48 protein-coding genes, 1 tRNA gene, 1 pseudogene and 2 riboswitches are annotated in these 56,649 nt (G+C 67.9%); of the genes and pseudogenes, 25 read left to right on the plus strand and 25 right to left on the minus strand.

Going from position 1 to position 56,649, the window contains the following annotated elements; all coding sequences use genetic code 11:
• The first annotated feature begins 564 nt into the window (after nt 1-564).
• From ACZY0Y_RS12510 to ACZY0Y_RS12520, 3 genes are all read left to right on the plus strand, one after another.
• On the plus strand, nt 565-852 hold the full coding sequence (locus ACZY0Y_RS12510) for an HU family DNA-binding protein (protein WP_024367639.1): 288 nt from the start codon (nt 565-567) through the stop codon (nt 850-852).
• Between the two features lie 145 nt (nt 853-997).
• The gene (locus ACZY0Y_RS12515) at nt 998-3,160 is read left to right on the plus strand and encodes a bifunctional copper resistance protein CopD/cytochrome c oxidase assembly protein (RefSeq protein ID WP_463885785.1); all 2,163 of its coding nucleotides are present in this window, start codon (nt 998-1,000) and stop codon (nt 3,158-3,160) included.
• A complete protein-coding gene (locus ACZY0Y_RS12520; RefSeq protein ID WP_463885786.1) occupies nt 3,157-5,118 on the plus strand; it encodes an NHL domain-containing thioredoxin family protein in 1,962 nt (653 codons plus the stop codon). The genes ACZY0Y_RS12515 and ACZY0Y_RS12520 overlap by 4 nt, the downstream gene beginning before the upstream one ends.
• Nucleotides 5,119-5,226: 108 nt before the next feature.
• Here the strand turns inward: ACZY0Y_RS12520 and ACZY0Y_RS12525 are convergent, their stop codons facing one another.
• The 4 genes from ACZY0Y_RS12525 to ACZY0Y_RS12540 all read right to left on the minus strand — a co-directional run bounded on the left by ACZY0Y_RS12525 (nt 5,227) and on the right by ACZY0Y_RS12540 (nt 9,698).
• On the minus strand, nt 5,227-6,219 hold the full coding sequence (locus ACZY0Y_RS12525; RefSeq protein WP_463958281.1) for a hypothetical protein: 993 nt from the start codon (nt 6,217-6,219) through the stop codon (nt 5,227-5,229).
• 110 nt (nt 6,220-6,329) lie between these two features.
• Complete coding sequence (locus ACZY0Y_RS12530; protein ID WP_463958283.1) at nt 6,330-7,997, minus strand: helicase HerA-like domain-containing protein; 1,668 nt, start codon at nt 7,995-7,997, stop codon at nt 6,330-6,332.
• A gap of 76 nt (nt 7,998-8,073) precedes the next feature.
• Nucleotides 8,074-8,775 carry a type 1 glutamine amidotransferase domain-containing protein gene (locus tag ACZY0Y_RS12535; RefSeq protein WP_463958284.1) on the minus strand — a complete coding sequence of 234 codons (702 nt, stop codon included), beginning with the start codon at nt 8,773-8,775 and terminating at the stop codon, nt 8,074-8,076.
• A gap of 53 nt (nt 8,776-8,828) precedes the next feature.
• Nucleotides 8,829-9,698, minus strand: coding sequence for an aldo/keto reductase (locus ACZY0Y_RS12540; RefSeq protein ID WP_463958286.1), 870 nt, complete (start codon nt 9,696-9,698; stop codon nt 8,829-8,831).
• Between the two features lie 108 nt (nt 9,699-9,806).
• Between ACZY0Y_RS12540 and ACZY0Y_RS12545 the strand changes: the two genes are divergently transcribed.
• From ACZY0Y_RS12545 to ACZY0Y_RS12555, 3 genes are all read left to right on the plus strand, one after another.
• On the plus strand, nt 9,807-10,616 hold the full coding sequence (locus tag ACZY0Y_RS12545) for a glycoside hydrolase family 25 domain-containing protein (RefSeq protein WP_463958288.1): 810 nt from the start codon (nt 9,807-9,809) through the stop codon (nt 10,614-10,616).
• Nucleotides 10,617-10,756: 140 nt separating this feature from the next.
• Nucleotides 10,757-11,746, plus strand: coding sequence for an LLM class flavin-dependent oxidoreductase (locus ACZY0Y_RS12550; RefSeq protein ID WP_463958290.1), 990 nt, complete (start codon nt 10,757-10,759; stop codon nt 11,744-11,746).
• A 183-nt stretch (nt 11,747-11,929) separates the two neighbouring features.
• On the plus strand, nt 11,930-14,557 hold the full coding sequence (locus tag ACZY0Y_RS12555; protein WP_463958292.1) for a trehalase-like domain-containing protein: 2,628 nt from the start codon (nt 11,930-11,932) through the stop codon (nt 14,555-14,557).
• 19 nt (nt 14,558-14,576) lie between these two features.
• Here ACZY0Y_RS12555 and ACZY0Y_RS12560 read toward each other — a convergent pair whose 3' ends face one another.
• From ACZY0Y_RS12560 to ACZY0Y_RS12580, 5 genes and pseudogenes are all read right to left on the minus strand, one after another.
• Entirely contained in the window at nt 14,577-15,581 is a 1,005-nt protein-coding gene (locus tag ACZY0Y_RS12560; RefSeq protein WP_463885800.1) for a GmrSD restriction endonuclease domain-containing protein, read from the minus strand.
• A gap of 96 nt (nt 15,582-15,677) precedes the next feature.
• Nucleotides 15,678-16,184: pseudogene (locus ACZY0Y_RS12565) on the minus strand (hypothetical protein).
• Between the two features lie 58 nt (nt 16,185-16,242).
• Nucleotides 16,243-17,169 (minus strand): AEC family transporter, encoded by a 927-nt coding sequence (locus tag ACZY0Y_RS12570; RefSeq protein WP_463958294.1) that lies wholly within the window; start codon nt 17,167-17,169, stop codon nt 16,243-16,245.
• 116 nt (nt 17,170-17,285) lie between these two features.
• The gene (gene panD, locus ACZY0Y_RS12575; protein ID WP_202129166.1) at nt 17,286-17,714 is read right to left on the minus strand and encodes an aspartate 1-decarboxylase; all 429 of its coding nucleotides are present in this window, start codon (nt 17,712-17,714) and stop codon (nt 17,286-17,288) included.
• A 77-nt stretch (nt 17,715-17,791) separates the two neighbouring features.
• Nucleotides 17,792-18,703 carry a LysR substrate-binding domain-containing protein gene (locus ACZY0Y_RS12580; RefSeq protein WP_463883044.1) on the minus strand — a complete coding sequence of 304 codons (912 nt, stop codon included), beginning with the start codon at nt 18,701-18,703 and terminating at the stop codon, nt 17,792-17,794.
• A gap of 144 nt (nt 18,704-18,847) precedes the next feature.
• On the opposite strand from ACZY0Y_RS12580, the gene ACZY0Y_RS12585 reads away from it, so the two are divergent.
• Together ACZY0Y_RS12585 and ACZY0Y_RS12590 are read left to right on the plus strand one after the other, a co-directional pair.
• Nucleotides 18,848-20,311 (plus strand): amino acid permease, encoded by a 1,464-nt coding sequence (locus ACZY0Y_RS12585; RefSeq protein WP_463883046.1) that lies wholly within the window; start codon nt 18,848-18,850, stop codon nt 20,309-20,311.
• A gap of 223 nt (nt 20,312-20,534) precedes the next feature.
• A complete protein-coding gene (locus tag ACZY0Y_RS12590) occupies nt 20,535-24,065 on the plus strand; it encodes a bifunctional proline dehydrogenase/L-glutamate gamma-semialdehyde dehydrogenase (protein WP_463958296.1) in 3,531 nt (1,176 codons plus the stop codon).
• Between the two features lie 92 nt (nt 24,066-24,157).
• Here ACZY0Y_RS12590 and ACZY0Y_RS12595 read toward each other — a convergent pair whose 3' ends face one another.
• The gene (locus ACZY0Y_RS12595; protein WP_463958298.1) at nt 24,158-24,517 is read right to left on the minus strand and encodes a hypothetical protein; all 360 of its coding nucleotides are present in this window, start codon (nt 24,515-24,517) and stop codon (nt 24,158-24,160) included.
• 194 nt (nt 24,518-24,711) lie between these two features.
• Nucleotides 24,712-25,566, minus strand: a complete 855-nt coding sequence (locus ACZY0Y_RS12600; RefSeq protein ID WP_463958300.1) for a LysR substrate-binding domain-containing protein — start codon at nt 25,564-25,566, stop codon at nt 24,712-24,714.
• Nucleotides 25,567-25,705: 139 nt separating this feature from the next.
• Here ACZY0Y_RS12600 and ACZY0Y_RS12605 point away from each other — a divergent pair, with 139 nt between their 5' ends.
• Nucleotides 25,706-27,100 carry an MFS transporter gene (locus ACZY0Y_RS12605; RefSeq protein WP_463958302.1) on the plus strand — a complete coding sequence of 465 codons (1,395 nt, stop codon included), beginning with the start codon at nt 25,706-25,708 and terminating at the stop codon, nt 27,098-27,100.
• A gap of 7 nt (nt 27,101-27,107) precedes the next feature.
• On the opposite strand, the gene ACZY0Y_RS12610 is transcribed toward ACZY0Y_RS12605, so the two are convergent.
• From ACZY0Y_RS12610 to ACZY0Y_RS12620, 3 genes are all read right to left on the minus strand, one after another.
• A complete protein-coding gene (locus ACZY0Y_RS12610) occupies nt 27,108-28,256 on the minus strand; it encodes a N(5)-(carboxyethyl)ornithine synthase (RefSeq protein ID WP_463958304.1) in 1,149 nt (382 codons plus the stop codon).
• Nucleotides 28,257-28,264: 8 nt separating this feature from the next.
• Nucleotides 28,265-28,414 carry a hypothetical protein gene (locus ACZY0Y_RS12615; protein ID WP_192815748.1) on the minus strand — a complete coding sequence of 50 codons (150 nt, stop codon included), beginning with the start codon at nt 28,412-28,414 and terminating at the stop codon, nt 28,265-28,267.
• Nucleotides 28,415-28,514: 100 nt separating this feature from the next.
• A tRNA-Gly gene (locus ACZY0Y_RS12620) sits at nt 28,515-28,588 on the minus strand.
• 419 nt (nt 28,589-29,007) lie between these two features.
• Between ACZY0Y_RS12620 and ACZY0Y_RS12625 the strand changes: the two genes are divergently transcribed.
• Nucleotides 29,008-29,451, plus strand: coding sequence for an SRPBCC family protein (locus ACZY0Y_RS12625; RefSeq protein WP_463883054.1), 444 nt, complete (start codon nt 29,008-29,010; stop codon nt 29,449-29,451).
• Between the two features lie 63 nt (nt 29,452-29,514).
• Nucleotides 29,515-30,090, plus strand: coding sequence for a dCTP deaminase (gene dcd / locus ACZY0Y_RS12630; protein WP_463883056.1), 576 nt, complete (start codon nt 29,515-29,517; stop codon nt 30,088-30,090).
• Here the strand turns inward: dcd and ACZY0Y_RS12635 are convergent.
• The 3 genes from ACZY0Y_RS12635 to ACZY0Y_RS12645 are packed head-to-tail and all read right to left on the minus strand — an operon-like array spanning nt 30,087 to nt 33,214.
• A complete protein-coding gene (locus tag ACZY0Y_RS12635) occupies nt 30,087-31,283 on the minus strand; it encodes a cation:proton antiporter (protein WP_463883058.1) in 1,197 nt (398 codons plus the stop codon). The genes dcd and ACZY0Y_RS12635 overlap by 4 nt on opposite strands.
• 4 nt (nt 31,284-31,287) lie before the next feature.
• Nucleotides 31,288-31,770, minus strand: a complete 483-nt coding sequence (locus tag ACZY0Y_RS12640; RefSeq protein ID WP_463958306.1) for a cation:proton antiporter regulatory subunit — start codon at nt 31,768-31,770, stop codon at nt 31,288-31,290.
• Between the two features lie 40 nt (nt 31,771-31,810).
• On the minus strand, nt 31,811-33,214 hold the full coding sequence (locus ACZY0Y_RS12645) for an MFS transporter (RefSeq protein ID WP_463883060.1): 1,404 nt from the start codon (nt 33,212-33,214) through the stop codon (nt 31,811-31,813).
• 152 nt (nt 33,215-33,366) lie between these two features.
• On the opposite strand from ACZY0Y_RS12645, the gene ACZY0Y_RS12650 reads away from it, so the two are divergent.
• Genes ACZY0Y_RS12650 through mnhG form a run of 6 tightly spaced genes read left to right on the plus strand, consistent with a single transcriptional unit; the run spans nt 33,367 to nt 39,819 of the window.
• A complete protein-coding gene (locus tag ACZY0Y_RS12650; protein ID WP_463883062.1) occupies nt 33,367-36,396 on the plus strand; it encodes a Na+/H+ antiporter subunit A in 3,030 nt (1,009 codons plus the stop codon).
• A complete protein-coding gene (locus ACZY0Y_RS12655) occupies nt 36,393-36,971 on the plus strand; it encodes a Na(+)/H(+) antiporter subunit C (protein WP_463958308.1) in 579 nt (192 codons plus the stop codon). Before ACZY0Y_RS12650 ends, ACZY0Y_RS12655 begins: the two co-directional genes overlap by 4 nt.
• A complete protein-coding gene (locus tag ACZY0Y_RS12660) occupies nt 36,968-38,581 on the plus strand; it encodes a Na+/H+ antiporter subunit D (protein ID WP_463958310.1) in 1,614 nt (537 codons plus the stop codon). The genes ACZY0Y_RS12655 and ACZY0Y_RS12660 overlap by 4 nt, the downstream gene beginning before the upstream one ends.
• Nucleotides 38,578-39,123, plus strand: coding sequence for a Na+/H+ antiporter subunit E (locus tag ACZY0Y_RS12665; protein WP_463958312.1), 546 nt, complete (start codon nt 38,578-38,580; stop codon nt 39,121-39,123). The genes ACZY0Y_RS12660 and ACZY0Y_RS12665 overlap by 4 nt, the downstream gene beginning before the upstream one ends.
• A complete protein-coding gene (locus ACZY0Y_RS12670) occupies nt 39,120-39,398 on the plus strand; it encodes an MrpF/PhaF family protein (protein WP_024366298.1) in 279 nt (92 codons plus the stop codon). The genes ACZY0Y_RS12665 and ACZY0Y_RS12670 overlap by 4 nt, the downstream gene beginning before the upstream one ends.
• The gene (gene mnhG / locus ACZY0Y_RS12675) at nt 39,388-39,819 is read left to right on the plus strand and encodes a monovalent cation/H(+) antiporter subunit G (RefSeq protein ID WP_463883068.1); all 432 of its coding nucleotides are present in this window, start codon (nt 39,388-39,390) and stop codon (nt 39,817-39,819) included. The genes ACZY0Y_RS12670 and mnhG overlap by 11 nt, the downstream gene beginning before the upstream one ends.
• A 45-nt stretch (nt 39,820-39,864) precedes the next feature.
• Here mnhG and ACZY0Y_RS12680 read toward each other — a convergent pair whose 3' ends face one another.
• Complete coding sequence (locus tag ACZY0Y_RS12680) at nt 39,865-40,128, minus strand: DUF4235 domain-containing protein (RefSeq protein ID WP_463883070.1); 264 nt, start codon at nt 40,126-40,128, stop codon at nt 39,865-39,867.
• Between the two features lie 130 nt (nt 40,129-40,258).
• Here ACZY0Y_RS12680 and ACZY0Y_RS12685 point away from each other — a divergent pair, with 130 nt between their 5' ends.
• Nucleotides 40,259-41,008 carry a DUF4386 family protein gene (locus ACZY0Y_RS12685; protein ID WP_463958314.1) on the plus strand — a complete coding sequence of 250 codons (750 nt, stop codon included), beginning with the start codon at nt 40,259-40,261 and terminating at the stop codon, nt 41,006-41,008.
• Here ACZY0Y_RS12685 and ACZY0Y_RS12690 read toward each other — a convergent pair.
• A complete protein-coding gene (locus ACZY0Y_RS12690; RefSeq protein ID WP_463883074.1) occupies nt 41,005-41,565 on the minus strand; it encodes a heme-degrading domain-containing protein in 561 nt (186 codons plus the stop codon). The two genes, ACZY0Y_RS12685 and ACZY0Y_RS12690, sit on opposite strands and share 4 nt — an antisense overlap.
• 193 nt (nt 41,566-41,758) lie before the next feature.
• Nucleotides 41,759-41,902: riboswitch (TPP riboswitch) on the plus strand.
• Between the two features lie 65 nt (nt 41,903-41,967).
• Here ACZY0Y_RS12690 and ACZY0Y_RS12695 point away from each other — a divergent pair.
• The 5 genes from ACZY0Y_RS12695 (at nt 41,968) to ACZY0Y_RS12715 (ending at nt 47,964) form a co-directional block, all read left to right on the plus strand.
• Nucleotides 41,968-42,642 (plus strand): ECF transporter S component, encoded by a 675-nt coding sequence (locus ACZY0Y_RS12695; protein WP_463883075.1) that lies wholly within the window; start codon nt 41,968-41,970, stop codon nt 42,640-42,642.
• A gap of 16 nt (nt 42,643-42,658) precedes the next feature.
• On the plus strand, nt 42,659-44,284 hold the full coding sequence (locus tag ACZY0Y_RS12700; protein WP_463883077.1) for an ABC transporter ATP-binding protein: 1,626 nt from the start codon (nt 42,659-42,661) through the stop codon (nt 44,282-44,284).
• Nucleotides 44,281-45,084 carry an energy-coupling factor transporter transmembrane component T family protein gene (locus ACZY0Y_RS12705; RefSeq protein WP_463883079.1) on the plus strand — a complete coding sequence of 268 codons (804 nt, stop codon included), beginning with the start codon at nt 44,281-44,283 and terminating at the stop codon, nt 45,082-45,084. Before ACZY0Y_RS12700 ends, ACZY0Y_RS12705 begins: the two co-directional genes overlap by 4 nt.
• A 97-nt stretch (nt 45,085-45,181) precedes the next feature.
• Complete coding sequence (locus tag ACZY0Y_RS12710; protein WP_463883080.1) at nt 45,182-46,705, plus strand: UDP-N-acetylglucosamine 1-carboxyvinyltransferase; 1,524 nt, start codon at nt 45,182-45,184, stop codon at nt 46,703-46,705.
• Between the two features lie 68 nt (nt 46,706-46,773).
• Nucleotides 46,774-47,964, plus strand: a complete 1,191-nt coding sequence (locus tag ACZY0Y_RS12715; protein WP_463958316.1) for a glutamate--cysteine ligase — start codon at nt 46,774-46,776, stop codon at nt 47,962-47,964.
• Nucleotides 47,965-47,984: 20 nt separating this feature from the next.
• Here ACZY0Y_RS12715 and ACZY0Y_RS12720 read toward each other — a convergent pair whose 3' ends face one another.
• From ACZY0Y_RS12720 to ACZY0Y_RS12730, 3 genes are read right to left on the minus strand one after another with little or no spacing between them, the layout of a single operon-like run.
• Nucleotides 47,985-49,193, minus strand: a complete 1,209-nt coding sequence (locus ACZY0Y_RS12720) for an O-succinylhomoserine sulfhydrylase (RefSeq protein WP_463883083.1) — start codon at nt 49,191-49,193, stop codon at nt 47,985-47,987.
• Nucleotides 49,194-49,625 (minus strand): rhodanese-like domain-containing protein, encoded by a 432-nt coding sequence (locus ACZY0Y_RS12725; RefSeq protein ID WP_463958318.1) that lies wholly within the window; start codon nt 49,623-49,625, stop codon nt 49,194-49,196.
• Nucleotides 49,622-49,930: a DUF1737 domain-containing protein gene (locus ACZY0Y_RS12730; protein ID WP_463883087.1), complete on the minus strand. Its 309-nt coding sequence runs from the start codon at nt 49,928-49,930 to the stop codon at nt 49,622-49,624. The genes ACZY0Y_RS12725 and ACZY0Y_RS12730 overlap by 4 nt, the downstream gene beginning before the upstream one ends.
• A gap of 15 nt (nt 49,931-49,945) precedes the next feature.
• A riboswitch (SAM riboswitch) is annotated at nt 49,946-50,060 on the minus strand.
• 302 nt (nt 50,061-50,362) lie between these two features.
• On the opposite strand from ACZY0Y_RS12730, the gene ACZY0Y_RS12735 reads away from it, so the two are divergent.
• On the plus strand, nt 50,363-51,307 hold the full coding sequence (locus ACZY0Y_RS12735) for an ATP-grasp domain-containing protein (RefSeq protein ID WP_463883089.1): 945 nt from the start codon (nt 50,363-50,365) through the stop codon (nt 51,305-51,307).
• 30 nt (nt 51,308-51,337) lie between these two features.
• Here the strand turns inward: ACZY0Y_RS12735 and ACZY0Y_RS12740 are convergent, their stop codons facing one another.
• The gene (locus ACZY0Y_RS12740; RefSeq protein ID WP_463883091.1) at nt 51,338-52,300 is read right to left on the minus strand and encodes an aminodeoxychorismate lyase; all 963 of its coding nucleotides are present in this window, start codon (nt 52,298-52,300) and stop codon (nt 51,338-51,340) included.
• A 93-nt stretch (nt 52,301-52,393) separates the two neighbouring features.
• On the opposite strand from ACZY0Y_RS12740, the gene cls reads away from it, so the two are divergent.
• Nucleotides 52,394-53,869, plus strand: coding sequence for a cardiolipin synthase (cls, locus tag ACZY0Y_RS12745; protein ID WP_463958319.1), 1,476 nt, complete (start codon nt 52,394-52,396; stop codon nt 53,867-53,869).
• Nucleotides 53,870-53,925: 56 nt separating this feature from the next.
• Here cls and pabB read toward each other — a convergent pair whose 3' ends face one another.
• On the minus strand, nt 53,926-55,992 hold the full coding sequence (gene pabB, locus ACZY0Y_RS12750) for an aminodeoxychorismate synthase component I (protein WP_463883094.1): 2,067 nt from the start codon (nt 55,990-55,992) through the stop codon (nt 53,926-53,928).
• Entirely contained in the window at nt 55,989-56,570 is a 582-nt protein-coding gene (locus tag ACZY0Y_RS12755) for a low molecular weight protein-tyrosine-phosphatase (protein ID WP_463958321.1), read from the minus strand. The genes pabB and ACZY0Y_RS12755 overlap by 4 nt, the downstream gene beginning before the upstream one ends.
• Nucleotides 56,571-56,649 lie beyond the last annotated feature (79 nt).

Below are 56,649 nucleotides of genomic sequence, written 5' to 3' on the forward strand. Positions count from 1 at the left end.
GGCTCGTGGTTCCTGTTCAGGTTGAATGCGTAGGAACACTCATCCCAGCAGGACCACGAGTCCTCTGCTTGCTACAACACGAACCTGTTTCCCCGGGAACCTTGAAGAGCCATTTAACCCCCCTTCACAAAAACACACCCCCTCAGCTCCGGCGGTCTACCGTCCAACCCTCCCGCAGATCCCGCTGGAACTTCCAGGCATGCCGGAACCACCGCGGAAGCCGCAGGCTCGCCAGGACGCCCAGCGCACCCACCGCTGCGCGCGGCGCCCTCCGCTGGCGGGGTGCCGCCGTCGTTCCTCTCCGGGGAGCGCACAACAGCGTTGCCCCGGATAACGCAGGATCTGCGGGAGCATCGGGGTGGACGCCGCCACAACTGGGGGAGCGTCCGCTGATGGCGAAATATTGGTCCGAAAGGCGCCGATTCCCGGGTTTTTCCCCAAAAAAGGCCGAAAACACGCGGAATTTGCCACCTCGGCGGCGGCAAGCTGGTAAGTTTTCGGACAGTGGCTTGTGCGCATGCCGTGTGCAGGCTCCAGAAATCATGACCGTCCAGGAGGACATAAATGGCTAAGAACCGTAGTGAACTTGTTGCAGAGGTAGCAGGCAAGGCCGGCACCAGCCAGGCAGCCGTCAACTCCGTGCTGGATGCACTGTTCGAGGTCTTCGAGACCTCTGTCGCCGCGGGCGAAAAGATCACCATCCCGGGCTGGCTTGCAGTTGAGCGCACCGACCGTGCAGCTCGCACCGGCCGCAACCCGCAGACGGGCGAGACCATTCAGATCGCCGCAGGCCACAGCGTGAAGCTGACCGCCGGCTCCAAGCTGAAGGCTGCGGTCTCCAAGAAGAAGTAGTCTTCTTTGAACGCTTGAAAGGAGCGGCGACCCTGTGGGTCGCCGCTCCTTTTTCGTCAATTGACATGTCCGGCAGCAGTTCCCCGGCAGGCTGCGGGGAGCGCTCGATTCGGTGAGCAGGCGGAGCGTAGCGGACAATGGAACTGTGCCTTCTGCAGCGAATCCCCGTGCCACCACCGCCGCTCCTACCCCGACCGGGGGAGCGCGGGGAGCTGTTGCGGCCACCGCCGGGATCTCCCGGCTTTGGCTGTACGCCGGCCTTGCCGCACTGTTCCTCGGACTGGTAGCAGCGCTGCTGTTCTCCGGCGCCGCAGCCGCCCGCGAGGTTTCGGACCCGGGCGCCCTGGTGCGCTGGGGCCTGCCGGTCAGCAAGGCCGTGCACAACGTCTCGCTGGCCACCGTGATCGGCGGCCTGATTTTCGCAGTCGGAATCCTGCCCCGCTCCCTCGCCGGCTCCCGGTCCAAAGCCAAGGATCTCCCGGAACACCCGGCCTTCACCCGCGCGCTGGCTGTCGCCGCCGCTGCGGGCGCCGTCTGGACGCTTTCAGCTGTTGCCGTGCTGGTGCTGAGCTACTCGGACATTGCCGGCCAGCAGATCTCCGGGGACCCGGAATTCACCCGATCCCTGGTGTACTTCATGACCGACATCGAGAGTGGCCGCGCCTGGCTGGCCGTTGTCATCATCGCCGCCGTGGTCACTACCGCCCTCTTTGGCGTCCGCTCCCTGGGCGGCCTGGTGGCAACCCTGGTGCTGTCCGTGATCGGCCTGGTCCCGTCAGCGCTGATCGGCCACTCCGCCAGCTCGGCTGACCACGAAGGTGCCATCAACTCGCTCGGCCTGCACCTGGTCGGTGTGTCAGCCTGGGTGGGCGGCATCATCACGCTGGCACTGCTCTCCGGGGTGCTGGGTGGCGCTGCTTCGGGCTCGAAGGGCGGCAGCCGCCCGGACATCACCGAGCCGACCCTCCGGCGCTTCTCCGCCCTGGCCGGCTTCGCCTTCGTGCTCGTCTTCGCCTCCGGGGTGATCAACTCCAGCATCCGCCTCACGTCCTGGGACGACCTCTTCGGCTCGTCCTACGGTCAGCTGGTCCTGGCCAAAGCGGCGGCCACCCTCGTCCTCGGCGGCATCGGCCTGATGCACCGGCGCTGGGTCATCCCGCAGCTGGGCAGCCAAGGCGGCGGGCTGTCCGCCCGCCGCGTGCTCTGGCAGCTTGTTGTCGCGGAGCTACTGCTCATGGGGGCGACGTCGGGCATCGCCGTCGCGCTCGGCCGCTCGGCGCCGCCCCAGGGCGAGGCTCTTGTGCCGGACGCCTCCCCGGCCTTCATCATCTCCGGCTACGATCTGCCGCCGGAACTCACCCCGGAGCGCTGGCTGACCGAATGGCGTCTGGACTGGCTCTGGGTCACTGTCGCGGTCTTCGGCCTTGTGGCCTACATCCTCGGTATGCGAAAGGTGATCCGGCGCGGGGACCACTGGTCCTGGTTCCGGGCCGTCAACTGGGTGATCGGGCTGGGTGTCCTGACCTATGTGACTTCCGGACCGCCGTCGGTCTACGGCCGGGTGCTGTTCTCGGCGCACATGGTGGACCACATGGCGCTGACGATGGTGACGCCCATCTTCCTTGTCCTCGGAGCCCCCATAACGCTGGCGCTGCGGGCGCTGGCGCCCAGGCGCGACAGCTCCCGCGGCCCTCGCGAGTGGTTGCTGATCTTCATCCATTCAAAGTTCTCCCAGCTCGTCACGCACCCGCTGTTCGCCGCCGCCAACTTCGCGGGTTCGATCGTGCTCTTCTACTACTCGGACGCGTTTGGCTATGCGATGCGGGACCACGTGGGCCACGAGCTGATGAACCTGCACTTCGCCCTCACCGGCTACATCTTCGTGCTGACCATGATCGGCACCGACCCGCTGCCCCGGCGCGCGCCGTACCCCATGCGGCTCCTGCTCCTGCTCGCCACGATGGGCTTCCATGCCTTCTTCGGTGTCGCGATCATGGGCGGCACCGGGCTGCTGGCAGCGGACTACTTCGGCAACCTCGGCCGGACCTGGGGCCCCTCGGCCCTGCTGGACCAGCAGATGGGCGGCGCCGTGGCCTGGGGCATCGGTGAGGTGCCGACTTTGCTGGTGGCGATCGGCGTCGCCGTTATGTGGTCGCGCTCCGATGCGCGCGAGTCCAAGCGCACAGACCGGGCGGCGGACAGGAATAACGACGCCGATCTCACTGCTTACAACGATATGTTCGCCAAGCTGGCCGAGCGTGACGCCAGGCTTGCCGAACGCACCTCAAAGCTGGAAGGACGCTCATGACCGAAACCGTTCGCACCCACCTCCGGGTCCGGGCCTCCGAACTGGTGGGCCGCAACTGGCTCAACACCGGCGGCAAGTCCCTGGACCTGGAATCCCTGCGCGGCAAGATTGTGCTCCTGGATTTCTGGACCTTCTGCTGCATCAACTGCCTGCACGTGCTGGACGAACTCCGCCCGCTCGAACAGCAGTATTCCGACGTCCTGGTCACGGTCGGCGTGCACTCTCCCAAATTCGAACACGAGGCTGATCCGGTGGCCCTGGCCGCCGCCGTCGAACGTTACGAGATCCGCCACCCGGTCCTGGACGATCCCGAGCTGGATACCTGGAAGGCCTACACGGCGCGGGCCTGGCCCACGCTGGTGGTCATCGACCCCGAGGGTTACATCGTGGCCCACCTCTCCGGTGAAGGCCACGCTGACGGCCTGGCCGTGCTGGTCCCTGAGCTGATCGCCGAGCACGAGGCCAAGGGCACCCTGCACCGCGGCGACGGCCCCTATGTGGCGCCGGAGCCGACGTCGGGCACCCTGCGGTTCCCCGGCAAGGCCCTCTACCTCCCGGCCGGCCGCGGGGTCGGAAGCGCTCCGGAAGCCGGCTCCTGGCTGGTCACAGACACCGGGCACCACCGCCTCGTGGAGCTCGCCACCGACTTCCAGACCGTGCTGGCGACATACGGTTCCGGCGACAAGGGCCACACTGACGGTAATGCCGCCGCTGCCCGCTTCAACGAACCCCAGGGCCTGGTGCTGCTCCCGGAGGACGTCGCCGCGGACGCCGGTTACGACGTCGTCATTGCCGACTCCGTGAACCACCGGCTCCGCGGGCTCTCCCTCGCGGACGGAACAACCCGAACGGTGGCCGGCAACGGCGTGCAGCGCCTGCTGGAAACCGGCCCGGCCCGGGTGGACGAGGAGGGCGCCTCGTATGGCGCACGGCTGGAGGCAGACCCGCTGCAGGTGTCCCTCAGCTCGCCCTGGGACGTTGTCTGGTCCACCAAACTGAACGCCGTCGTGGTCGCCATGGCCGGGGTACACCAGATCTTCAGCTTCGACCCGCGCTCCGGCGCCGTGTCCATCGTCGCCGGCAACGGCCTCGAGGGCCTGCTGGACGGACCGGCAGCGGAAGCCTGGTTCGCCCAGTCCTCCGGCCTCGCCGAGGACACCGACGGGAACATCTGGGTGGCGGACTCCGAAACCTCCGCCCTGCGCAAGCTCGTGGTCGGCGACGACGGCGTCATCACCGTCGAGTCCGCCGTCGGCAAGGGCCTGTTTGACTTCGGCTTCCGCGACGGCGCCGCAGCTGTTGCGCGGCTGCAGCACCCGCTGGGCGTCACCGTCCTTCCGGACGGCTCGGTGGCGATCGCGGACACCTACAACGGTGCTGTCCGCCGCTACGACCCGGCCTCGGGCACAGTCTCCACGCTGGCCCGCGGGCTGTCAGAACCCTCCGACGTGATTGTCGACCACACCCACGTGGCCGGCTCCGAGCCCCTGCTGGTGGTGGTCGAGGCCAACAAGCACCAGCTGGTCTATGTGCCCATCCCCAAGGAAGCGCAGCAGGTCGACGAGGGTGCAGTCCAGACCCACCGGCCGAAGAGCCCCGTGGCTCCCGGGCTGCTGGAACTGACTGTCCGCTTCACCGCGCCGACCGGCCAGAAACTGGACGACCGCTGGGGCGACCCGACCCAGCTGAAGATCTCCTCCACCCCGCCGGAACTGCTGCTGGCGGGCGGCGGGACCTCGGTGGGCCTGCTCCGCACCCTGGAACTGGCCTCCGACGTGCCGGAGGGCGTACTGCACATTACCGCCCGCGCCGCGGCCTGCGACGGCCCGGAAGATGCGGACGGCGAGATCCCGGACCACGCCGCCTGCCACCTGTACCAGCAGGACTGGGGCATCCCGGTGCTGCTGCAGGCCGACGGCGACACCGAGCTGGTGCTGGACCTGCGCGGCATGGACTGAGTTCCGCTGGAGCAGCCCGGTTGTGGCCATCAGGCCCCTGGCCTCGTTGGCGGAGTGGCGCGGGGCGGCGCTGAAAACCGGGCCAGTTCCGCGCCGGAGCCCGCGGGGCTAGTAGCTCAGGAGCGGGGTGACCTTGACGGTGTCGGTGTCGACGTCGAGGCGGGTGGTGAAGCTGAAGTCGTGGACGGCGTTGAGTTCCGTCACTGCCCCGGTGAAGAGGTCCACCTGTTGGGCCTTGATCCGGGCTTTGCCGTTCAGGGGCGCCACCACCCAGCGTCCGCCGAAGGGCTCGATGCCGACGGCTGGGTATTCGGTGATGCTCCAGTCGATGGTGCCGTCAACGACGCGGTTGTTGGTGGTGTGGTAGAACGGGCAGTCCGGCTGGAGCTTTTGCTCCTTGTCGGCAGTGTCGGCGCAGGTGTCCAGGAACTCCTTGACCTTGCTGCCCACAGCGTCCTTCAACCCGTCAGTGGCTTCGGTCATCAGATTCAGCGGGGCCACGGGGACGGCCCGGCCGGACAGCGTGGCCTTGGTGGGCGCGGCAGCGAAGTACTCACCGGAGAGGGACGCCTCGTACTCGCCCGGGTAGAAGACGGCGAAGGAGTTGCGGCCATTGGGCATGTTCACCGGTACGCCGTTCAGGGTGGCCTCGTTGGCGTTGACCACCGTGACGTTCAGGACGGGTAGGGCCGCCGGAACAATGGCCCACTTGTGGAAGAACAGCCACTCCGTACCGGAGCGTTCCAGCAGGAATTCGGTCCGCAACTGGCTGCCGTCAATCGTGTAGTGGATCGGGACCATCACCTGGTTGCCGCCACGGTCCTCGGCGTCGCCGTACTTGACGCCGCTGATCCGTGCGGCGGCGGTCTGCAGCGCCGTGCCATCCAGCATGGCGGCATTGCTTTGGGGAACGGAAGCGTGCAGCAAGCCGAGGGCTTTCTCGCCTTCGCCCTTCTGCAGGGCATCGAGATACTCCCGGACAGGCTGCTGCGGGCTCGCGATGGAATTGTTCACGATATTGATCGCGACGATGCCCCCGGCCACAGCAAGCATCAGGGCCAGCAGCCACCCGGCTGCGATCCTGACCAACGCCTGACTCATTTGCACTTACCTTACGTTACCTGCAGCCCACAGGAATTCCCTTGTCACAGCCGGCCCACGTGACAAGGCCCGCCCCTCAGGGGGAACCCGGCCGCGCCCAGCGGCCGCGCCTAACGGCGGCGGCGCTTGGGGGCCGTACCAAAGACTCCGCGCAACAGTTCGCGGCCGATCTGCGTCCCAAGTGAGCGGGCCATGCTCTTGAGCCCCCCGCCCAGGGCTCCGGCAAGATCCCCTGCCACTCCGCCGTCGTCCGCCGGTTGGCGGGGTGTCTGCCGGGTTTCTTTAGATGCGGGGGCCGGAGCGGGCCGGCTGCTGGGGCGGCCCAGGATTTCCTCCTCGATCCGCCGGGCTTCGGCGTCGACGTCGGAGGTTCCGCCGCCGGGGGCCGGAGCAGGAGAAGGAGCTGCCGCGCCGGTGTCTGCCGCGGCCTTCCCGGAGATCTTCTCGTAGGCGGAGACGTTGTCGACGGCGGTGCCGTACTTGGGCAGCAGCGCCGAGCCGGCCACAGTGCTGGAGATCAGGGCGTCGGCGCTGGGACCCATGACGGATTCCGGCGCGCGCAGCCGGGTGAGCGCCACCGGCGTCGGGGCGCCTTTCTCGTTCATGACGGTGATGACCGCCTCCCCGATCCCGGCGGAGGTGAGGGTTTCCTCAAGGTCGTAGTCGCTCATCGGGAAGGTGGAGACGGTGGCCTTGAGCGCCTTGGCATCCTCCGGCGTGTAGGCGCGGAGGGCGTGCTGCACCCGGTTGGCGAGCTGCCCCAGGACCTCGGCGGGAACATCCTTGGGGGTCTGGGTGACGAAGAAGATGCCGACGCCCTTGGACCGGATCAGCCGCACAGTGGTGGTGATGGCGTCCAGGAATGCCTTCGAGGCACCGTTGAACAGCAGATGGGCCTCGTCCAGGAAAAATACCAGCTTGGGTTTGTCCAGGTCGCCGGCCTCAGGCAGGTCTTCGAACAAGTCGGCCAGCAGCCACATCAGGAAGGTGGAGAACAGCATGGGCTTGGTCTGCAGCGTGGGGAGCTCCAGGCAGGTGATGACGCCGCGCCCGTCCGGGGCGGTGCGCAGCAGTTCGGCGGTGTCGAACTCGGGCTCGCCGAAGAACTTCTCCATGCCCTGCGCCTCAAGCGTGATGAGCTCGCGGAGGATCACCCCGGCGGTCGACTTCGACAGCCCGCCGAGTTCCTCGAGCTCGTCCTTGCCTTCCGCGGAGGTGAGGAACTGGATGACGGCGCGCAGGTCCTTCAGGTCGATCAGTTCGAGGTTGTTCTTGTCCGCGAAATGGAAGACCAGCTGCAGGCTCGATTCCTGCGTGTCGTTGAGCTCCATGATGCGGGAGAGCAGGATGGGGCCGAAGGACGTGATGGTGGCGCGGACCGGGATGCCGTTGCCGTCGCCGCCCAGGGCCAGGAACTCCACCGGGAACGTTTTGCCGGACCAGGACTGGCCGATACCGTCTGTGCGAGCCATCAGTTTCTCGCTCCCGGTGGCCGCCGTCGCCAGACCGGAGAGGTCTCCCTTGATGTCCGCCAGGAACACCGGGACCCCGGCGGCTGAGAGCTGCTCCGCCATCATGTGCAGGGTGACGGTTTTGCCGGTGCCGGTTGCCCCGGCCACCAGCCCGTGCCGGTTCATCATCGCCAGGGGGAGCCGGACGGGGGCTTCCTTGTGGAGTTCGCCGTCGATAATCGCGGCGCCGAGCTCGATGACGGGACCCTCCAGCGCGTACCCCTTCTGGATGGTGGCGACTTTGTCTGCAGTGGATTTGATGGCCATGCGGACAGCTTAGCCGGGTCCGGCGTCGCCGGACCCGGCTAAGGGCGTTGCCAGGGGGCGCGGCCTTTTGGCCCTGTTAGTCGGCGAGGGCCTTGAGGACTTCCTTCGCCACGGCGGCACTGGACTGCGGGTTCTGGCCGCTGATCAGGTTGCCGTCGCGCACCACGTGGGAGCTCCAAGCGGCGGAGTTCTCGATCACTGCGCCCTTATCCTTCAGGACGTCCTCGACGAACCACGGCGTGTTCGGGCCGGTGCCGCCGCCCAGTTCCTCCTCATTGGTGAAAACGGTGAGGCGGCGGCCCGCGAAGGCGAACTGCCCGGCGTCGTCCGTGGCGCTCAACAGGCCGGCCGGGCCGTGGCAGAACGGTGCGATGACTTTGCCGGCCGTGTTAGCCGCAACCAGGAGCCTGCCGAGGTCCGCGTCCTGGTAGAGGTCGGTCATCGGGCCATGGCCACCGGGCATCACGATCGCGTCGTAGCCGGAGAGCTCGACGTCGGCCAGCACCAGCGGCGCGGACAGCTCGGCGTCGATGTCGGAGAGGTACTTGCGGAAGGCATCGGAGCGGTCCTGGCCGCCGGCGGACTCGGCCGCAAGGCTGACCTCGTCCACCGTGGGCTTCGCGCCGCCGGGCGTGGCGATGTGGACGGCGTGCCCGGCGCCGAGGAGGGTCTGGTGGGAAACCACCACTTCCTCGGCCCAGTAACCGGTGGGGTGCTCGCTGCCGTCCCGCATCGTGAGGGAATCGGCGGCCGAGACGACCATCAGAATGTTAGCCATGTTGTGCTCCTGTTCTGCCGGCGCACACGCGCCGGCGCTGAAATTAAGTGGGCTTAGCGTGCGGTTTCGAGTTCGGCATACGTGGCGTCATCGAGGACGACGCCGGCGGCGGCCAGGTTTTCTTCGAGGTGCTTGACCGAACCCGTGCCCGGAATGGGCATCATGACGGGGGAGCGGCGCAGCAGCCAGGCGAGGGCCACCTGCGACGTGGTGGCACCGAGACGCCTTGCGGCCTCATCCAGCAGGCCGCCGGGCTGCGCCAGTTCACCGGCGGAGATCGGCGCCCAGGGGATAAAACCGATTCCGTTCTCCTCGGCGTAGTTGAGCACGTCCTCGGAGCTGCGGTCGGTCAGGTTGTAACGGTTCTGCACGGTGGAAACGGTGAAGTACTTCCCGGCTTCCTCAAGCTCGGCAACGCTGACCTGGGACAGGCCCAGTGCCTTCACCTTTCCCTCCTTCTGCAGGTCGCGGAGAACAGTGAACTGTTCCTCCGGATCCACCTTGGGGTCGATCCGGTGCAGTTGGAGCAGGTCGAGCGCGTCAACCTTGAGCTTGCGCAGGCTCAGTTCAGTCTGCTGCCGGAGGTATTCGGCCCGGCCCAGGGGCACCCACTCGTGCGGGCCGGTGCGGGTGAAACCGACCTTTGTGGCGATCCGCAGCCCCTCGGTGTAGGGATGCAGCGCCTCGGCCAGGATCTCCTCGCTGATGTTCGGGCCGTAGGAATCTGCGGTGTCGATGAAGTCGACGCCGAGTTCCACCGCGCGACGGACGACGGCGATGGCGGCCTTGCGGTCTGCCGGCTCGCCCCAGACGCCGTCCCCGACAATGCGCATGGCGCCGAACCCCAGACGGTGGACAGTGCCCAGGTCCTTGAGATCGATCGTGGCGGATGATTCGGGATGCTGTGAGTTGTCATGGCTCATAGATGCGGCAACTCCCTAAGCCAGCTGAGTATTCCGTTCGCCCGACCCGCTGGCCGACCCGCCCGGCGGGTTTCCCGCTCCCGGGCGGAGCCGGACGTAAGCTGGGGCATGGCTATCCGGGTACTGACGAAGCTTGCGTCCGCCGCCATCACACTTGGGCTGGTCCTGCTGGGCGGAGGGCCGGCCGGCGCCGCCCCGCCCCGCACTTCCGAGCCCACCGGCATTGACGTTTCCTGGCCCCAGTGCGGGAAGACCCTCCCCAAACAGCCGGCATTCGCGATCGTCGGGGTGAACAACGGCCTCGCCAACACCACCAACCCGTGCCTGGCCGCGCAACTGGCCTGGGCAAACACCGCCCCGACCCCGGCGCTCACCGCCCAGCCGCGGGTGGCGCTGTACGTCAACACGGCCAACCCGGGACTTCAGGGTTCGTGGTGGCCCAGTTCGAACCACTATGACGGCAAAGATGTGGTCAACCCCTATGGCGTCTGTGGCAGCGGCACGGACGATTTCAAAGCCTGCTCCTACATGTACGGCTACGCGAAGGCCTACGACGACGCCACGATCCGCGGCGTCGACAACCCGCAGAATTACTTGTGGTGGCTGGACGTCGAGACCGGAAACAGCTGGCAACCGGACAAGGCCGCAAACGTGGCCGACCTGGAAGGAATGGCCGCCTACTTCAAAAGCATCAACGCCAAGGTCGGCCTCTATTCCACCGCCTACCAGTGGAGCCAGATTGCCGGGACGGTCCCGGCAAGCAGCCCACTCGCGGGCTTGCCCAGCTGGCTCGCGGGTGCGCGGTCCCTCACGAGCGCCAAGTCCAACTGCTCCTCGCTGGCGCTCACCCCGGGCAGCCGCGTGGCCCTGACGCAGTACATCTCCGGCGGGCTGGACTACAACTATTCGTGCCCCTGACCCCAAGCGCGGAAAACGAATGGCAGCGGCACTGCCGCGGCAGAAATATCCCGGAGCCCGGCGTCGTTGTCCACAGTGTGCCCGTGCCAGAACCCGGCGCGGCGCCTGAGACTTCCCCGCTACGAAAGGCCGGCTTTTCCGTGACTGTTCCGCTCTCCATCCTTGACCTGGCAACCATCGGCAAGGGCCAGACGGCGGCAGAAAGCTTCGCGGGAAGCGTGGCCATGGCGCAGCTCGCCGAGAAGCTGGGCTACCGGCGCGTCTGGTACGCCGAGCACCACAACATGTCCGCCATCGCCTCGTCGGCCACCAGCGTGCTCATCGCACACATCGCCGCGCAGACCGAGAGCATCCGGCTCGGCGCCGGCGGCGTGATGCTGCCCAACCACTCCCCGCTGACCATCGCCGAGCAGTTCGGCACGCTCGAGACCCTGCACCCGGGCCGGATCGACCTCGGTCTGGGCCGCGCGCCCGGCAGCGACCAGAACACGCTGCGTGCCCTGCGGCGCGACCCGATGTCCTCGGACAGCTTCCCGCAGGACGTGCTGGAACTCCAGGGCTACCTGACCGGTCCCACCCGCATCCAAGGCGTGGAGGCTACCCCGGGCAAGGGCACCAATGTTCCCCTGTACATCCTGGGATCCTCGCTGTTCGGGGCCAAGCTCGCTGCGCAGCTGGGCCTGCCGTACGCCTTCGCCTCGCACTTTGCGCCGAACGCACTCCGGGACGCCGTCGCCGTCTACCGCCGCGACTTCCAGCCCTCCGCGCAGCTGGATGCCCCGCACGTGATCGCCGGCGTCAACGTGATCGCGGCGGATTCCGCGGTCGAGGCGCAGGAGATGTTCCAGGCCACCAAACGCGCCCGCGTCTCGCTGTTCTTCGGCAACGGCCGCGAGTTCAGCGACGACGAGGCGGACATGATCCTGGACTCCCCGCAGGGCCAGCACGTGGCCCAGATGATGAAGTATTCCGCCGTGGGCACCCCGGACGCCGTGCTGGAATACCTGGACGGATTCACGGCCCACGCCGACGCCGACGAGCTCATCGTCGCGCACCAGAGCACCGGCACCGGGGCCCGGTTGCGCTCGGTGCAGCTGCTGGCCGACGTCGCCGGACTCGTGCGGGTGTAGGCGCCGGGGCCACACAGCGGCCCACAGCGGCGAACTGCGCCCCCGCAGGGCCCCGGCGGTTGCGGATGTTACACACCTGCAACAGCCGGGACACCCCCGGGAAATCGGGCCGGAGGACACTGGGAGTACACCCTTTCCGGTGGTCTCACGCAGGCATTGGGGACTAATCTAAGGACTCCGCGCATGCCCACTCCACTCAACCAGTCCCTGGCCGACTCTGCCCTCCTGACGAAGTCCCTCCCGCTGGGCCTGCTCCGGGCTTTCGTGCAGACCAACGCCGCCGACGAAGGGCTGACGCCGCAGCTGCTGGCGGAGCTCAAGATCCTGGCCCGCACCCCGGGGCTGCTGGTGGCCTGCAACTACGGCGGAACCCTGTGCGCTGCGGAAGGCATCTCCACTGAGACCCTGCCGCTGGGCAGCGCCGCGATTGCCCTCCGGGCGCTGGCCGCCCTCCCCAACACCCACGCTGCCGTCATCTCGGGGCGTTCCCTGCGTGACCTGGCCGCCGTCTCCCGCCTTCCCGCCGAAGTGCACCTGGTCGGCTCGCACGGCGCGGAATTCGATATGGGCTACGCCCACGGCCTGTCCCTCGCCACCGAATCGGTCCTGCAGCAGGCCAGCCAGGCGCTCGCCGAAACTGTGGGCGCCTACCGTGGCATCACCATCGAGCGGAAGCCCGTCGCCGTGTCCGTGCACACCCGCCCGGCCGCTCCCGACGTCGCGGCGCTGGCCACGCAGCAGGCGGAGGAAATCGCCCGGGCCCACGGGCTGCACTTCATTGTGGACGGCTCGGTCCTGGACCTGTCCGTGGTGGAGCCGGCCAAGGCCGGCGCCCTGGAACATTTGCGCTCCATGCTCGGCGTCAGCGCAGCCCTTTACGCGGGGGATGCTGCCAGCGATGAGCTGGCGATGGCCACTCTGCGCGGGCCGGACATGGCCCTGCGCGTGGGGGAGGGCCCGACTCTGGCCGCGCACCGGCTGCGGGACCCCGAGTCCTTCGCCCGGGTGCTGGCGATTCTCTTTGAACTGCGGCGGGCCTGGCTGTTCGGGGAGGACGCAGTCGGGCTGGAGCGGCATTCCATGATCGGCAATGGCTCCTCCACGGCCCTCATCACCCCGGATGCCAGGATCTGCTGGATGAGCCATCCGCTGCCGGACTCCGGATCCCTCTTCGCGCATCTGCTCGGCGGCGACGCGGCCGGGCATTTCTCGGTGGAACCGGTGAAGGCCTCGCAGGTCCTGGGCCAGCGCTATGTGGACAGCACCATGATCGTGGAAACCCGCTGGGCCGACGTCACCGTCACTGACTACCTGGAACCGGCGCCGGAAGGCGTAACCAGCCTGGTCCGGGTGCTCTCGGGCACCGGAACGGCAAGGATTGTCTTTGCCCCCCGCCCGGACTACGCGAACGCGCCCTTCAGCATGGAGGCCCGCGGTGCCGAGCTGCACGTCGTGGGGACCGCGGACCCGATCATCCTGCTCGCCCCCGGCGTCAGCTTCACGATTACGTCGGACGGCCGCCATGCCACGGCCACGGCCGACGTCGGGCTGCGGCACGGCCCGGTGGTGCTGAACCTGCGCTGCGGCGACACGGAACCCCAGCGCGCGGAGCCGCCCGAGGAAAACTCGCGCCGCGCCGCCGTCGCGCATCATTCCCGGCGCTGGGTGCAGGCACTCCATCTGCCCGCGGTGAAACCCTCCCTGGTCCGGCGGTCCGCGCTGGTGCTCCGCGCCCTGGTCCATGAGCCCACCGGCGCGGTGCTGGCCGCGCCGACCACGTCGCTGCCGGAGGGGATCGGCGGCACCCGGAACTGGGACTACCGGTACTGCTGGCTGCGGGACGGTTCCATGACGGTCAACGCGCTCGTGGACCTCGGCTCGACCTCCGAAGCGGAGGGTTTCCTGGCGTGGCTGGGCCGGATTCTCACCCACGCCCCGGGCCCGGAATGGCTGCACCCGCTCTATTCAGTTACCGGGGCCCCGCTGTCCACCGAGGCCATCATCGAAAGCCTCCCCGGGTACGCGGGCTCCCGGCCCGTACGGATCGGCAACGCCGCGGACCACCAGGTGCAACTGGACGTTTTCGGGCCGATCGCCGAGCTCATCGACGCCCTGAGCGCCCGGCAGGGGGCGCTGGCCGACGCCCACTGGGAGCTGATGGTCCAGATGGCCGCCGCCGTCCTGGCCCGCTGGCACGAGGCGGACCACGGGATCTGGGAAGCCCGGCGGGCTCCCCGGCACCACATCTACACCAAGGTGATGTGCTGGGTGGCGCTGGACCGGGCCCTGCGCACCGCCGCCCGGCACGGCCGGACGCCGCTTCCCGAATGGGAGCCGACGGCGGCAGTCATTCGGGAGGAAGTCCTGCGCGAGGGTTGGGATGAGAGCGCCGCGTCCTACACCGTGGCCTACGACAGCCCGGACCTGGACGCCGCGGTGCTGCACATCGGGCTGTCCGGCCTCCTTGACGTCGCCGACCAGCGCTTCCTGGACACGGTCACGGCGGTGGAACGTGAACTGCGCGTGGGTCCCACCGTGTTCCGCTACCGGTACGACGACGGCCTGCCGGGCCTGGAGGGTGGCTTCCACATCTGCACCACCTGGCTGATCGAGGCCTACGTGGCGGTGGGGCGGATCGAGGAGGCCTGGGACCTGTTCGACCAGCTGGTCAACCTGTTCGGGCCCACCGGGCTGCTGCCGGAGGAATACGACCCGGGCACCGAAACGCACTTGGGCAACCATCCGCAGGCGTACTCGCACCTGGGGTTCATCCGCTGCGCGCGGCTGCTGGACGCGCTGCCGAAGAACTAAGTCCGCAGGGCCCGGCTCCCTATTCGCAGGCGACGCCGTCGCGGTCGCCGTCCATCTGCTCGCGGTAGCCGGGCTGGCCCGCCCGCAGCGGTGCGGCTCCGGCGGCCCGGGCTGCGGCGCAGTTCGCATAGTAGGCCGCAGCGGGCGCCGGTGCTGCCGGGGCCGGGTCCGCCGGGGCGGCAGGAACCTGTGCTGCCGGGGCCAAGGTTCCCTGGTTGCCGGGGGTTGTTGTGTCCGGGCAGCCGGCAAGGATCCGCGCCATCGCATCGTGCTCTGCCTGGGTGACCCACAGCCCGTAGCTGGACTTGACCGAGATCTGGCGGGCGACGTAGTCGCAGCGGTATGACTTGTTCGGCGGCAGCCAGGTGGCGGCGTCGCCGTCGCTCTTTTGCTGGTTGCTGGGGCCGTCCACCGCGAGCAGGTTCAGCGGATCGTTGGCGAGGGCGAGCCGCTGGGCCGCGGTGAGCTGCTGGGCGCCTTTCTGCCAGGCATCGCTGAGGGCCACCACATGGTCGATCTGCACGGCGGAGCTGGTGCTGTTGCCGCGGAGGAAGTTGATCAGCGCCGCCGTGTATGGGTCGTTCAGGATGCCGGAGAGGACAACGCAGTCCCCGGTGCCGGGCTTGAGGGCGAGGGCGGTCAGGTCCCGGCGGAGCACGTCGTTGCGGGTGTCGCAGCCGTTGCGGTCGACGTCGGCCCAGGCCTGGCCGAACTGTTCGCGCGAGTAACCCGTTTTAGGCGCCCGGCCCTTGACCGGGATCGTGGCCAGCACGTCGACGGCCTTGCCGGCGGTGCCGGGGTCCGGCGGAACGGCCCCGGGGGCAGGCGCGGGGCTTTCGGCGGTCGGGGCGGCGGATGCGGCGTTACTGGCGGCGGAGCTCGCGGCGGGGGCCGGGGCGGCAGGCGGCGTGGTTCCGGGGCCGGCGCAGGCCGTGGCGGAGATGAGCAGCAGCCCTGCCAGCCCGGCAGTGATCCAGTCGACGGCGCCGGACCTGGTGGTCCCGCGTGGTGTGACGGTGTGCAATTTGTCCCCGCTTCGTGCTGTTGCCCCGGTATCGGCAGACCGTGTTAAGGCCGGTCCCAGCCTACCGGCGCCTGCGTTGCTTTCGGGTGGCGATGGTCAGCGGACCCGCGGGCGGGACGCCGAGAAGATCGCCGGGGCCGGGCCCTCCCCGGTCGCGAGGTCGGCGAGGATCCGCCCGACGACCGGCGTGAATTTGAACCCGTGGCCGGAGAACCCCGCGCCGGGGGTCTGCATGCCGTAGACCGGTGAGTACCAGTCCGCGAAGTCCGCGCCGTGGCCCGGGACATGGTTGAAGCCGGGCCAGATCGCGCCCTCGTCCGCAATGGCGAAGTGCGCCGGCTATTCCTGCGTGACGGTGAGCCGGGGGAGCGCCGCCGCGGCACCGAGCAGTTTGGCGGTCCAGGCCCCGGCGGTGACCACGGCCTGCACCTCGCCCAGCCGGGGATCCGTTCCGTGGTTGACGACGCCGGTGCGCGCCAGGAGGCGCTCGCCGCTGTCCGTTTCCAGTTCGTCCCACAGCCGGACGGCCTCTGCCAGGGCCCAGGTGGCCGCAGAGCCCATGGCCCCGCCACCGATGACGACGGTATCCAGGCTGGTCTTCAAGAGGTCCTCCGGATGGTGTTGGAGCCGGGACCGGCGGATCGCCGGTCGCGGCTGGCTGTCAGGCGAGGAGCAGGGCCACGCAGATCATGGCCGGCACGGCAACGATGGTGGTGATGAGCACGGTGTCCTTCGCGACGGTGAGGCCGGTCTGGTAGCGGGTGGCGACAACGAACACGTTCTGCGCCGTGGGCAGCGCCGAGGTGACCACCACGGCGAAGAGCGCCTGGTCCGCCATGCCGAGGACGAAACGTGCGAAAACATAGGCCAGCGCCGGGTGGACGATGAGCTTGAAGCCGCTCGCCAGCACGGTGTCGAGGCGGCGGTTGGCCGAGGCCTGCAGCGGCCGGGAGCCGTTGAGACTCATGCCAAAGGCGATCAGCATGGCCGGAATCGCGGCGCCGCCAATGAGGTGGATGGGCTGCATCACGAGCTCGGGAACCGTCCAGCCCGTGCCCGCTACGAGGAGACCGAGCCCGGAGCCCACGATCATGGGGTTCCGCAGGATCATCAGACCGAAGCCCAGCGGGGTGGTCCGGTGTTTGCTCGTGGTGGCGTCGAGGGCCATCAGGAACAGCGGCGTGAAGAAGGCCAGCTGGAAGATCAGCAGCGGAGCCACGTAGCTTGCGTCGCCGAGGACGAAAACGGCAATGGGGATGCCCAGGTTGGCGGAATTGGCCAGCGACGCGCCCATGGAGGACATGAGGGATTCCGGAACCGAGCGTTTGAGCAGGAAACGGACGATGACGAAGAACAGCGCCGCCGTCGCGATCGCCCCGGCAGCCGTGACCAGCAGGGGTGCGGCGAAGACGTTGTGGAGTTTGGCCTTGCTGAGCGTTTCGAACAGCAGCGCCGGACTGGCGACGAAGAAGGTCAGGGCGCTGAGCACGGAGCGGGCGTTCTCGCCCAGAATGCCGAGCCGGCCGACAAACGTGCCCACCAGAATGATGCACCAGACCACGAAGAACCCGGCGAGAACGCCTAGCATGCGGCGGTCCCCAGCGCCGGGGGCGGGGAATGGGTGGCAGTCACCCTCCCAGAATAATCAGCTCTATTTACGCCGGGCGCCTGTTACGGCGGAAGTAGGCAGGCTGGATCCGGTCGTCAGTTCAGCGTGGCGTTGTTCAGCGCGTACGGGGGGCGCATGATTCCGGGGGTATGGCCCTCCGCGGGGTCGTTGCCGATCTGGACAATTTTGTTGTCGTTATCCACATGGACCACCTTGGGGCTGTAGGCCCTGGCTTCCTCCGTGGTCATCTGGGCGTAGGTGATCAGAATGATGATGTCGTTCTCGTGCATAAGGTGCGCAGCGGCGCCGTTGATCCCGATCACCCCGGAACCGCGTTCGCCGGCAATCGTGTACGTCTCCAGCCGGGCGCCGTTGGTGACGTCGACAATGGACACCAGTTCGCCGGGAAGGATGTCGGCCGCTTCCAGCAGATCCAGGTCCACGGTGACCGAACCGACATAGTGGAGGTCCGCGTGCGTGACCGTGGCGCGGTGGATTTTGGACTTGAATATTGTGCGATTCATAACGGCACCAGTCTAGCGCCGGGGCGCCGCAAACGCTGTGAGCCAGCCAACAACGCCTGACAACAACGTCCGGCCGTTTACGGGCCGGCGGGCGGGATGGACGCGGCCGTCTCGGCCAGGATCTCCCGGGCAGCCAGGATGGCCGGGCGCTTGGTGCTGGAGTGCCGCACCGAGGTAAAGATGGTCCGGTGCGGATCGCCCGGCAGGGTGATCAGTTGCGACGTTGTGCCTCTTCCGGTCCAGACGAGGTCCGGCATGAGGGCCACGGCGTTCCCGGATTCGATCAGCCGGATCTGGGCTTGCAGGTCGGCGGTTTCGAAGCGGACGTCGGGCTCGAAGCCGGCGCTGCGGCAGGCCTGCTCGGCCCAATGCCGTGACGCGGCCCCACGGGGCTCCATCACCCAGGCCAGCCCGGCGGTGTCGGTGAGGGATGTTACGGCCGGCCGGTCGGCGGCGTGTGGCGGAACCGCGAGGCGGATCGCATCGCTTGTGAGCCGGAGCCGGTCGAGCTCGGCATAGCGGGGTGCCGCGTGTCCGGGGTACTGCTCGGCAATCACCAGGTCGAAGTCCCGGGCCCAGGTCTCATGAAGTGCCGTTTCGGGTTCCCGCTGGGTCATTTCTATCCGGACTTCGGGATACCGTGACGACATCCGGGTGAGGGCGTCGGGCATCAGGGCCAGCGCCGCGGACTGGAACACGGCAATGCGGACTGTTCCCGTCACGGTGGTCAGTGAGGCTGCCAGGTCCGCCTCGGCCTGTTCCAAGGTCTCCAGGAGCTGTGCCGTGTGGGCCACCAGAACCTCGGCCTGCGGGGTGAGCTGGACCCGGCGTCCGGTCTTGCGGAGCAGTTCGACGCCGGCTTCCTTCTCCAGGAGGGCCAGCTGCTGCGAGACCGACGACGGGCTGTACTGGAGCGCCTCCGCGACCTCGGCCAGGGTGCCCCGGATCTTCAGTTCGCGCAGCAGGCGCAACCGCCGGACATCCAGCATCGGTATTCCTTTGTGAATTCTAATGGTTATTGATTAGGAGAATTCACTTTATCTAATGCAATCGGACTTGCATACTGTTGTCGTTGAGTAACCCCCATCACAGGGTGGATTGATGGGTGCCACACCTAAGCGGGAGACCCTGAAATGACAACAAAAGACATCTCCAAGTCGATTTTGAGGCGCAAGCCCATCGACGACATCGAGGAAGAGAACCTTCACAGCGGCCTGTTCAAGAGCCTCGGGCTCTGGCAGCTGACCGCCATCGGCGTCGGCGGCATCATCGGCGTCGGCATCTTCTCCCTGGCGGGCCTCGTGGCCCACGGCAGTGAGTCCGAGCCCGGCGTCGGTCCGGCGGTGCTGTTCTCGTTCCTGATCGCGGGCCTGGCCTCCGCGGCCGCAGCATTGTCCTACGCCGAATTCGCCGGCATGATTCCGCGCGCCGGCTCGGCCTACACCTACGGTTACGTGGCGCTCGGTGAAATCATCGGCTGGTTCATTGGCTGGGACCTGCTGCTGGAATACATCGCCATCGTGGCCGTTGTGGCCATCGGCATTTCCGGCTACTTCGACGCTTTCCTGTCCGGCATCGGCATTCACATGCCCGCCTGGATGACAGCGACTCCCGATGAGGGGACGGGCGGGATTATCAATGTTCCCGCGATCGCGATCTGCCTGCTCGTGACCTGGATCCTGTCCCGCGGCACCAAGACCTTCGGCCGCTTCGAACTCGTGGCCGTCGGGATCAAGGTGGTCCTGATCCTTTTCATCATCGGTCTCGGCATCTTCTACATCAATACGGAAAACTACAACCCGTTTATGCCCAGCGGCTTCGGCCCGGTCGTGGCCGGCGCGGCCACGGTGTTCTTCGCTGTGTTCGGTTATGACGCCATGAGCACCGCTGCGGAAGAGGCGAAGGACGGCAAGAAGCACATGCCCAAGGCCATCATTATGTCCCTGATAATCGCGATGCTTCTGTACGTCGCCGCAACCCTGGTGCTCACGGGCATGCAGAACTACCAGGACATCGACCCCAAGGCCGGCTTCGCCTCCGCCTTCACGAGTGTGGGATTGCCGGTCATCGCGACGATCATCTCGGTCTTTGCCGTGCTGTCGATCATGACGGTCATGCTCACCTTCCTCCTGGGCTGCACGAGGGTCTGGTTTTCGATGAGCCGCGACGGGCTGCTCCCCGGCTGGTTCGCCAAGACGGACAGCCGCGGCACCCCGCAGCGCGTCACCTGGATCGCCGGCGTCGCGTCCGCCCTGCTGGCCGGCGTGTTCCCGATCAAAGCCGTCGCGGACCTGACCAACATCGGCATCCTGGCCGCGTTCGTCGTCGTCTGTTTCTCCGTGATCGTGTTCCGGTACAAGAAGCCCGACGCGCCGCGCACCTTCCGGCTGCCGCTTATGCCGCTGGTGCCGGCCTTCGGTGTCCTGGCCTCCGGGTTCCTGATGCTCCAGCTGCACTGGGAGACCTGGCTGCGCTTCGGCGTCTGGCTCGTCATCGGTTTGGTCATCTACTTCGGCTACGGCCGCAAGCACTCGCTGATGAACCCGGACAGCCCGCGGCACGAAGAGGCCGTGGAAATGCACCGCCACGTCGGCTAGGTACACCTACCCGAGTTGCGCTATCACTTTTGGCTCCTATCCGCGCCTTATGGGAGCCAAAAGTGATAGCGCATTCGTGTGTTCCGGGGCGGGTCCACCTGGCCCGGAAATGTTCGGTTTTTCTAACCAGTATTGCTCGGAAAACATCGCTTTATCTTATGAAAATCCGGTTGCATACTGATTCAAGAACGGTCCGCATTTTGAGAAAGAACGAGTACCAGCCATGACCAACATTTCAACGGAGTCCGGCGTGAACACTGGCAGCGCGGCCGGGCACGCACCCGTCTCGGAAGGCTCTCCGGTCCTTGAGGCTGCAGCCCTCGCCGAGGAGACCATCGGGCTGGTACGCCACTGGCTCACTGAGGCCGCCAAGGTCCCCGTTGACGCCTCCGCCGAGCATCTCGCCGGTGTCCTGAAGGACCCCAACGGCCTTGATTTCACCGTCGGGTTCGTCGACGGCGTCGTCCGCCCGGAAGACCTGGAGGTCGCCGCCCGCAACCTCGCCGCCCTGGCCCCCAAGGTCCCCGCCTTCCTGCCCTGGTACATGCGCAGCGCCGTCCGGCTCGGCGGCACCATGGCTCCGGTCCTGCCGCAGGTAGTCATCCCGATCGCCCGCCGCGTGCTCCGTGAAATGGTCGGCCACCTCATCGTTGATGCCACCGACGCCAAGCTCGGCCCCGCCATCGCCAAGATCCGCAAGGACGGGATCAAGCTCAACGTCAACCTCCTCGGCGAAGCAGTCCTCGGCGAACACGAGGCCTCCCGTCGCCTGGAGGGAACCCACAAGCTCCTGTCCCGCCCCGACGTGGACTACGTCTCCATCAAGGTCTCCTCCACGGTGGCCCCGCACTCAGCCTGGGCCTTCGACGAGGCCGTGGAGCACGTCGTCGAGAAGCTCACCCCGCTTTTCGCGCGCGCCGCCTCCTTTGCAGCCGGCGGACAGAAAGCCAAGTTCATCAACCTGGACATGGAGGAGTACAAGGACCTCGACATGACCATCGCGGTCTTCACCAGGATCCTGGACAAGCCCGAGTTCAAGAGCCTCGAGGCCGGCATCGTGCTGCAGGCCTACCTCCCGGACGCCCTCGCCGCCATGATCCGCCTGCAGGACTGGGCCGCCGCCCGCCGCGCCGACGGCGGCGCCGCGGTCAAGGTCCGCGTCGTCAAGGGCGCCAACCTGCCGATGGAACAGGTCGAAGCGTCCCTGCATGACTGGCCGCTCGCCACGTGGGGCTCCAAGCAGGACTCGGACACCAACTACAAGCGCGTCATCAACTACGCACTGCACCCGGACCGGATCGGCAACATCCGGATCGGCGTCGCCGGCCACAACCTCTTCGACATCGCCTTCGCCTGGCTGCTCGCCAAACAGCGCGGAGTGAAGTCCGGCATCGAGTTCGAGATGCTGCTCGGCATGGCCCAGGGCCAGGCTGAAGCCGTCAGGAAGGACGTCGGCTCACTGCTCCTCTACACGCCGGTGGTCCACCCGGCCGAGTTCGACGTCGCGATCGCCTACCTGATCCGCCGCCTCGAAGAGGGCGCCAGCCAGGAAAACTTCATGTCCGCCGTCTTCGAGCTCAGCGAGAACGAAACGCTGTTCGAACGCGAAAAGCAGCGCTTCCTCGCTTCCCTCGCCAAGCTCGACGACGAGGTCCCGGCCCCCAACCGCCGGCAGAACCGCGCCCTCCCGGCCGAGCCGACGCCGCACGGCTCCTTCGCGAACACCGCCGACACCGACCCCTCGCTGCCCGCGAACCGCGACTGGGGCCGCGCCATCCTGGGCCGCGTCCCGTTCTCCACGCTCGGCAACGCCGCCGTGGAAGCGGCCACCATCAACGATGAGCAGACCCTCAACGCCGTGATCGAGACGGCGGTGGAAAAAGGAAAGGCCTGGGGCGCCCTCTCCGGTGACGAGCGCGCGGCGATCCTGCACCGCGCCGGCGATGTCCTCGAAGCCCGCCGCGCCGAACTGCTGGAGGTCATGGCCAGCGAAACCGGCAAGACCATCGACCAGGGCGACCCGGAGGTCAGCGAGGCCGTTGACTTCGCGCACTACTACGCCGAATCGGCCCGCAAGCTCGACGACGTCGACGGCGCCACCTTCGTCCCGGCCAAACTCACCGTCGTCACCCCGCCGTGGAACTTCCCGGTCGCGATCCCGGCCGGCTCCACCCTGGCCGCACTCGCCGCCGGCTCCGCCGTCGTGATCAAGCCCGCCAAGCAGGCCCGCCGCAGCGGTGCCGTGATGATCGAGGCACTCTGGGAAGCTGGCGTCCCGCGCGACGTGCTCTCCATGGTCCAGCTGGGCGAACGTGAGCTGGGCCGGCAGCTGATCGCCCACCCCGCCGTGGACCGGGTCATCCTCACCGGCGGCTACGAGACCGCCGAACTGTTCCGTTCCTTCCGCCAGGACCTGCCGCTGCTGGCCGAGACCAGCGGCAAGAACGCCATTATCGTCACCCCCAGTGCCGACCTGGACCTGGCCGCGAAAGACGTCGCGTACTCCGCCTTCGGCCACGCCGGGCAGAAGTGCTCGGCCGCCTCGCTGGTGATCCTCGTGGGATCCGTGGCCAAATCCAAGCGGTTCCACAACCAGCTGATCGACGCCGTCACCTCGCTCAAGGTCGGTTACCCGGAGGACCCGGCCAGCCAGATGGGGCCGATCATCGAACCCGCCAATGGCAAGCTCCTCAACGCCCTCACCACCCTGGGTGAAGGCGAAAGCTGGGCCGTCGAGCCCCGGAAGCTGGACGAATCGGGCAAGCTCTGGAGCCCGGGCGTCCGCTACGGCGTCCGCCGCGGCTCGTACTTCCACCTCACCGAGTTCTTCGGCCCGGTCCTGGGCGTGATGACCGCGGCGACCCTGGAGGACGCCATCGCCATCCAGAACCAGATCGAGTACGGCCTTACGTCCGGCCTGCACTCGCTGAACCCGGACGAAGTGGGCCTCTGGCTCGGCACCGTCCAGGCCGGCAACCTCTACGTCAACCGCGGCATCACCGGCGCCATCGTGCAGCGCCAGCCGTTCGGCGGCTGGAAGAAATCCGCCGTCGGCGCCGGCACCAAGGCCGGCGGGCCCAACTACCTTGTCGGACTCGGCGAATGGGCCAGCAAGTCCAGCACCGCTGCCGGCACCCCGGCCGCCGCTCCCGTCCACGCGGGAGTCCGCAGGATCGAGCAGGCGGCCCGCGGTGTCCTGGCTGCCGGCGAGCTGGAGCCGCTGCAGCGTGCCCTGGCCTCCGACGCCCTCGCCTGGGCCGAGGAATTCGGCACGGCCAAGGACGTCTCCGGGCTGAGCGCCGAGCGGAACATCTTCCGCTACCGGGCCCTGCCGGTCAGTGTGCGGCTCTCCGAAGGCGAACCGCTCGCCCACCTGGTCCGGACTGTGGCGGCCGGCGTCCTGGCGGGCTCCGCGCTGACGGTGTCCACCGCCGTCGAAGTTCCCGCCCAGTTGCGCACCGTGTTCTCCGGCCTCGGAGTCGACGTGACGGTGGAGAACGACGCCGACTGGCTGGCCTCCGCGGGCAAGCTCGCCGGTGCGTCCAGGCTGTCGAGCTCACGGATCAGGCTCATTGGTGGCAACGCCAGGGCCCTGGCCGAGGCGACCGGCGGACGTCCCGACCTGGCGGTCTACTTCCACCCGGTCACCGAAGCCGGACGCGTTGAGCTGCTGCCGTTCCTGCACGAGCAGGCCATCAGTATCACGGCGCACCGCTTCGGTACCCCGAACAACATTTCGGATGGGCTGATGTAGGCCCTCCCCCGGGGCAAGAAAACGAGCCGGGCGGCCACCCTCCAATAGTGGCCGCCCGGCTCGTCGTCGTATGTGGGCCTGAGCCCGCCGGCTCAGCCGAAGTACCAGCCGGGCGGAACCCACGAGGCCGGCACGGCGTGGGCGGAGAAGTCGTCGCAACCGGAGCAGAAGTACGTGACTTCGCCCAACTTGTTGATGGAACCGTCCCTGTGGTGCGTGGCAGGGACAAAAGTCTCAAGGTAGATGAACTCGTCCGTCCCGCAGCGTTCGCAGTAAGGGCTGCCGACGTATTCGGCCTCAACGAGGGTCGTAGGATGCGGGTCCAGGCGTCCGCGGCTGGGGTGGTGCGCGGCGGCGCCGCGCTGCACTGCCTGGGAGAGCGGGCCCACAGTCTTCAGGCTGCGGCCTGCCGGCATAGAGGGGGTGTGCGGACGGTTAATGGCTGGCGTCATTGTCGGCCTATCCCGAACGCCTCCGGAGGGTCGCCGTACGGCAGACACAAAGGACAGCGCTCGTAATTTTGAATCGTTGTCACAGGCCTCTGCTTGACCTTCAACACACTCAGGATATGTCACGAATCCGAGTGGATCAATGGTATGCGTAAGTACGTAATCCGAGTAGGTACATCCCCGGGTACGCAGGCACCTCAGGCTGAGCGCTTCAGGGTCCGTCCCGCGATCGTCTGCGTCAGGGCCTCGATCACCTCGGTGTTGGCCAGCGGGTTGCGGATCAAGGTGAAATCGACGTCGCCCACCGGGGGCAGGTCGAAGCGCCGGGTGATGATCTTCAGGTCGTCCGGCACCAGTGAGGACGGCATCACCGCGACGCCGATGCCGGCCCGGACTGCGGCCAGCACCCCGCTGATCTGCCGGGTGGTGCACGTGATCCGCCAGGTCCGGCCCGCGGATTCAAGCGCGTCGATGGCCAGCTTCCGGCTCAGGCTCGGGGCGGGGTAGGCAATGAGCGGCACGGGCTCGGCCGGGTCCAGCGTGGTCTGCTCCAGGCCCACCCAGGCGAAGGAATCCTGCTGCACCACGGTGCCGTCCTTGGCACCGGCCACCCACTTGACGAACACAAGGTCCAGTTGGCCGGCGTTGAGGCGCTTGTAGAGCTGGTCGCTTTGACCCACTGTGAGTTCCAGGTTGATTTGCGGGTAGACCTGCCGGAACTCCCGCAGAATCCTTGGCAGGCCGGTGATCGCGAGGTCGTCGGCCGTGCCGAAGCGCAGCCGGCCGCGCATGGCCGATCCGGAGAAGTAGCGGGAGGCGGCGTCGTGCGCGGAGAGGATGCTGCGGGCGAAACCGGCCATGGCGTCCCCGTTGTCGGTCAGGCGCACGTCCCTGGTGTCGCGTGCCACCAGGACCCGTTTCGCCGCGGCCTCGAGCTTGCGGACGTGCTGGCTGACGGTCGGCTGCGCGAGGCCCAGCCGTTCAGCGGCCTTGGTGAAGCTGAGTGTTTCGGCCACGGCCAGGAAGGAGCGGAGCTGGGCGGGTTCGAACATGCGGTCTCCTGAGCTGCGGCGCCCTCGCGCCGCATTGCATTTCGTAATGCGAGTTATGCGGTGAATAAGCTTCCACAATCCGTTGCGGCCAGCTTAGCGTTAAGGCATTCCCGCTCACCCGCGCCCGTGAGGACTTTCTGTGGCACCCCCACCGACGTTAGAGGCCAACGTCACTGCCCTGCCGGACACCGTTACCCAGCCCATCGCCGTCGTCTCCCAGCGCCTGCCGTGGCGCCATACCTTCATCTCGCTGAAGGTCCGCAATTTCCGGATCTTCGCGACCGGCCACTTCATCGCCGTGATCGCCCTCTGGATGCAACGGATCGCCCAGGACTGGCTGGTGCTCCAGCTCTCCGGTTCCGTCACCGCCGTCGGGATCACCGTGGCCCTGCAGTTCCTGCCCTCGCTGTTCCTGGGCCCGTGGGCGGGCATGATGGCGGACCGCTTCGCGAAGCGGAAGATCCTGATGCTGTGCCAGTCAGTGGCCGCCGTGCTGGCAGCCATCCTCGCGGTGCTCGCGCTGAGCCAGCGGATCGAGGTCTGGCACGTGTACGTGATCGCCCTCGTCCTTGGCCTGGTCACTGTGCTGGACCAGCCCGCACGGCAGGTCTTCGTCAACGAACTCGTCGGCCCGGCCTACCTCCGGAACGCCATCAGCGTGAACTCCACGACGTTCCAGCTCGGCGGCCTGATCGGTCCGGCGCTCGCCGGGCTGCTGCTCACCGCGGTGGGGGCCGGCTGGGCGTTCGCCGCGAACGCCGTCGCCTGCTGCTTCACCGTCGCGATGCTGTTCGCCCTGCGGAAGGACCAGCTGTACATCAGCGCGCCGGTGCCCAAACGCAAGGGGATGCTGCGCGAAGGGCTGAACTACGCGCTGAGCAAACCCACCATCTACTGGCCGTGGCTGATGGCCGGCTTCGTCGCGGTGTTCGCGATGAGCCTGCCGGTGCTGCTGGCCGCTTTCGCGGACCACGTGTACGACGTCGGCGCCGGCGGCTACGGACTGCTCAACGCGCTGGTGGCCCTTGGGGCGCTGGCCGGGGCCATCACCTCCGCGCGCCGGCGTGAACTGCGGCTGCGGTCGGTGATGCTGGGAGCCGGAATGTACGGGCTCATGCTCTGCCTGGCGGCGCTGGCGCCATCCATGGTGTGGTTTGGGGCGGCGATGGTGCTGGCCGGGTTCTGGTGCCTGATGTTCCTGACCGCCGCCAACCAGCTGGTCCAGATCAGCTCCAATATGGCCATCCGGGGGCGCGTCATGAGCCTGTACATCATGGTGCTGATCGGCGGTCAGGCCATCGGCGGGCCGATGATCGGCTGGCTCGCCGAGCACGTGGATCCGCAAACGGCCATCCTGGTTTCCGTCGGGGTGCCGGCGCTGGCCGCGGCGACGGTCGCCGTCGTGCTGGCGCGCCGTGACCAGCTGATGCTCAAGATGGACCTGAAGGACCAGCGGCGGCTCGTGAAGATTGTCCGCAGGGGTGCCGGCCGGGGGGAGTGCCCGGGCGGGCGGCCCGCAGCCGCCACACCCTAGCTTGTGGCTAGCCTGCCAGCGGTGCGTGCGGGTACTCCGCCTCGCGCTGCTGGAACTGCAGCACATCCGGATTGAGGATGACGCCGTCGCGGATTTCGATCGCGCGGCGGATGGTCTCGTTCGCGCCCCAGGCCTCGGAGCCGGTGATCACAGTTTCCAGGAACGGCAGCAGCGCCTCGCTGATTTCCCAGCTGGACGAATTCCACAGGTAGGAGGGACTGTGGTCCACCGCGTAGTAGTCGATGTGGTCCCCAACCTTGAACGTCGGCTCGGCGAACGTGGTGGTCTTCGCCCAGCTGAAGCCCATACCCTCGTCGCAGGACACGTCCACGATCAGGCTTCCGGGCCGGAAGGCGTCCAGATCCTCGGAGCGCAGATACGTCAGCGGGGCGTTCGGGTCCTGGAGGGTGCAGTTGACCACGATGTCACTCTCAGCCAGGAACGGCGCGAGCGGCACGCGGCCGCGCTCGGTGATGACCTCGCTGAGGAACGGAGCTTTGTCGTCGTGGTCGAACTGCGCGATCCGCACCGAATGGATGGGAGAGCCCACCGCGGCAACCCCGCGGTTGGTCAGCACCTGGACGTCATGGACGCCGTGGGCGTTCAGGGCCGTGACCGCGCCGCGGGCCGTGGCCCCGAAGCCGATGACGACGGCGCTCAGCCTGCGGCCGTAGACCCCGGTGGAACCTGTCAGGGCCAGGGCGTGCAACACCGAGCAGTAGCCGGCCAGCTCGTTGTTCTTGTGGAACACGTGCAGACCGAAGCCGCCGTCGCTGGCCCAGTGGTTCATCGCCTCGAAGGCGATCAGTGTGAGCTTTTTGTCGATCGCCAGCTGGGTGATGGCCCGGTCCTGGACGCAGTGCGGCCAGCCCCAGAAGACCTGCCCGTCCCGCAGTTCGGCGAGGTCCTCAGGCTGCGGCTTGGGGAGGAGGACGACGTCGGTCTCGGCCAGCAGCTGCGCACGCGGGACGATGCGCCCCACGAGGGGTGCCAGATCGGCGTCTGAGATGCCGAAGCGCCTGCCGTAGCCCTCCTCGAGGATCAGCTGCTGCCGGAGTTCCGGGGCGATGCGGTCCAGGTGGAAGGGGTGGATCGGGAGGCGCCGCTCGTCAGGTTTCCGCGTGCTGGCAAGGACTCCGAGGGTGAGGTGGCTCATGGTGGCCCTCACTTCTTTTTGGGACTCGCCGGCTTGGAGCTGGTGGCCTTGTCCAGGGAGCTGGGCGGCGCTGCAGCGGTCCTCTTGTCGGCCCGCTTTTCCTTGATGGATTTGCCGGATTTCTTGGATGCTGCTTGGCGGGGGGATTTGTCAGCCATGATCGCTCCTGTAGCGGAACCCGAGAGGTTCCTGACTTCGAACGATACAGGTAGGGACCTAACGGCCCTGGGGCCGCCGACCGGAGTTTCTGCGGGGGATTGGAGCGGCTGACGGGAATCGAACCCGCGTATCAAGCTTGGGAAGCTAGCGCTCTACCATTGAGCTACAGCCGCAGTGGGACCGTCCGGAATTCTGGACTTGGTCCCGGGGAACAACGAGATTTACCTTACCCCAGCCGCGGGAGTTCGCCGAACACATCGCCCGGCGGCGTCGCGGGCCGCGCGCTCGTCCGTTTGCCGCAAATGGACGCTAAGCCGCTCCGCAGAACGGCCATTCGGGTCAAATGGGCGGCAGTCCTCTCCCGCTCCGAAGTATCGGGCCAGGCACCGGAAACGCCGTCCCCCGGCCGACCCCGCGGCCCCTGCGAAGGAGTCACGGAGCGGTACACAACCCGGTCAGCCCCATAACTCTTCGATAAAGGCCCGCCCCCGCAGCCGCGCGGGGCGGGCCTTGCTGTCTATCCTGAACGAGTTAGCTGCAGTTCCGGGGAAGCGGGCTACGCCCATTAGCCGTCCGCCCAGCAAGGATTTCCGTGGCAATCGCAGAGTACGACGTCGTCATCCAACGGGATGCCAGGAGCGTGTATGACTTCCTGGTCGACGCCCGCAACCTGCCCAGCTGGCGTGCCGGTGTCCGCAGCATTGAGCTGGAATCGGGCGCTGCCGGGTCCAAGGGCGCCGTTTATCGGCAAACCATCGCCGCGCCGGGAGGACGACTGGTCTGCGGCGACTTCGAGATCACCGAGGCGCGGCCCGGGGCGGAGATCCGGTACAAGGTCCTTGCCGGGCCCGAGCGGACGCGCGGCGGCTACTACCTCAGCACGGAAGGCGCCAGCACCCGGGTCCGCTTTGCGCTGGAATGCGAACCCCGGGGACTCTTGGCCCGGCTGAAGTCCCCCTTCCGTCGCCGGATGAAGGCGGAAGTCTGCCAGCTGGAGCAGCTCAAGTCGGTGCTTGAGGAACAAGCAGAGCAGTAACAGCAGTGCTGTAACACTGGCCCCGCGCACGTTTGTCCACGGCGAGTACGGTAATTTGAACGTGTGCTGATCTCTGACCGCGACATTCGTACCGAAATCAATTCCCAACGGATCGTTCTGGAGCCGTTCGACCCCGCCATGGTTCAGCCATCGTCGGTTGACGTCCGGATCGACAAATTCTTCAGGCTCTTCGACAACCACAAGTACGCCCATATTGACCCGGCGGAGGAACAGCCCGAGCTGACCCGTCTAGTGGAGGTTGAGGCCGGCGAACCGTTTATTCTTCATCCCGGGGAATTCGTGCTTGGCTCCACCTACGAGACAGTGACGCTCCCCGACGACATCGCCGCCCGGCTTGAGGGCAAGTCCTCGCTGGGCCGGCTGGGCCTGCTCACGCACTCGACGGCAGGGTTCATCGATCCGGGCTTCTCCGGGCACGTGACCCTTGAGCTGTCCAACATGGCGACGTTGCCGATCAAGCTGTGGCCGGGCATGAAGATCGGCCAGTTGTGCTTCTTCCGGCTCACTTCTGCCGCCGAGCACCCGTACGGCTCCGGCGAGTACGGCAACCGCTACCAGGGCCAGCGCGGCCCGACGGCGAGCCGCAGCCACCTGAACTTCCACCGCACGGACATCTAGATCCCGTCCGCTGTCCGGACCGTCCGCGTTTTCGCGGGCCGGCGCAGCATCGCCACCACCGGCTCCACGAACCGGGCGGCGAGCGGGCCAGTCACGGCCATAATCAGCACATAGGCGGTGGCCAGGGCCGCGAGCTCCTGCGGGACCACACCTGAGGCGACGGCGAGCCCGGCGATAACGATCGAGAATTCCCCTCGGGCGATCAGCGCGGCGCCGGCGCGGAAACGACCCGGCACGCCGATCCCGGCGCGCTTCGCCGCCCAGATCCCCGTGAGCATCTTGGTGGCCGCGGTGACGACGGCCAGGAGGAGGGCCCAGCCGAGCACGGGCGGGATGGTGGTGGGGTCCGTGTTGAGGCCAAAGACCACGAAGAAGATGGCTGCAAAGAGGTCCCGCAACGGCTCGAGGATCCGGGTGGCGCTGTGCGCAGTGGCACCCGAAATGGCGATTCCGAGCATAAAGGCTCCCACCGCCGCTGACACCTGCATGGCGGCTGCCAGTCCGGCCACCAGCAGGGCGGCGCCGAGCAGGTTGAGCAGGAACACTTCGGAGTTCTCGCTGTGCACTGCCTTGGACACGTGGTGCCCGTGCCGCAGTGCCACGAGCAGCACCAAGGTGACGACGGCGAGCGAGATGCCCACGGTCTGCAGCCCGACGACGAAGCTGACGCCGGCCAGCGTCGCCGTCAGGATCGGCAGGTAGACCGCCATGGCGAGGTCCTCGAACACGAGGATCGAAAGAACCACCGGAGTCTCGCGGTTGCCGATCCGCCCCAGATCCGTGATCACCTTGGCGGCGATCCCTGACGACGAAATATAGGTGACACCGCCCATTACCATCGCTCCGACGACTCCCCAGCCCAGCAGTACGGCGAGCAGGGCGCCCGGCAGGAAGTTCAGGACCAGGTCCAGGACGCCGGCCTGCCAGGAGCGCCGCAGCCCCGTGACCAGTTCGGCCGCCGTATATTCCAATCCGAGCATAAGCAGGAGGAGGATGACGCCGATCTCGCTCGAGAGGTGCGCAAACTCGTGCATTCCTTCGAGTTTCACCAGGCCGCCTGCCCCGAAGAACAGGCCGCCGATGAGGTACAGCGGAATGGGGGACATGCCGATCCGCCCGGCCAGCCTCGCCAGCAGGCCGAGGCAGAACACGACGGCCCCAAGTTCAATGAGGGTCAGTGCGAGCGGATCCATACCGTCAGCCGTTGCGCAGGATGCCGGCCGCCGTGTCCAGGCCTTCTTGGGTTCCCACTGCTACGAGGAGATCTCCGGGGTGCAGGACGACGTCGGGTCCCGGGGAGGGGAGCACTTGGCCTTCGCGCATGATAGCGACGATCGAGACGCCACTCCGGGTCCGGATGGCGGCTTTGCCCATTGGCTGGTTGTGGAATGGGGAGCCGGCGGCGATGGAGAACTGCCGGGTGACGATGCCCGGAACCTCGCGGTGCGCTTCCGAGAGCTGCATGGCGAGCCGCTGGCCGCCCAGCAGGTTTCCGAGGGCGGCGGCCTCGTCGGCCGTCAGCGGAATGGACGCCTGGCAGGTGTCCGGATCGTCCCAAGTCGAGACGATCAGTTCAGTTTGGCCTTCGCGGTATTCCACGACGCCGATCCGCCGGCCTGAGGCGGTCATGAAGTCCTTGCGCCGGCCCAGGCCCGGGAGGTCTGTTTCATCCACGTTCATTCCTCCAGCCTAGTGTGCTGCGCGGGATTCCGGGGCAGCTTCAAGCTGCAGGAACGACGGCGATTTCGGTCTTGTCCGGTGCCTTGACCGGGAGCAGGAGCAGCAGTCCGGCCAGGAGCACCACCATGATGCCGAGGATGCCCCAACGCTGCGCCTCGCCGGGTGCCACCAGCGGGGCAGCGACCGCAATGCACAGCGTAAAGAGTGCGGGAGCGAGGAAACTGACGGCCCGGCCTGTAGTGGCGTAGAGGCCAAACAGCTCACCGGATTCGCCGTGCGGGGCAAGCCGGGCCAGGTAGGCCCGCGAGGAGGACTGCGCCGGCCCCACGAAGAGGCACAGGAACAGGCCAAAGATCCAAAACGTGGTGGTGCCGGCCCAGCCCATGCCGAAGAAGGAATAGTTCCCGTTGCCGAGGACCAGGATCATGGAGCCGGAGACCAGCAGCCCCACCAGCGAACCGGCAATGACCGCCTTCGGCCCGATCCGGTCGTCGAGGAAGCCGCCCGCGATGGCACCCGCCGCGGCAACGACGTTCCCGAAGATCGCGAAGAAGATGACGTCCTTGAGTTCGAAGCCGAATGTTCCCGCGGCGATGATGCCGCCGAAGGTGAACACGGCGGCCAGCCCGTCCCGGAACACGGCGCTGGCGAGCAGGAAGTAGATGGTGTGCGGGCTGGTCCGGTAAATCGCCTTGATCCGCCGCACCAGCAGGCCGTAGGACGCCAGGAATCCGAGGCCGGCGCCCTGCTTGGCCTTGGGAAGTTCCGGCACGGCGAACAGCACGGGCAGCGCAAAGATGAAGAACCACAAGGCCGAGAACACCGCGACCAGGCGGATGTTGAGGCCGTCCTCCGTCGAGCCGCCAAACCATTCGAAGCTGGGCTGGACAAACAGCTGGAGAACGATCAGCAGCGCCACGATGCCGCCGAGGTAGCCCATGCCCCAGCCGAAGCCGCTGACCTTGCCGATGTTCTGCGGGGTGGAGATCTGGGCGAGCATGGCGTTGTAGTTAACGCCGGCAAACTCAAAGAACACGTTCCCCAGCGCTATCAGCGTCACCCCGAGCAGCAGGAACTCCGGGCGCGGGAAGACAAAGAAGCACAGTGCGGTCAGGAGCGCGACGGCGGCGGTGTTGACCCCCAGCCAGAGCTTCCGGCGCCCGCCGGTGTCCGAGCGCTGTCCCGTGACAGGTGCCAGCAGCGCGATCGCGGCACCGGCGATGGCCAGTGCGCCGCCAAGGACTGCGGATGCCTGGTCCTCGCCGCCGAACGCCTTGGAGGTCAGGTACACGGTGAACACGAACGTGGTCATGACAGCATTGAAGGCGGCCGAGCCCCAGTCCCAGGCCGCCCACGCGAGGATGCGCCCCTTATGGGAGGCCTGGCGTCCGGATTCCAGTTCCGACGCGGGACGCATGGCCTCGGGGGCAGCAGCGGAGTTCATAGCGTGAATATTATCCGCACAGCGCGCACGACCCGACGCACCATACCAAAAGAATTTGTCAACGCTTGGTAAACTGTCCGGACTGAACCTAACGAATGCGCCGCCTGCTCCAACTTTTTGACAATCGAAATCCTGACGTTGCGGAGATACCAGTGATCACAGTCCTTGCCGTGCACTTTGCGGTGGCTGCTGTGGCGCCATTTCTCTTCCGGACGTTCGGCCGGAATTCGTTTTACGCCCTCGCGGCGGTGCCCGCGGCCTCGTTCGTCTGGCTGATCCTGCAGCACGGCGCCGTCTATGCCGACGCCGGAACACCCCGTGGCAGTTCTGCGGGCACCGGCGTCGCCGAAGTCCTGCCCTGGATCCCCGAGCTGAAGATCGAGCTCGCCTTCCGGCTGGACGCCCTGGCCTGGGTCATGTCCCTGCTCGTCCTCGGCGTGGGTGCGCTGGTCCTTGTCTACTGCGCCCGGTACTTCAAGGACAAGGATGAGAACCTCGGCGGATTCGGCGCCCAGCTGCTGGCCTTCGCCGGGGTGATGTTCGGCCTGGTGACGGCAGATGACCTGCTCCTGATGTTCATCTTCTGGGAACTGACCACGGTCTTGTCCTACCTGCTGATCGGCTACGCCCGGACCAGGCTCTCCGCGCGGCGCTCCGCCCTGCAGGCCCTCATCGTCACCACCGCCGGCGGCCTTGCCATGCTGGTGGGCCTGATCATCCTCGGTTTCAGTGCCGGGACCTACCGGATCTCGGCCATCCTCGAGCTGGCGCCAACCCTTGTCGCGGGGCCCGCCGCGGGAGCCGTGGCCGCCGCCGTCGTCCTCATTTTGATTGGCGCGATCACCAAATCGGCCCTTGTCCCCTTCCACTTCTGGCTCCCCGGCGCCATGGCGGCTCCCACGCCGGTGAGCGCCTACCTGCACGCCGCGGCCATGGTGAAGGCCGGCATTTACCTTGTGGCGCGGCTGGCGCCAGGATTCGCGGACACCCCGTACTGGCTGCCCGTGGTGCTCGGCCTCGGCCTGGCCACCATGCTGGTCGGCGGCTACCGGGCGCTGCGGCAGACCGATATCAAGCTCATCCTGGCCTACGGCACGGTCAGCCAGCTCGGCTTCCTGACCATGGTCGTGGGGCTCGGCAAGCCCGATGCGGCGCTTGCCGGCCTCGGGCTGCTCCTCGCCCACGGACTTTTTAAAGCCACCCTCTTCCTGGTGGTCGGCATCATTGACCACCAGGCCGGAACCCGCGACATCCGCAAGCTCTCCGGCGTCTGCCGCTCCTCCCGGGCGCTCGCCGTCGTGGCCGCCATCGGCGCCGCCTCGATGGCCGGCATCCCGCCGCTGGCCGGCTTCGTCGCGAAGGAATCGATCTTCGAGGCCTTCGTCCACTACGGCAACGGCGCCGGCCCGTGGGGGCTGTTGATCCTCGTCGGCCTGGTCCTGGGCTCCATCCTGACCTTCGCCTACAGCGCCCGGTTCATGTGGGGCGCCTTCGCCGTTAAGCCCGGCGTTGAGACCACCCCGTTCAAACCGATCAAGCCGGCGTTCCTGGCCGCCCCCGCCATCCTGAGCCTGCTGACGATCGTCTACGGGCTGTGGCCGGCACCGGTGGACAGCTGGATCCAGCCGTACGCGGCGCTGTTCGTGCCCGATGGCGAAGACCCGGCCGCCGCCGCCGGCCACCTGGCGCTGTGGCACGGTGTGACCCCGGCCCTGGGGCTGACCGCCATCACCTTCGCCCTCGGCCTGGCCATGTTCTACGGCCGCAACGCCGTCTCCCGGCTCCAGGGCCTGGTCCCCGCCTGGATCGACGGAGACCGCACCTACCAGTTGGCCATCGGTGCGCTCGACGACGCCGCAGTCTGGATCACCGGCCGGACCCAGCGAGGTTCGCTGTATTTCTACCTGTCCGTCATCCTGACCGTGGCGTTCGTCCTTCCGCTCACGGCGCTGGTGCTGGCCAACAAGCCGCTGCCGGAGAACCTTTACATCATTGACCCCAACTCCCCGCTGCAGATCGTGGCGGGCGCCGGCATTGTGATCGGGGCGCTGGCCGCGGTGCGCGCCAACAAGCGGTTCCTGGCCGTGCTGATGGTGTCCGTCACCGGCTACGGCATCGCCCTGATGTTCGCGCTGCAGGGCGCCCCGGACCTCGCACTGACGCAGATGCTGGTGGAAACCATCATCCTGGTGGCCTTTGTCCTGGCCATGCGCAGCCTCCCGGCGGAACTGCGCGACCGGACGGGCGGAAAATACCGGGTGGTCCGCGTGATCATAGGCGCCGCCTTCGGGATCACCATGGTGTTCGTCGCCATCTACGCCCTCGGCGCCCGGGTGGCTGCGCCCGTCTCCCTGGAGTTCCCGAAGCTGGCGTATGAGGGCGGCGGCGGACTCAACATCGTCAACGTGACACTGGTGGACATCCGGGCCTGGGACACCTTCGGGGAAATCTCGGTGCTCGCGCTGGCCGCCACCGGCGTTGCCAGCCTGATCTTCGTACGGAGCCGCGGCGAGGGGATGCGCGCCTCCTCCACCGTGGCCGAGGGTTCCGTCGGACGCCGCAGCCCCGGCGGCGGCGGAAACACCCGTGACGACGCCACGCTGGCCATGAGCCGCCGGTTCGCCGCCTCCAGCCGCGACGCATGGATCGTGGCCGGCCGGACCCTGGCCCCGGAACGCCGTTCGATCATCTTCGAGGTCGTCACCCGGCTGATCTTCCACTCCATCATCGTCTTCTCCATCTACCTGCTGCTCGCCGGCCACAACTTCCCCGGCGGCGGCTTCGCCGGTGGCCTCACCGCCGGTCTGGCGCTCACCGTCCGCTACCTCGCCGGCGGGCGCTTCGAACTGCGCGAAGCCTCCCCCGTCAGCGCCGGAACCTTGCTGGGCATTGGCCTTGCCACCGCGGCGGCCTCCGGCCTGATACCGCTGTTGCTGGGCGGCCAGGTGTTCCAGAGCGCCATCATCGAGTTCTGGCTGCCGGTCTTTGGCGACGTCAAGTTCGTCACCTCCACGATCTTCGACATCGGCGTGTACACGGTCGTCGTCGGCCTGGCGCTGGACGTGCTGCGCAGCCTGGGCGCCGAGATCGACGAACACTTCGAGGCGCAGTCGGAGGAACCGGCCGGCGACCAGGAACCCGGCGGAGTTCCGGCGGAAACCACAGCCAAGGGGAAAGCATGAGCGTCAACCTGACCCTGCTGACGGTCATGGGAGCCCTGTACGCCTGCGGCATCTACCTGCTCCTGGAACGCAGCCTGACCCGGGTCCTTCTGGGCCTGATGCTGCTCACGAACGCCACCAACCTGCTTATTCTTACCACCGGCGGCTACGCCGGCCTGGCGCCCATGTTCAGCAAGGACACGGCGGCCGGGGACTACAACGATCCGCTGCCGCAGGCCCTGATCCTCACCTCGATCGTGATCTCCTTCGCCGTCACGGCCTTTATGCTCGGCATCATCTACCGGACCTGGGTGCTGGCCCGCGAGGATGAAATCCAGGACGACGCCGAGGACCGCCGCGTGGCGAGGACCCCCAGCTTCGACGTCGAGGACGACTCCGTGATCCCCGTGGAGACCTCCGAGTTCCCGTTGACCATGCTCGGCTCGGACGGCCAATCCGTCTCCGACGTTCCCGCGGGGGCCGAAGCCACGGTCCAGGTCGCAGACCGCACGCTGGACGCCGAGGCGGCTGCCTCCGAGGAGCAGCCCGGGTCCCTGAACGTCACACCACCGAACAAGGAAGGAGGCGGACAGTGAACATTGCCAGTTTCGCCCCGCTCGCCGTCCTCCTCCCGGTCCTTGGCGCTGCCCTGACCTTCCTGCTGATCCGGCAGCCGCGGGCGCAGCGGACCGTGAGCATCGGGCTCCTGTCCGTGACGCTGCTGCTGGAGTGCTGGCTGCTGGCCTCCGTCTGGGAGGGCGGAACGGCCGCGGTCAACATCGGCGGCTGGCTGCCGCCGTGGGGCATCGTGATGGTGGTGGACCAGTTCTCCTCGCTAATGCTGGTGGTGTCCTCCTCCGTGAGCCTCGCCGTGCTGATCTACGCCACCGGGCAGGGCATGGCCGACGGCGACCGGGACGCTCCGGTCTCGATCTTCCACCCCACCTACCTGATCCTGGTGGCCGGGGTGTCCAACGCTTTCCTCTCCGGGGACCTGTTCAACCTCTACGTGGGGTTCGAGATCCTCCTGACCGCCAGCTACGTGCTGATGACCCTCGGCGGGACGGGTCCGCGGATCCGGGCCGGCGTGACCTACCTCGTGGTCTCGGTGGTGTCCTCGGTGCTCTTCCTGATCGCGATCGCGATGATCTACGGCGCCACCGGCACCATCAACATGGCCGACCTCGCCATCAAGCTCGCGGACCTGGACCAGGGCACGCAGAACCTGCTGCACGTGATGCTCCTGGTGGCGTTCGGGATCAAGGCGGCCATTTTCCCGCTGTCCTTCTGGCTCCCGGACTCGTACCCGACGGCGCCTGCCCCGGTCACGGCGGTGTTCGCCGGCCTGCTCACCAAGGTGGGCGTTTACGCGATCGTCCGTACGGAAACACTGCTGTTTCCGGGCGACACCTTTAATGCCCCTCTGATGGTCGCCGCCCTGCTGACCATGATCGTGGGGATCCTGGGTGCCCTGGCCCAGAGCGACATCAAACGACTCCTGTCCTTCACCCTGGTCAGCCACATCGGCTACATGGTGTTCGGGCTCGCGATGTCCTCGGTGGCAGGGCTGGGCGCCGCCGTCTTCTACGTGGCGCACCACATCACCATCCAGACCAGCCTGTTCCTGGTGACCGGGCTGATTGAACGCCGCGGCGGGAGTTCCTCGGTGGACCGCCTCGCCGGGCTCGCGAAACTGTCGCCGCTGTTGGCGGTGCTGTTCTTCGTCCCCGCCATGAACCTGGCCGGCATCCCGCCGTTCTCGGGTTTCCTCGGGAAGCTGGGGCTGCTGCAGGCCGGCGTGCAACTGGGAACACCGCTGGCCTACGCCCTGGTGGCCGGCGGGGTGCTGACCAGCCTGCTGACGCTGCTGGCCATCGCCAGGGTCTGGAACCGCGCGTTCTGGCGCAAGCCCGAGGACGCCGAACACCCTGATCCTGTACTGCTGGCCGCCCCCGAGGATTCAGCCACGGGGGACCGGGCCGGGAAGACCAACGTCACGCTGCTGCCGCGGACCATGGTGGGTTCCACCCTGGGCCTGGTGATCTTCGGCGTCGGGCTGACTGTCTTCGCGGGGCCGCTGTTCAAGGTGGCCGACCAGTCCGCCTTTGACATGCTGGACCGGACCTCCTACATCCACGCGGTCCTCGGCGGGGATGCGCCGGTTCCTGCGATCTCCCAGCCGGAGCCGCAGGAGGCCCGAAAATGAGCCGGAAACGGATCTCGCTGCGGCAGGAACTGCCGCTCCTCGTCTGGCTCGTGGTTGTCTGGGGCGCCCTCTGGCGGGACTTCAGCCCCGGGAACCTGCTCTTCGGCGCCCTGATCGCCGTCTTCGTGGCCCGGGTGTTCTACCTGCCGCCGGTGGAACTCGGCGGGCGCTTCAACGTGCCCCGGGCGGTTCCATTCGCCCTGATGTTCCTGGCCAAAGTGGTGGCAGCGAGCTTCCAGGTGCTGTACCTCGCCGCGGCCAAGGGCCCCAAGGTGGTCAGCGCCGTCATCGCCGTCCCGCTCCGGAGCCACTCGGACCTGCTGGTCACCGCGACCGGTCACATCACCGCGCTGATCCCCGGCTCGCTGGTGGTGGAGGTGGACCGCTCCACGTCCACCCTCTACATCCACGGCATCAACGTCCGCAACGCGGACGACGCCGCGCAGCTGCGCAAGAACGTCCGCGACACTGAGGCCGGGCTGATCAGGATCATGGGCACCAAAGCCGAACTGTCCGCACTCAACCAGGAGGTGGGCGCATGATGCAGCTCGTCCTGACCGTGACTGCGGTGGTGCTGTCGCTGGCCGCCGGAGGAGCGATCATCCGGATCGCACGGGGCCCGTCGCTGCTGGACCGGGTGCTCGCCGCGGACGTGCTGCTGGCCATCCTGGGTGCCGCGTTGTGCATCGACATGGCCGTGAACCGGCACCTCAACAACCTCATGCTGCTGGTGGCGGTCTCCCTCATCGGGTTCGTCGGCTCCGTCACCGTGGCCCGCTTCGTTGCCGACCGGCGGGAGAAACCCCGTGAATCCTGAGACCCTAAATCCTGAGACCCTGTCCGGCGACACCGTGATTGACGCCGTCTCGGCGGTGTTCATGGTGGTCGGCGCCCTGATGTCCCTCGCTGCGGCGGTGGGCCTGCTCCGCTTTCCCGACCTCATGACCCGGATGCACGCGGCCACCAAGCCCCAGGTGCTGGGGCTGTTCCTGCTGCTGTTCGCGCTGGGCCTCCAGATGCGCACCTGGTGGGTGTGGCCGGTGCTGGTGGTGGCTTGGATCTTCCAGCTGCTCACCGTGCCGGTGTCCGCGCATATGGTGGGCCGCGCCGGTTACCGGACGAAGCACCTGCACCCGGAGCTGCTCAGCACGGATGAACTGGAGGCCGTGGTCCAGCAGGCGGCCGGCAAGCGCGGTTTCACCGACGACGACGGCGACGAGGTCACCGACGGGCGGTGAGGGCTGGACGATGCGCCCTAAACCAGGCGCCCTAAACCAGGCGCTCTAAACCAGATCCTGGGTCTTGGCGAAGCGGGTCACCGCGCGCTGGGTGCCGCGGTTGGCGAGGACCTGGATGATGGCGCTGACGGACGCGGAGATCAGGGCGAAGGTCAGGGCCGAGCGCAGCGTGGTGGGCACGTCGTCGTCGTGGCCCTTGGGCGGCTTGCTGCCCGTGGACTTCTCCCAGACGGTGTCAACGACCTTGGTGCCGACATAGCCGGCGAGCAGGCTGATGCCGGTGCCGAGCAGTTTGATGAAGATGTTCATTCTTCGCAACTCCTTGCGGGAGGAAACAGGGCTTCCCCTAGCCTAGCGTTCCTTGCCGGAGGGTCCAGCCAGGGGCGCGGCCGGGACCAACGCCCCTGTCCGGCGGGGTGGGCCGGACGTAACTTCGGGCATGGAAAAGCCCCAAACCCGTTCGCCCGGCCGCGCCGCGCCGACCACCCCAGCGGCTGACGGCCAGACCTGGCGGCGGCTGTATTTCTGGGCCGGCATTGCCTCGGTGCTCTTTGTGGTGCTCCTGGTCCTGGACTTCGCCGCCCCGCCACCGGTCCACGGAGGCGCCGCGACACTGGAGTTCATCGCGCGGAACAAGGGGATCTACACTGCCGAACAGCTGCTGTGGATGGTGCCGAACATGCTGCCGGTGCTCGTGTTCGTGGCGCTCTTCGTGGCCCTGGCCCCGCTCGACAAAAGCCTGGCCCTGCTGGCTACCGTGATCGGCGCCCTGTCCTGGGCGCTGATCCTCGCCGTCCCGGTCACCAGCCGGGGCTCCCTCGTGCTCGTGTACCTCAGCGACCGTTACGCCGGCGCGGACGACGGCGCCGCCCGGCTCCGCTACTCGACCGCCGCCGAGGCGATCGTCGCCGAGAACAACTCCCCCGCCGTCGTCGGTGTCCTGTCAGCGCTCGGCATCCTGCTGATCTCCGTCGTCATGCTGAAGGGGGTGCTGCCGCGGACCCTCGCGTGGCTGGGGATCGCCACCGGCGGCCTGGGTGTTGTGGCGGAGGCGCTCCGGCATGCCGTCCCGGAGTTCTACTGGGGCTACGGCGTGCTGATGTGGGTCTGGTTCGTGGCCGTCGGGATTGCGCTGATCCGGTTCGCCGGGCGGACACCCCGCAGCGCAGCCGGGGCGATGCCGGGCTAGCGTCCCGGCGGTCCAGCCAGAGACGCAGTGCGGCCGAGGATTTCCGACAGGGCCTCGACCACCAGTTCGTGGTCGGCTTTCTGCGGCAGCCCGGACACCGTGACCGTGCCGATCATCCCGGTGCCGCGCAGGTAGATGGGGAACGCGCCGCCGTGGGCGGCAAACTCCATCTGGTCGAACCAGGCGTTGTCCTCGATCCTCCGCCCGGCCGCCCGGGCCCGAAGACCCACCAGCAGCGACGGGACTTCGTACCGCACGGCCGTGCGCTGCTTGGCCCTGATCCAGCGTTCGTTGTCCGGGGTGGCGCCCTCCAGCGCCGCATGGAAGAGCACCTGCTCACCCTTGGTGATGTCGATGGCGATCGGGTGCGAGCGCTGCCGGCCGAGTTCCACCAGAAGGAGCCCAAGGTCCAGGGCGTCGTCCTTAGTGAAGGACCGGAACTGCAGTTCCTCGATTTCTGCCAGGATGCGGCCGATCAGCGCACCCAGGGACCCGTGCGGCTGCGGTTCCGCGGAATCCGGGTCGTAGCCGGGGGAAGGCACTGGTGGGTTCGTCAAGTCATTCAGCTTCCGTTAGTTGGCTGCCGGCAGCCAGCCGGCCGTGGCGGCGTCCGGTGTTCCCATGCTGTGCCGACTCTACCAAGCAGGCCGTTCCGGGACACCGCTTCGGACGGTGCCGGATTATGACGGCCGGCCCCGGAAAAACAATGCTCCACGGGTGTAAACTGAGCCACGCCCACAAGGGCAATATTAGATACGACAGGGGAGCGCCGCCGTCGGGCATCACCGGAGGAATCCGGGGAAACCACAGGTGGGCGCTGAGAGTGCGGACAGCCGCAGACCCTCGAACCTGATCCGGTTAGTACCGGCGCAAGGGAGTCGAGTTCTCAGAGTGCACGGAGCGGCAGCGGAAGCTGCGGACCCGGGGCACTCTCCCCTCCTGTTCCTCAGGAGGACGATATGACTGATACATCTGCCAAGCACGAATCCGGCCAGCACGAATCGGTTAGCCCCGGTTCCGCCACGACACCCGCCCGGCGCAGCCACAACTGGCGTGTTGTGGACATTGTGGTGGCCGCGTTGATCGCCGTGGCCGGCGGCGTCATCTTCTGGGCCTGGTCCCAGGGCGCCAACCTCATTTCCGCGCCCGTCAACGCGTTCTATCCGCCGCTCACCGGGCTCTACGCCGGCGGCTGGATGATCCCGGCCGTTCTGGGCATGCTCATTATCCGCAAGCCGGGCGCCGCACTGTTCTGCGAGACCGTGGCGGCCGCCGGCGAGCTGATCATGGGCTCGCAGTACGGCACCACGGTGCTCATCTCCGGCATCCTGCAGGGCCTTGGCGCCGAACTGGTCTTCGCCGCGTTCATGTACAAGAAGTTCAACCTGCCGGTGTCGCTGCTGGCCGGTGCCGGCGCGGGCCTGTTCTGCGGGCTGAATGATTCGTTCCTGCCCTGGGGCTGGAACATCGCGTACGCCGCCGGCGACAAGCTCGCCTACATCATTTTCACCGCCATCTCCGGTGCCGTGATCGCCGGCGGCCTGTCCTGGCTCGCCACCCGGGGCCTGGCCAGGACCGGCGTGCTGAGTTCCTTCGCTTCCCGCAAGGCGGCCACGGAGCCCGTCTTCTCCTGACGTCCGCACACTGCCCATGACATCTTTCGACCGGGTCCGCCCGGCTACGATCACCGCTCGCGGCTGGGGCTGGCGGCACGCCGGCCGGTCCCGGCCCGCCGTCAGCGGCCTGGACCTGGACATCCAGCCGGGGGAGCGCGTGCTGCTGCTGGGGCCTTCGGGCGCCGGCAAATCCACGCTGCTCCACGCCCTGGCCGGGGTGCTCGGCGACAGCTCCTCCGGTGACGGTGCTGGTAGTTTTGCCGCTGGCCGTGCTCCGGCGGACGCCGAGGACGCCGACGAGTCCGGCAGCCTGCTGATCGACGGCGCCCCGCCCCGGGCCCGGCGCGGCCGGGCCGGACTGATGCAGCAGGACCCGGAAACGCAGGTGGTGCTCTCACGCCTCGGCGACGACGTCGCCTTCGGTGCGGAAAACCTCTCCGTGCCGCCGGCCGACATCTGGACCCGGGTGGCGGAAGCGCTCGACGACGTCGGGCTGGGCCGGCTGCCGCTGGACCATCCGACGTCGGCGTTGTCCGGCGGCCAGAAGCAGCGCCTGGCGCTCGCCGGCATCCTCGCGATGCGCCCCGGGCTGATTCTCCTCGACGAACCCACCGCCAACCTGGACCCGGCCGGCGTCCTGGAAGTCCGCGACGCCGTCGGCCGCTGCGTGGACAAGACCGGCGCCACCCTGGTGGTGGTGGAGCACCGGGTCGCGGTCTGGAAAGACCTCGTGGACCGGATCGTGGTGCTGCAGCCCGGCTCGGCCACGGACTCCGCCGTACTGATCGACGGGCCGCCGGACCAGGTGCTGGCGCAGGCACGGGACATGCTCACCGCAGCTGGTGTCTGGGTGCCCGGTTACGTGCCGCAGACGCGGGCACGCCGCGCTGCCGGTGCCAATACCGCGCGGCTGCTGCTGGCCGCGGAGGATCTGGCCGTCTCGCGCGAACGGCCGCGGCGGTCCGGTCTCCGCGGCGGCTTCCGCCCCATCCCGCCGGCGCCGGTGCAGTCCGGCATTGTGGCCAAGGTCCGTGCCGGGGAAGCGCTGACCATCACCGGCCCCAACGGTTCGGGGAAGTCGACTTTCGCCCTGACACTCGCCGGCCTGCTCGCGCCGGTCTCCGGCACGGTCTCCGCCACCCTGGAGCTCAGCGCCGGCGCGGGCATTGATCCGTACAAATGGAAGGCCCAGCAGCTGATTGCCAGGATTGGCACAGTGTTCCAGGAACCCGAGCACCAGTTCGTCACCGGACGGGTGCTCGATGAGCTGATGTTCGGACCCAGGCACCTGGGCCGCGGCGGGGACCGCGTGGACGAACTGCTGGAGCGGCTCCGGCTGACGGAACTCGTGGACGCCAACCCCTACACCCTTTCCGGCGGTGAAAAGCGGCGGCTGTCCGTGGCCACCGTGCTCGCCGCCCATCCCCACGTGCTCATCCTGGACGAACCCACTTTCGGCCAGGACGCCAATACCTGGGCCGAACTGGCCTCCTTCCTCTCCGAACTCCTCGACGACGGCACCGCCGTCGTGTCGGTGACGCACGACGCCGAATTCAGCGAAGTCCTCGGCGGCACCGAACTCAGCCTGCGCGCCCCCGAACACCGGGCCGCTGACCCCGAACCCGAACACCGGAAGCCGGGAAAGGTGAACGCACCATGAGGCAGGAACTGACGTTGCGCGGCCACCAGGCCCTGCTGACCCGGGCCAATCCGCTGGCGAAGTTCGCCGCCGTCATGCTCATTACGATGGTGCTGGCGCTGTCCATCGACTGGGTGTCCGCCTCGGTGGCGCTGGCCTTGGTGCTGGCGCTCCTTCCGCTGGCCGGGCTGACTCCCGGCCTGCTCTGGCAGCGGGGCTGGCCGCTGATCCTGGCCGCGGCGCTGGGAGGCTGGAGCACCACCATCCTGGCACCGGACAGCGGGAACATCCTGCTCGACGCCAGGATCTGGTCCATCAGCGAAGGCTCCCTGGAACTCGGGCTCGGCTTTATGATCCGCGGCCTGGCCATCGCCCTGCCGGCGGTGCTGCTGATGAGCTGCACCGATCCCACGGACCTGGCGGACGCCCTGGCGCAAAAAGCGAAACTGCCGCACCGCTTCGTCCTCGGGACGCTGGCAGCGATGCGGCTTGTGGGGCTGATGGCCGAAGAGTGGCAGACCATCGGCATGGCACGCCGCGCCCGGGGCGTGGGTTCCCACGGGAATCCACTGCAGCGGCTCCGCGCCACCCTGGGGCAGAGCTTCGGGCTGCTGGTCCAGGCCGTCCGGCGGGCCTCCCGGCTCGCGGTCACCATGGAGGCCCGCGGCTTTGGCGGCGCACAACGGACCTGGGCCCGGACGTCGGTGTTCAGCGGACTGGACGCCTGGGTGTTCCTCGGCGGACTGCTGATCGCCGGGGCCGCCGTCGCCGCGGCACTGGCGGCCGGGACCTGGAACATGGTCTTCCTCGCACGCCAGTAGTGCCCGGGTATCGCACAGGCCGGGTATCTGTGTGAGATTAACGGCATTCCGGCGGAAATGCCCGGGGTTAATAAATCATGCGTGATATTTTCTTGGGATGACTCAAGAGACTGCTGAACACGTTGGCGCCCTGCTCCGCGAAGCCCGCGGCCAGAAGGGCTGGACCCAGGCCCAGCTCGCCGCCGAGCTGGGCACCAGCCAGAGCGCCATCGCCCGCATGGAACAGGGCAAGCAGAACCTCAGCCTGAAAATGATCCAGCGGCTGGAGGCCATCTTCGGCCGGAGCATCGTCAAAGTGGGACGCCCTGCCATGACGCATCTGCGCGTTGAAGGCGGCCGTACCCTGTCCGGTTCCGTGGACGTCAACAGCAGCAAGAACGCCGGCGTCGCCCTGCTGTGCGCCAGCCTGATCAACCGCGGCACCACCATCCTGCGCCGGCTGGCACGGATCGAGGAGGTCAACCGGATCGTCGAGGTGCTGACGAGCATCGGCGTCGAATGCACCTGGCTGAACGCCAACGACCTGCAGATCCGCCGCCCCGCCGTGCTGGACCTCGGCTCCATGGACGTCGAGGCCGCCCGCCGGACCCGCAGCGTCATCATGCTGCTGGGACCGCTCCTGGACGAATCCAGCGAATACCGGCTGCCCTATGCCGGCGGCTGCGACCTCGGCACCCGCACCGTGCAGCCGCACATGCAGGCACTGCGCCAGTTCGGCCTCAGCGTCGATGCCAAGTCCGGCTTTTACGCCGTGCAGGCGCCGCCGTCGGACGGGAACGACCGTTCCTTCGTGCTCAGCGAACGCGGCGACACCGTGACCGAAAACGCGATCATGGCCGCCGCCCACCGCAGCGGCACCACCATCATCCGCAACGCCAGCCCCAACTACATGGTGCAGGATCTGTGCTTCTACCTGCAGATGCTCGGCGTCGGGATCGAGGGCGTGGGGACCACCACGCTGAAGATCACCGGACGCCCCTCGGTCGACGCGGACATCGAGTACTTCCCCTCCGAGGACCCGATCGAAGCGATGAGCCTGATCACCGCCGGCATCGTCACGAACTCGGAAGTCACCATCCGGCGCGTCCCGATCGAATTCATGGAAATCGAGCTCGCGACGCTGGAACAGATGGGCCAGCAGCTCGAAGTGTCCGGCGAGTACCTGGCCCGCAATGGGCGCACGCGGCTGGTGGACGTCACCACCAGGCCCTCCGAGCTGCGCGCTCCTGAGGACAAGATCCACCCCATGCCGTTCCCCGGGCTGAACATCGACAACCTGCCCTTCTTCGCGGTCATCGCCGCGAATGCCCAGGGCCAGACGATGATCCACGACTGGGTGTATGACAACCGGGCGATCTACCTGACCGAACTGAACAAGCTCGGCGCCCAGGTGCAGCTGCTGGACCCGCACCGCATCTACGTCAACGGACCCACCAAATGGCGTGCGGCCGAGGTTGGCTGCCCGCCTGCCCTCCGGCCCGCGGCCTGCCTGCTGCTGGCGATGCTCGCCGCCCGCGGAGTCTCGGAACTGCGCAATATCTACGTGATCGAGCGCGGCTACGAGGACCTGGCCGAGCGGCTCAACACCATCGGCGCCAAGATCGAGTACTTCCAGGACTGAATGCGCTGAATCCCCTGGCCCCGCGTTAAGGTGGGGCGTTTCGGCGGATCCTGCCGCACAATAGAATCATGCGGACCTTCGGCGTGGAGGAAGAACTGCTCATAGTGGACCCCGAAACCGGGATGCTGCTTGCCCTCGCCGACGCCATGCTGCCCCGTCTCGTCCCGCCGATCCCGGACGCACGGGGCGCCCTGCCCGACCCGGCGCAGCCGCCGGCCCACGAGGACCCCGACTTCAGCTACGAGCTCAAGCTCGAACAAATCGAAACCCATACGCGGCCGTGCCTGGAGTACCCGGAGCTGCTCCGGCAGCTCAGGCATGGCCGGGCCCGCGCGGACCAGGCCGCCCGGGAGCACGGCGGCCGGGTCGCGGCCCTCGCCACGTCGCCGCACGGCTCCGCCACCCACCTGACGCCGAAGCAGCGCTACATGGCCATGCAGCAGCGCTTCGGGCTCACGGTCCGGAACCAGCTGACCTGCGGCCTCCACGTCCACACCTTTGTGGAGTCCCCGGAGGAGGGCGTGGCGGTGATGGACCGGATCCGGGACAAGCTCGCCGTGCTGATCGCCCTCAGCGCGAACTCCCCTTATTGGAACGGTGCGGAGACAGGGTTCGAAAGCTACCGCACGCAGGCGTGGAACCGCTGGCCGGGGTCCGGGCCCACGATGATCTTCGGCAGCCTGCCGGTCTACCGCCGGGTTGTGGTCCGGCTGGTGGAAACCGGCGTCCTGATGGACGAGGGCATGGTCTACTTCGACTCGCGGCTGTGCCGGCATCATCCCACCGTGGAGGTCCGGGTCGCCGATGTCTGCCTGCGCGCTGAGGACGCGGCGCTGATCGCTGTCCTGGTGCGGGCGCTTGTCGAGTCGGCGTCCCGGGAATGGAACGACGGCGTCGATCCCGCCCCGGTGCCGACGCTGCTGCTGCGGATGGCCGCGTGGCAGGCGAGCAACTGCGGACTGCGCGGGCAGCTGCTGGACTTCGGAACCTTCACCCCTGCCCCGGCCGCGGACGTGGTCCAGGCCCTGGTGGACTTCGTGGCGCCGGTGCTGGAGGAGCAGGGCGAGCTTGGCCTGGTGCGCCAGGGCATCGGCCGGATCCTGGCCGAGGGCACCGGTTCCCTGCTGCAGCGGGAGCCGTTCCACGCAGGCGGGCTGGCCGCCGTCGTCGAACGGGCCGTCGAGGTGACCATGCAGGGAGCGGACGGCGGGGAACCGGCCGCTGAGGGATCGACCCTTGGCCGGGTCCGCCGGGGCTAAGCCGAGCGAACGGAACGGCGCTAGACCTGTTTGAGCGCCTGGCCAAGGTCGCGGACGAGGTCCTCGACGTCCTCGAGGCCCACGGAGAGGCGCACCACGCCGTCGCTGAGCCCGATCGCCGCCCGGCCCTCCGGCCCCATGGCGCGGTGCGTTGTGGTGGCGGGATGGGTGATGAGGGACTTCGAATCGCCCAGGTTATTGGAGATGTCGATGATCCGGAGCCCGTCCAGGAGCGCAAACGCGGCCTCCTTCGCCGAACGCCCGGCGGACGGCGAGAGCTCGAAGGTCAGCACGGTGCCGCCGGCCTTCATCTGCCGGGCGGCCAGCTCGTACTGCGGATGGGACGGCAGCAGCGGGTACTTGACCCAGCCGACCGCGGGCTGCTCCTGGAGCCATTCGGCCAGCCGCAGCGCGGAGGAGGAGGAGTGGTTCACCCGCAGGGCCATCGTCTCCAGCCCCTTGGTCAGCACCCACGCGTTGAAGGCCGAGAGCGCCGGGCCGGTGTGGCGCATGAGCTGCTTGACCGGTCCCTCGATGAACTCCTTGGCGCCCAGGATCGCGCCGCCGAGCACCCTGCCCTGGCCGTCGATGTGCTTGGTCCCCGAATACACGACCACATCCGCGCCAAGCTCACCGCAGCGCTGCAGCAGGGGAGTGGCAAAGACGTTGTCGACGACGACGGTCGCGCCGGCGGCGTGCGCCAGTTCGCTCACGGCGGCGATGTCCACGATTTCCTGCATCGGGTTCGACGGCGATTCGAAGAAGACCGCCGTCGTCGGCTCCGAGAGCGCAGACCGCCACTGCTCCAGGTCCGGGCCGTCCACGAAAACCGTCTCGACACCCCAGCGGGGGAGGATCTCGTTGAGGATTACGAAGCACGAGCCGAACAGCGACCGGGCCGCGACGATGCGGTCGCCGGCGGCCAGCAGGGCGCCGAGCGCGGTGAAGACCGCGGACATGCCCGAAGCGGTGGCAAAGCAGGCCTCGGTGCCTTCGAGCAGCCGGAGCCGCTCCTGGAAGGTGGCCACCGAGGGGTTGCCGTAGCGGGAGTAAACGAAGCGTTCGTCCTCGCCGGTGAAGGCGCGCTCCGCGGCGGCGGCGGATTCGTAGACGAAGCCGGAGTTCAGGAAGATCGGCTCGGTCGTTTCCTGGAAGCCGGTGCGGTCGAGGCCGCCGCGGACAGCCTGGGTGTCGGCGCTCCAGCCGGCGGCGTCAGGGTTGAAGGTCACTTAGTGCTTTCCAAGGTTGGTGGGCAGGCCGCGGTTCTTCCAGCCGTTCACGGTGCGTTCGCCGTGGCGGTCCGGTTCGCCTTCGAAGCCCTCGAGGACGTTGTAGGAGGTGAAGCCGGCCTCCGTTGCCGCGAGTGCCGCGGCGACGGACCGGGCGCCCGAACGGCACAGGAAGACCAGTTCGGTTCCTCGGCCTTCCGGGGCCTGTTGTTTCAGCTGCAGGTTTAGCTGTTCGATGAACTGCGAATTGGGGATCCCGCCGGCCAGATTCCACTGGATGAAGAGCGGATCGTTCCGTCGTTCGCCCGCGGCCGCGGGGTCGGGGATGCCGATGTGGGCCCATTCGCCCTCGGTGCGGACGTCCACGAGGATGGCGCCGTCCTCGAGCTTGGCCCAGGCCTCCTGCGGGCTGAGGTCTCCGGCGTAGCTCACGCGTGGCCCTCGCCGTCGAACTCGAGATCGTCCACGGCGTTGGCGACTGCGGCATCGGCGCTGGCGATAGCTGCCGGCAGCACCACGGCCTGGGCCACGATGACGCTGCCGCCGTTGAAGGTGGCGGCGGGGCTGCCGTGCAGCACGTAGCCCTCGGCGAGGGCGGCCGAGACGCGCTCGCAGAATGCACGGTCGTCGGGGCCGGTGAACAGGCGGTACGCCAGTTTCTCCTCGGCGGTACCGGGGACTGCGGGGGATGGGGCTGGTGCTGTAGTGGGGACAGCGGGGGCGGACGCGTCAGGCACGACGGATCTCCTTCTCTTTCACGCTTGCAGCTCGAATGGTCGATATGCCGAGTATTCACCTGAGGCACCCCGCCGCGAAAGGGAGGGTTGCCGACCGGCCAGTCAGGGCTTGGCACCGGTTCTCATTACTCACCCAAAAACGTAGCACCTGCGACGCCGGCCCGCGTCGCCGCCATCGTCATGTTTTGTAACGGCGGACCGGGTACCGGCCGCCAGACCTGAGTACCCCGTGCCCGGGCGGCCCTCTCCGGCCTCCGCAATTACGAGTACCCGCTACTCGGGCCTTCCGAGAGACCCCTCGCCTTTACTAAAGGGGCACGTCCAAGAGTGCCCAGAAGGTCTCATGCATCACGAACTCGCCGGGGGGCAATTCCACATGATGTCGATCCACGTTCCGCGCCCGTCCATCATTGGTCGATCCCTGGGGCGGGCATGAAGCCCCGGGTCCTGCTCACCGGCGCCGGCGGTTCCGCGGGCCGGGCCCTCGCAGCCCAGCTCAAATCGCGCGGCATCCCCGTCCTGGGCACTGATATCCGTGAGCTTCCGCCCAAGGCCGGCATCACCGTGGTGCCGGTACCGCCGGCAAGCGACCCGGAGATGGTCTCGGCGCTCCGCCGCCTCGTCACCCGGGAGGGAATCAACGTGGTCATCCCAACCGTGAGCTCGGAACTTCCGCTTCTTGCGGCGTACCGGGCCGCATTCGGCGCCGACGTACGCGTCATCATCGGCGATCCCGGGCCGGTGTCCGTCGCCCATGACAAGCTCTTCACCGCCTGGCAGCTGCAGTCCTCAGGGATACCCGTTCCCCGCTTCGGCGTTCCCAGTGACTTCGCCGACGCGGACGCCGCGATGGCGGCGCTGGGAGGCCCCGTCGTCGTCCGGCCCCGACTCTCCTGCGGGGCGCACGCCGCCGTGGTCATCGACGGAAGCGGGGACGTGGACTGGCACCGGCTGCCGGACGGCCAGATGGTCCAGGAGTTCATCCCCGGTCCGGGGTACCGACCCATGGTCTTCGGTACCCCGGCGCACAACGGAAGCGCGCCGTTCGTCGTCGTCGTGGAAAAGATCGAACTGGACCGCGGCGCGGTTGGCAAGGCAGTGGCGACCCGGCGTGTGGAGGTGGACAAAGACATGGACGTGGGCAACGTGGCCATGGCGGCCGTGCGCTCGCTGGGTCTGACAGGGCCGGTCGACGTCGATGTCCGCCGCCGCGCGGACGGGACCCCGGTCGTCCTCGACATGAACGCCCGTTTCGGCGCGAACAGCTGGCGTGCCCCGGAACTGCTCGACGCGGTGCTGGCGTCCTTCGCGCTGCCGTCCTTCAACCCGGCGTCCTTCAGGGGTGCCGCCCGCGCGTACGCCGGTGCCCTGGTCTGACCCCGCGTTGCCTGTCTGTTGCGGCGGAGCCTACTCGATGGTGGCGTAGAGCGCGTTAAGCTCCGCGGTGAGCTGCCGGCGCAGCTCCGGCGTGCCGATTTCCTTGCCGTCGATGTGGTTGACGGGCGCCAGCAGCCGGATGCTGGAGATCAGCCACACGGCGTCGGCGTCGTACAGGTCGCGGGGCTCCAGCGGGCCGTAGCCCAGCTCCCAGCCGGCCGCCTTCGCCGCCGTGAAAAGGGCCCCCTGTGAGGTGCCCGGCAGGATCCCGCTGTCGAGCTGGGGCGTGATGAGCCGCCGGACGGTGCGGACCCCGCCGGCCCCGTCGTCGGCGGTTTCCAGGTGCGCGAGCAGGACGGTCGACGTCGGACCTTCCAGGACCCGGCCGTCCGCCGAGGTGAAGATGACGTCGTCCGCGCCCTGGGCGTGCGCGTAGCGGAGCGCGGCCATGTTGACGGCGTAGGAGAGTGTCTTGGCGCCCATGAGCAGCCACGGCGCCCGCTCCCCGACTTCGCTGTCGTAGCCGCGGTCCAGCAGGATGACGTCGACCCCGGTCTCGCGCTGGCGCCTCCCGGCGGGTCCGGGGGCGGAGGCCTGGACCCAGCAGGTGGGCCCGGCTGCACCTTCGACGCCGCGGGTCACCAGGAGCTTGACCACGAGCTCGTCGTCATCTGTGGTCCCGGCGCCGGGCACATGGTGGCGCCGGTATTCGCTGATTGCCGTCGCGATGGCCCGGCGCCAGGCGTCCTCGGCCGGGATGTCCAGGTCCAGGAGCCGGGCTGAACCGGCCAGCCGGTTCAGGTGCGCCTGGAGCTTGCGGGGCTGCCCGCCAACGGCCAGCAGCGATTCGAAAACACCGTCGCCGCGGGTGGCGCCCTGGTCCGTCGCCATCAGCTGCGGCTTGGTGGCATCGGCCAGCCGGCCGTCGTCGAACGCGGGATCGAGGAAGACCAGCACCGGGGCAGGGGCGGGGGCGGCGGCAGGAGAAGTCATGGCTTCAGCTTAGTGCTGCGGGGAACGGGATAGGATTTGACGATTGCCCGTTCCGGAACTGTTCCGCGGGTCTGGAGCTTGAGGGGTTCGCCTGTGCTGTGGCCATTTTCGCTGGCGGAAACGCTGCCGTCCTGGGTGATCCTGATTCTGACTGTGGTGGACCTGGCCATCCGGGTGCTGGCCCTCGGCATCATCCCCGGAAACCGCCGCCCCACGACGGCCATGGCCTGGCTCCTGATCATCTTCTTCGTCCCGGCCGTGGGCCTGGTCCTCTTCCTGCTCTTCGGCAACTTCAGGCTCTCCCGCAAACGCCGGGCGCAGCAGGACGCCGTGAACACCCGGGTACGCGCGGGCACCTCGGAACTGGCGATGCTGGAAAGCACCTACGAAGGCCCGGACTGGGTGCTGTCCGCGGCGGAACTGAACAAGACCCTGGGCTCGCTGCCGATGGTGGACGGCAACCACGTGGAACTCCTGCCCGGCTACCCGGACTCGATCAAGGCGATGGCTGCCGCCGTCCGCGAGGCAGAGTCCTTCGTCAATGCCGAGTTCTACATCCTGAGCTCGGATCACATCACGGATGACCTGCTGACCGCGATGGAGGAAGCCGCCGAACGCGGCGTCGAGGTCCGCCTCCTGTTCGACCACCTGGGGACCCTGCGCATCAAGGGCTACCGCAAGCTGATCGCCCGGCTCAGGGCCAGCAAGATCCGCTGGCGGCCCATGCTGCCGCTGAATCCGCTGCAGGGACAGTGGCGCCGGCCGGACCTGCGCAACCACCGCAAGATCATGGTGATCGACGGCGAAGTCGCGTTCACCGGTTCGCAGAACCTGATCGAGCCCTCCTACAACAACCCGCGGCACCGCAAGATCGGCCGTGAGTGGGTCGAGCTGATGGCCTGCCTGCGCGGGCCGATCGTCACCACCCTCAACGTGGTCTTTGCCACCGACTGGCTCGGCGAGACAGACGAGTCCCTCGAGGACCAGCTCGCGCACCGGCCCGAACTGCACGCCGGCAACATCACGGCCCAGGTGGTGCCCAGCGGCCCCGGCTTCATCACCGAAAACAACCTGAGGCTCTTCAACACGCTGATCTACTCCGCGCAGCGCAAGCTCTCGATCTGCAGCCCGTACTTCGTCCCGGATGATTCGCTCCTGTACGCGGTGACGACGGCGGCGCAGCGCGGCGTCGACGTCGAACTGTTCGTTTCGGAAAAGGGCGACCAGTTCCTGGTCCACCACGCCCAGCAGTCCTACTACGAGGCGCTGCTCGAGGCCGGGGTGCGGATCTACCTGTACAAGGCCCCGTTCGTGCTGCACGCCAAGCACTTCACGATCGATAACGAGGTTGCCGTGCTGGGCTCCAGCAACATGGACATGCGCTCCTTCTCGCTGAACCTCGAGGTCTCAGTGATGCTCCTGGGCGAGGACATCGTGCGGCGGATCAGCGCCGTGGAGGACGCCTACCGGGACATTTCGCGTGAACTGACGCTCGAGGACTGGATGAAGCGGCCCATTGGTGTCAAATACGTGGACAACGTCGCGCGGCTGACGTCCACCCTGCAGTAGGCCGCCCTGCGGCACGACTGCGGCACGCCGGCATGGGGCGGCGTCCGGCCCGGGCGTCAGCCGGCCGGGAACTCCGCGCCCAGCGCGGAGAGGACACCGAAGGCCTTGGTCCGGATCTCCTCGTACTCCTCCTGCGGCGAGGAATCCGCCGTAATCGCGCCGCCGACGCCGAGGCTCAGCCCGGTGCCGGCCCCGGCCTGGTCCGTGAGGACGAGGGTCCGGATCGCGACGGCCAGGTCGGTGGCGCCACTGAGCGAGAAATAGCCGATCGCCCCGGAGTACACACCCCGCGGTGCGCCCTCGAGCCGGTCCAGGATCGCCATGGTGCTGACCTTGGGGGCGCCGGTCATGGAACCTGCCGGGAAACAGGCCGCGACGGCCTCGGCCCGGGGCATGCCGGGCCTGAGCCGGGCATCGATGGTGCTCACCATCTGGTGGACCGTGGCATAGCTTTCGATCGCGCAGAGCCGGCTGACCGACACCGAGCCAGGCACGGCGAAATGGCTCAGATCGTTGCGCAGCAGGTCCACGATCATGATGTTTTCGGCGCGGTCCTTCGGTGAGGACGCCAGCTCGTGCCGCAGCTGCGCGTCCTTGGCGGGATCCGCATCCCGGTGCCGGGTGCCCTTGATGGGCTCGGCGCGCATCCCGCCGTCGGCCGCGATCCGCAGGAACCGCTCCGGGGAGGTGCTTGCCACGGTGAGGTCCCCGAACCGCAGGTAGCTGGCGAACGGTGCGGGATTCCTCCGGCGCAGTGCCAGGTAGGCCTGCCGCGGGTCCAGGGCGGCGGCCGGAAGTACGGCCGTCAACGCCGTGGTCAGGCAGACCTCGTAGGTGTTGCCCTCGGCGATCTCGTGCTGGGCCCGGGTGATTTTGGCTTTGTAGGAGACTTCCGAGTCCCGTGCGGCGAAGTCCAGGGCGTGGCCAGGGATGTAAGGTCCGACGGCGCCCCTGGCTCTGTCCTCCAACCCGGATGCCGCCGCCTGCCCGAAGGCCGCCCCGGCCGCGGCGGCGCGGGCGGTCTCCAGCCAGTCCCCGGCCTCCGCGGTGTCCAGGGCCAGGAGCCAGACCGTGCGCTCCACATGGTCCAGGACCACCGCGCGGCCGGCGAACAGCAGGCAGGCGTCGGGGGTTTCGGCGGTGACGTCGCTGCCGCCGGTCTCACGTTTGAGTTCGTAGCCGAGGTAGCCAAGCCAGCCCAGGGTGAACTCGCACGGGTAGTCCTCCGGGCCGCGGAGGGTGCGGTGGCCCCAGACTCCATCAAGCCAGCGGAAAAACGGCCCGTCGGTGGTGACGCTGGCGTTGCCGACGCTGACCCGGGTTGTTCCCGAACTGTGCCGGACCGACTGGCCGTGCGGGCCGCCGTCGTCCGCCAGGATGCTGAAGCGGCTGCGTTCCGACGCAGTTCTCCCGTCGGGGGCCAGGGAGGAATCGAGCCAGACGGCATTGGCCGAGCGGCCGAACAGGGACTCGAACAGCAGGGCCGGGTCCGGGTCGGCGTCGATCCGTTCGGCGCGGAGCTGAAGGCCGCGGCGGGCGCCACGTTCGGGGAGCAGCACCGGGGCCAGCGACGGCAGGTATTGGAGGGCCTGCAGCACTTCCGCCGGGGCGGCGCCGTCGGCAAGGTTGAGCACCCGGATATCGGCGCGGGCCGGAACGTCGTCCCCGGCCAGCCACGCCTCCTCCTGGGCGGCCCACTCATCCCAGAAGGGTTCGTAGCTTTCGCCGTCGCGGGCCAGGGCCCTGCTGCGCCGGTCCTGTTCGGGCGAATCGGCCCAGATCGCCGCGGCCAGGTAGGGCCGGGCGGCCTCCGCTGCGGCTCCCACCCCTTCCACCAGGACGATTTCGGCGGGCTGGGTGGTGCGGGTGTCGCCGTCGTAATGCGCGGTCCAGTCCCAGCTGACCCATTCGGCGGGATCGCCGCGGTGCAGCGGGGCCAGGACCGTGGAGACGTAGCGCTCAATGCCGGCCGCGAGTCCGTTCCAGCCGGGGTAGATGTCTTCAAGATGGAAGAGAGAGACCTTGTGGTGTTCGCGGAGCCGTGCCGCCAGTTCGATCGCCAGGGTGGTCTTGCCGGCGCCGGATCGTCCGTCGATGGCGATGATGACGGGGGCGGGACTCATGAAATAGAGCGTACCGGCTGCTGTGCATTGGGTTGATCACTTCCCAGCGGCTGCCCGCCCGGCCCTTGACGCCGGGCGAGCTCCGTCCGGACATGCGCCACGATCCCGGGGAGTGCGGCGTTGATCAGGTTCCAGATGAGGTCGAAGTCCGCGTGGCCGCCGTACCAGGGGTCTTCGATGCCCTGGTCAAGGGCGTCCCTGCCCGCGACGGCCGGATCAAAGCTGCGCAGCATCCGGATCTTGGACAGGGCAGCGCGGTCCGGCGCCGCCTGCTGGAGCCAGCCGAAGTGGTCCACCTCGAGGGCCAGGATGAGGTCGCGGGTTGCGAACCACTCGCCCCGCCATTCGCGTGCCACGTGACGCTCCGAGGTGATGCTGTGGGCGGTGAGCTTGCGGGCGGCCCGCGGGTCAATCGGACGGCCAACCTCATAGTCGGTGGTTCCGGCGGAATCCACCACGGCGCCGGCCAGGCCATCCGCGGCGATGGCCTCCGCCAGCATCAATTCGGCCATCGGGGACCGGCAGATGTTCCCGGTGCAGACCGCGATGATCCGGTACTGGCTCGACGTTGAGGTCATAGTGCAAGCATGGATCATGCGGGTCCGCTTGGCTAGTTTCACGTCAGTGGATGTTACAAAGTTTGTCACATCGTATTTA

Source organism: Pseudarthrobacter kochi (assembly GCF_055412805.1).

Bases quoted from the DNA above. Each gene is read 5' to 3' on its own strand.
- ACZY0Y_RS12600 (WP_463958300.1), bottom strand. From the start codon at position 25,566: ATGTTCGAACCCGCCCAGCTCCGCTCCTTCCTGGCCGTGGCCGAAACA.
- ACZY0Y_RS12525 (WP_463958281.1), bottom strand. From the start codon at position 6,219: ATGAGTCAGGCGTTGGTCAGGATCGCAGCCGGGTGGCTGCTGGCCCTG.
- panD (WP_202129166.1), bottom strand. From the start codon at position 17,714: ATGAATCGCACAATATTCAAGTCCAAAATCCACCGCGCCACGGTCACG.
- ACZY0Y_RS12665 (WP_463958312.1), top strand. From the start codon at position 38,578: ATGAGCCGGAAACGGATCTCGCTGCGGCAGGAACTGCCGCTCCTCGTC.
- ACZY0Y_RS12710 (WP_463883080.1), top strand. From the start codon at position 45,182: ATGACTCAAGAGACTGCTGAACACGTTGGCGCCCTGCTCCGCGAAGCC.
- ACZY0Y_RS12715 (WP_463958316.1), top strand. From the start codon at position 46,774: ATGCGGACCTTCGGCGTGGAGGAAGAACTGCTCATAGTGGACCCCGAA.
- ACZY0Y_RS12740 (WP_463883091.1), bottom strand. From the start codon at position 52,300: ATGACTTCTCCTGCCGCCGCCCCCGCCCCTGCCCCGGTGCTGGTCTTC.
- ACZY0Y_RS12530 (WP_463958283.1), bottom strand. From the start codon at position 7,997: ATGGCCATCAAATCCACTGCAGACAAAGTCGCCACCATCCAGAAGGGG.
- pabB (WP_463883094.1), bottom strand. From the start codon at position 55,992: ATGAGTCCCGCCCCCGTCATCATCGCCATCGACGGACGATCCGGCGCC.
- ACZY0Y_RS12590 (WP_463958296.1), top strand. From the start codon at position 20,535: ATGACCAACATTTCAACGGAGTCCGGCGTGAACACTGGCAGCGCGGCC.
- ACZY0Y_RS12535 (WP_463958284.1), bottom strand. From the start codon at position 8,775: ATGGCTAACATTCTGATGGTCGTCTCGGCCGCCGATTCCCTCACGATG.
- ACZY0Y_RS12555 (WP_463958292.1), top strand. From the start codon at position 11,930: ATGCCCACTCCACTCAACCAGTCCCTGGCCGACTCTGCCCTCCTGACG.
- ACZY0Y_RS12645 (WP_463883060.1), bottom strand. From the start codon at position 33,214: ATGAACTCCGCTGCTGCCCCCGAGGCCATGCGTCCCGCGTCGGAACTG.
- ACZY0Y_RS12595 (WP_463958298.1), bottom strand. From the start codon at position 24,517: ATGACGCCAGCCATTAACCGTCCGCACACCCCCTCTATGCCGGCAGGC.
- ACZY0Y_RS12685 (WP_463958314.1), top strand. From the start codon at position 40,259: ATGGAAAAGCCCCAAACCCGTTCGCCCGGCCGCGCCGCGCCGACCACC.
- ACZY0Y_RS12735 (WP_463883089.1), top strand. From the start codon at position 50,363: ATGAAGCCCCGGGTCCTGCTCACCGGCGCCGGCGGTTCCGCGGGCCGG.
- ACZY0Y_RS12680 (WP_463883070.1), bottom strand. From the start codon at position 40,128: ATGAACATCTTCATCAAACTGCTCGGCACCGGCATCAGCCTGCTCGCC.
- ACZY0Y_RS12640 (WP_463958306.1), bottom strand. From the start codon at position 31,770: ATGAACGTGGATGAAACAGACCTCCCGGGCCTGGGCCGGCGCAAGGAC.
- ACZY0Y_RS12755 (WP_463958321.1), bottom strand. From the start codon at position 56,570: ATGACCTCAACGTCGAGCCAGTACCGGATCATCGCGGTCTGCACCGGG.
- ACZY0Y_RS12545 (WP_463958288.1), top strand. From the start codon at position 9,807: ATGGCTATCCGGGTACTGACGAAGCTTGCGTCCGCCGCCATCACACTT.
- ACZY0Y_RS12570 (WP_463958294.1), bottom strand. From the start codon at position 17,169: ATGCTAGGCGTTCTCGCCGGGTTCTTCGTGGTCTGGTGCATCATTCTG.
- ACZY0Y_RS12610 (WP_463958304.1), bottom strand. From the start codon at position 28,256: ATGAGCCACCTCACCCTCGGAGTCCTTGCCAGCACGCGGAAACCTGAC.
- ACZY0Y_RS12540 (WP_463958286.1), bottom strand. From the start codon at position 9,698: ATGAGCCATGACAACTCACAGCATCCCGAATCATCCGCCACGATCGAT.
- ACZY0Y_RS12695 (WP_463883075.1), top strand. From the start codon at position 41,968: ATGACTGATACATCTGCCAAGCACGAATCCGGCCAGCACGAATCGGTT.
- ACZY0Y_RS12635 (WP_463883058.1), bottom strand. From the start codon at position 31,283: ATGGATCCGCTCGCACTGACCCTCATTGAACTTGGGGCCGTCGTGTTC.
- ACZY0Y_RS12655 (WP_463958308.1), top strand. From the start codon at position 36,393: ATGAGCGTCAACCTGACCCTGCTGACGGTCATGGGAGCCCTGTACGCC.
- ACZY0Y_RS12705 (WP_463883079.1), top strand. From the start codon at position 44,281: ATGAGGCAGGAACTGACGTTGCGCGGCCACCAGGCCCTGCTGACCCGG.
- ACZY0Y_RS12585 (WP_463883046.1), top strand. From the start codon at position 18,848: ATGACAACAAAAGACATCTCCAAGTCGATTTTGAGGCGCAAGCCCATC.
- ACZY0Y_RS12520 (WP_463885786.1), top strand. From the start codon at position 3,157: ATGACCGAAACCGTTCGCACCCACCTCCGGGTCCGGGCCTCCGAACTG.
- ACZY0Y_RS12615 (WP_192815748.1), bottom strand. From the start codon at position 28,414: ATGGCTGACAAATCCCCCCGCCAAGCAGCATCCAAGAAATCCGGCAAA.
- ACZY0Y_RS12700 (WP_463883077.1), top strand. From the start codon at position 42,659: ATGACATCTTTCGACCGGGTCCGCCCGGCTACGATCACCGCTCGCGGC.
- ACZY0Y_RS12580 (WP_463883044.1), bottom strand. From the start codon at position 18,703: ATGCTGGATGTCCGGCGGTTGCGCCTGCTGCGCGAACTGAAGATCCGG.
- ACZY0Y_RS12670 (WP_024366298.1), top strand. From the start codon at position 39,120: ATGATGCAGCTCGTCCTGACCGTGACTGCGGTGGTGCTGTCGCTGGCC.
- ACZY0Y_RS12510 (WP_024367639.1), top strand. From the start codon at position 565: ATGGCTAAGAACCGTAGTGAACTTGTTGCAGAGGTAGCAGGCAAGGCC.